At 63.0% G+C, this 57,671-nt stretch carries 45 protein-coding genes and 6 tRNA genes (2 of these 51 cut by a window edge); 41 read left to right on the top strand and 10 right to left on the bottom strand.

Annotated elements, in window-relative coordinates; translation table 11 throughout:
* A protein-coding gene (locus QOS90_RS21400) for an amino acid aminotransferase (protein WP_085273684.1) crosses the window boundary here: on the bottom strand, positions 1-1,022 show its 5' portion. Its footprint begins 175 nt before the window's first position; only the first 1,022 of its 1,197 coding nucleotides appear in the window; it begins with the start codon at positions 1,020-1,022; its stop codon lies beyond the left edge, outside the window.
* Between the two features lie 287 nt (positions 1,023-1,309).
* On the opposite strand from QOS90_RS21400, the gene uvrB reads away from it, so the two are divergent.
* The gene (uvrB, locus tag QOS90_RS21395; RefSeq protein WP_027596093.1) at positions 1,310-3,325 is read left to right on the top strand and encodes an excinuclease ABC subunit UvrB; all 2,016 of its coding nucleotides are present in this window, start codon (positions 1,310-1,312) and stop codon (positions 3,323-3,325) included.
* A gap of 187 nt (positions 3,326-3,512) precedes the next feature.
* On the opposite strand, the gene QOS90_RS21390 is transcribed toward uvrB, so the two are convergent.
* Complete coding sequence (locus tag QOS90_RS21390) at positions 3,513-5,063, bottom strand: MDR family MFS transporter (protein ID WP_027596094.1); 1,551 nt, start codon at positions 5,061-5,063, stop codon at positions 3,513-3,515.
* Positions 5,053-6,108: an HlyD family secretion protein gene (locus QOS90_RS21385; RefSeq protein ID WP_027596095.1), complete on the bottom strand. Its 1,056-nt coding sequence runs from the start codon at positions 6,106-6,108 to the stop codon at positions 5,053-5,055. Before QOS90_RS21385 ends, QOS90_RS21390 begins: the two co-directional genes overlap by 11 nt.
* Before the next feature lie 143 nt (positions 6,109-6,251).
* Here QOS90_RS21385 and gltX point away from each other — a divergent pair, with 143 nt between their 5' ends.
* From gltX to QOS90_RS21345, 8 genes are all read left to right on the top strand, one after another.
* Positions 6,252-7,733, top strand: coding sequence for a glutamate--tRNA ligase (gltX, locus tag QOS90_RS21380; RefSeq protein WP_027596096.1), 1,482 nt, complete (start codon positions 6,252-6,254; stop codon positions 7,731-7,733).
* Between the two features lie 213 nt (positions 7,734-7,946).
* Positions 7,947-8,022: transfer RNA gene (locus QOS90_RS21375), tRNA-Ala, on the top strand.
* Between the two features lie 41 nt (positions 8,023-8,063).
* A tRNA-Glu gene (locus tag QOS90_RS21370) sits at positions 8,064-8,139 on the top strand.
* 165 nt (positions 8,140-8,304) lie between these two features.
* Complete coding sequence (locus tag QOS90_RS21365; RefSeq protein WP_085273683.1) at positions 8,305-8,844, top strand: TetR/AcrR family transcriptional regulator; 540 nt, start codon at positions 8,305-8,307, stop codon at positions 8,842-8,844.
* A 25-nt stretch (positions 8,845-8,869) separates the two neighbouring features.
* Complete coding sequence (locus QOS90_RS21360; protein ID WP_085273682.1) at positions 8,870-9,703, top strand: alpha/beta fold hydrolase; 834 nt, start codon at positions 8,870-8,872, stop codon at positions 9,701-9,703.
* Positions 9,704-9,752: 49 nt separating this feature from the next.
* On the top strand, positions 9,753-10,187 hold the full coding sequence (locus QOS90_RS21355) for an acyl-CoA thioesterase (protein ID WP_027596737.1): 435 nt from the start codon (positions 9,753-9,755) through the stop codon (positions 10,185-10,187).
* Between the two features lie 51 nt (positions 10,188-10,238).
* Complete coding sequence (locus QOS90_RS21350; protein WP_085273681.1) at positions 10,239-11,210, top strand: tRNA dihydrouridine synthase; 972 nt, start codon at positions 10,239-10,241, stop codon at positions 11,208-11,210.
* 262 nt (positions 11,211-11,472) lie between these two features.
* Entirely contained in the window at positions 11,473-11,916 is a 444-nt protein-coding gene (locus QOS90_RS21345; RefSeq protein ID WP_027596735.1) for an Hsp20 family protein, read from the top strand.
* Positions 11,917-11,972: 56 nt separating this feature from the next.
* Here the strand turns inward: QOS90_RS21345 and QOS90_RS21340 are convergent, their stop codons facing one another.
* Both QOS90_RS21340 and QOS90_RS21335 read right to left on the bottom strand, forming a co-directional pair.
* Entirely contained in the window at positions 11,973-15,269 is a 3,297-nt protein-coding gene (locus tag QOS90_RS21340; protein WP_085273680.1) for a bifunctional diguanylate cyclase/phosphodiesterase, read from the bottom strand.
* Between the two features lie 61 nt (positions 15,270-15,330).
* Complete coding sequence (locus tag QOS90_RS21335) at positions 15,331-16,209, bottom strand: LysR family transcriptional regulator (protein WP_027596733.1); 879 nt, start codon at positions 16,207-16,209, stop codon at positions 15,331-15,333.
* Between the two features lie 130 nt (positions 16,210-16,339).
* On the opposite strand from QOS90_RS21335, the gene leuC reads away from it, so the two are divergent.
* The 5 genes from leuC to asd all read left to right on the top strand — a co-directional run bounded on the left by leuC (position 16,340) and on the right by asd (position 21,641).
* Positions 16,340-17,773: a 3-isopropylmalate dehydratase large subunit gene (gene leuC / locus QOS90_RS21330; protein ID WP_027596732.1), complete on the top strand. Its 1,434-nt coding sequence runs from the start codon at positions 16,340-16,342 to the stop codon at positions 17,771-17,773.
* Entirely contained in the window at positions 17,770-18,414 is a 645-nt protein-coding gene (gene leuD, locus QOS90_RS21325) for a 3-isopropylmalate dehydratase small subunit (protein ID WP_085273679.1), read from the top strand. The genes leuC and leuD overlap by 4 nt, the downstream gene beginning before the upstream one ends.
* 149 nt (positions 18,415-18,563) lie before the next feature.
* Complete coding sequence (locus QOS90_RS21320) at positions 18,564-19,328, top strand: class I SAM-dependent methyltransferase (RefSeq protein WP_027596730.1); 765 nt, start codon at positions 18,564-18,566, stop codon at positions 19,326-19,328.
* A gap of 54 nt (positions 19,329-19,382) precedes the next feature.
* Positions 19,383-20,465 (top strand): 3-isopropylmalate dehydrogenase, encoded by a 1,083-nt coding sequence (gene leuB / locus QOS90_RS21315; RefSeq protein ID WP_027596729.1) that lies wholly within the window; start codon positions 19,383-19,385, stop codon positions 20,463-20,465.
* 63 nt (positions 20,466-20,528) lie between these two features.
* Entirely contained in the window at positions 20,529-21,641 is a 1,113-nt protein-coding gene (asd, locus tag QOS90_RS21310) for an aspartate-semialdehyde dehydrogenase (RefSeq protein WP_027596728.1), read from the top strand.
* A 99-nt stretch (positions 21,642-21,740) separates the two neighbouring features.
* Here the strand turns inward: asd and QOS90_RS21305 are convergent, their stop codons facing one another.
* Positions 21,741-24,830 carry a TagA domain-containing protein gene (locus QOS90_RS21305; RefSeq protein ID WP_085273678.1) on the bottom strand — a complete coding sequence of 1,030 codons (3,090 nt, stop codon included), beginning with the start codon at positions 24,828-24,830 and terminating at the stop codon, positions 21,741-21,743.
* A gap of 208 nt (positions 24,831-25,038) precedes the next feature.
* On the opposite strand from QOS90_RS21305, the gene QOS90_RS21300 reads away from it, so the two are divergent.
* The 16 genes from QOS90_RS21300 (at position 25,039) to QOS90_RS21225 (ending at position 39,776) form a co-directional block, all read left to right on the top strand.
* The gene (locus QOS90_RS21300; RefSeq protein WP_027596727.1) at positions 25,039-26,043 is read left to right on the top strand and encodes an aspartate-semialdehyde dehydrogenase; all 1,005 of its coding nucleotides are present in this window, start codon (positions 25,039-25,041) and stop codon (positions 26,041-26,043) included.
* A 70-nt stretch (positions 26,044-26,113) separates the two neighbouring features.
* Complete coding sequence (locus tag QOS90_RS21295) at positions 26,114-28,822, top strand: motility hub landmark protein FimV (RefSeq protein ID WP_085273677.1); 2,709 nt, start codon at positions 26,114-26,116, stop codon at positions 28,820-28,822.
* A 110-nt stretch (positions 28,823-28,932) separates the two neighbouring features.
* Entirely contained in the window at positions 28,933-29,790 is an 858-nt protein-coding gene (gene truA / locus QOS90_RS21290; protein WP_027596725.1) for a tRNA pseudouridine(38-40) synthase TruA, read from the top strand.
* A 59-nt stretch (positions 29,791-29,849) separates the two neighbouring features.
* Positions 29,850-30,470 carry a phosphoribosylanthranilate isomerase gene (locus QOS90_RS21285; protein WP_027596724.1) on the top strand — a complete coding sequence of 207 codons (621 nt, stop codon included), beginning with the start codon at positions 29,850-29,852 and terminating at the stop codon, positions 30,468-30,470.
* A 218-nt stretch (positions 30,471-30,688) separates the two neighbouring features.
* Entirely contained in the window at positions 30,689-31,582 is an 894-nt protein-coding gene (gene accD / locus QOS90_RS21280) for an acetyl-CoA carboxylase, carboxyltransferase subunit beta (protein WP_027596723.1), read from the top strand.
* The gene (gene folC / locus QOS90_RS21275; protein ID WP_027596722.1) at positions 31,582-32,868 is read left to right on the top strand and encodes a bifunctional tetrahydrofolate synthase/dihydrofolate synthase; all 1,287 of its coding nucleotides are present in this window, start codon (positions 31,582-31,584) and stop codon (positions 32,866-32,868) included. Before accD ends, folC begins: the two co-directional genes overlap by 1 nt.
* A gap of 4 nt (positions 32,869-32,872) precedes the next feature.
* A complete protein-coding gene (locus QOS90_RS21270) occupies positions 32,873-33,526 on the top strand; it encodes an SPOR domain-containing protein (RefSeq protein ID WP_085273676.1) in 654 nt (217 codons plus the stop codon).
* A 148-nt stretch (positions 33,527-33,674) separates the two neighbouring features.
* Positions 33,675-34,232, top strand: coding sequence for a CvpA family protein (locus QOS90_RS21265; RefSeq protein ID WP_012313468.1), 558 nt, complete (start codon positions 33,675-33,677; stop codon positions 34,230-34,232).
* Between the two features lie 42 nt (positions 34,233-34,274).
* Positions 34,275-35,780 (top strand): amidophosphoribosyltransferase, encoded by a 1,506-nt coding sequence (gene purF / locus QOS90_RS21260; protein ID WP_027596720.1) that lies wholly within the window; start codon positions 34,275-34,277, stop codon positions 35,778-35,780.
* 15 nt (positions 35,781-35,795) lie between these two features.
* Positions 35,796-37,007 carry an O-succinylhomoserine sulfhydrylase gene (locus tag QOS90_RS21255; protein ID WP_085273675.1) on the top strand — a complete coding sequence of 404 codons (1,212 nt, stop codon included), beginning with the start codon at positions 35,796-35,798 and terminating at the stop codon, positions 37,005-37,007.
* On the top strand, positions 37,004-37,777 hold the full coding sequence (locus QOS90_RS21250) for an SDR family oxidoreductase (RefSeq protein WP_027596718.1): 774 nt from the start codon (positions 37,004-37,006) through the stop codon (positions 37,775-37,777). The genes QOS90_RS21255 and QOS90_RS21250 overlap by 4 nt, the downstream gene beginning before the upstream one ends.
* Positions 37,778-38,098: 321 nt before the next feature.
* Positions 38,099-38,174: transfer RNA gene (locus tag QOS90_RS21245), tRNA-Val, on the top strand.
* Positions 38,175-38,266: 92 nt separating this feature from the next.
* Positions 38,267-38,343, top strand: a tRNA-Asp gene (locus QOS90_RS21240).
* Between the two features lie 101 nt (positions 38,344-38,444).
* Positions 38,445-38,521 (top strand) — tRNA-Asp (locus QOS90_RS21235).
* Between the two features lie 140 nt (positions 38,522-38,661).
* A tRNA-Asp gene (locus QOS90_RS21230) sits at positions 38,662-38,738 on the top strand.
* A 189-nt stretch (positions 38,739-38,927) separates the two neighbouring features.
* Complete coding sequence (locus tag QOS90_RS21225; protein WP_085273674.1) at positions 38,928-39,776, top strand: DUF2242 domain-containing protein; 849 nt, start codon at positions 38,928-38,930, stop codon at positions 39,774-39,776.
* A gap of 230 nt (positions 39,777-40,006) precedes the next feature.
* Here QOS90_RS21225 and QOS90_RS21220 read toward each other — a convergent pair whose 3' ends face one another.
* Together QOS90_RS21220 and QOS90_RS21215 are read right to left on the bottom strand one after the other, a co-directional pair.
* Positions 40,007-41,047: an AraC family transcriptional regulator gene (locus tag QOS90_RS21220; protein WP_027596716.1), complete on the bottom strand. Its 1,041-nt coding sequence runs from the start codon at positions 41,045-41,047 to the stop codon at positions 40,007-40,009.
* 4 nt (positions 41,048-41,051) lie between these two features.
* Positions 41,052-42,170, bottom strand: a complete 1,119-nt coding sequence (locus QOS90_RS21215; RefSeq protein WP_027596715.1) for a nitrilase-related carbon-nitrogen hydrolase — start codon at positions 42,168-42,170, stop codon at positions 41,052-41,054.
* Between the two features lie 190 nt (positions 42,171-42,360).
* Here QOS90_RS21215 and QOS90_RS21210 point away from each other — a divergent pair, with 190 nt between their 5' ends.
* Positions 42,361-44,397, top strand: a complete 2,037-nt coding sequence (locus tag QOS90_RS21210) for an NADPH-dependent 2,4-dienoyl-CoA reductase (RefSeq protein WP_027596714.1) — start codon at positions 42,361-42,363, stop codon at positions 44,395-44,397.
* Between the two features lie 78 nt (positions 44,398-44,475).
* Positions 44,476-45,369 (top strand): 1-aminocyclopropane-1-carboxylate deaminase/D-cysteine desulfhydrase, encoded by an 894-nt coding sequence (locus QOS90_RS21205; protein ID WP_097151355.1) that lies wholly within the window; start codon positions 44,476-44,478, stop codon positions 45,367-45,369.
* Here the strand turns inward: QOS90_RS21205 and cybB are convergent.
* Complete coding sequence (gene cybB / locus QOS90_RS21200) at positions 45,360-45,905, bottom strand: cytochrome b561 (RefSeq protein ID WP_027596712.1); 546 nt, start codon at positions 45,903-45,905, stop codon at positions 45,360-45,362. The two genes, QOS90_RS21205 and cybB, sit on opposite strands and share 10 nt — an antisense overlap.
* 137 nt (positions 45,906-46,042) lie before the next feature.
* The gene (locus QOS90_RS21195) at positions 46,043-46,978 is read right to left on the bottom strand and encodes a DUF1853 family protein (protein WP_085273673.1); all 936 of its coding nucleotides are present in this window, start codon (positions 46,976-46,978) and stop codon (positions 46,043-46,045) included.
* Between the two features lie 88 nt (positions 46,979-47,066).
* On the opposite strand from QOS90_RS21195, the gene QOS90_RS21190 reads away from it, so the two are divergent.
* From QOS90_RS21190 to QOS90_RS21150, 9 genes are all read left to right on the top strand, one after another.
* A complete protein-coding gene (locus QOS90_RS21190; protein WP_027596710.1) occupies positions 47,067-47,957 on the top strand; it encodes an NAD(+) kinase in 891 nt (296 codons plus the stop codon).
* Positions 47,957-48,928, top strand: coding sequence for a metallophosphoesterase (locus tag QOS90_RS21185; protein WP_027596709.1), 972 nt, complete (start codon positions 47,957-47,959; stop codon positions 48,926-48,928). Before QOS90_RS21190 ends, QOS90_RS21185 begins: the two co-directional genes overlap by 1 nt.
* Positions 48,925-49,812: a rhomboid family intramembrane serine protease gene (locus tag QOS90_RS21180; protein WP_085273672.1), complete on the top strand. Its 888-nt coding sequence runs from the start codon at positions 48,925-48,927 to the stop codon at positions 49,810-49,812. Before QOS90_RS21185 ends, QOS90_RS21180 begins: the two co-directional genes overlap by 4 nt.
* Positions 49,813-49,825: 13 nt before the next feature.
* A complete protein-coding gene (locus QOS90_RS21175; protein ID WP_051099822.1) occupies positions 49,826-50,086 on the top strand; it encodes a YeaC family protein in 261 nt (86 codons plus the stop codon).
* Complete coding sequence (locus QOS90_RS21170; RefSeq protein ID WP_085273671.1) at positions 50,083-50,913, top strand: DUF2797 domain-containing protein; 831 nt, start codon at positions 50,083-50,085, stop codon at positions 50,911-50,913. Before QOS90_RS21175 ends, QOS90_RS21170 begins: the two co-directional genes overlap by 4 nt.
* A 13-nt stretch (positions 50,914-50,926) precedes the next feature.
* A complete protein-coding gene (gene pepN, locus QOS90_RS21165; protein WP_085273670.1) occupies positions 50,927-53,584 on the top strand; it encodes an aminopeptidase N in 2,658 nt (885 codons plus the stop codon).
* Positions 53,585-53,883: 299 nt separating this feature from the next.
* Complete coding sequence (locus QOS90_RS21160) at positions 53,884-54,909, top strand: WD40/YVTN/BNR-like repeat-containing protein (RefSeq protein ID WP_371918151.1); 1,026 nt, start codon at positions 53,884-53,886, stop codon at positions 54,907-54,909.
* Between the two features lie 20 nt (positions 54,910-54,929).
* Positions 54,930-57,305, top strand: a complete 2,376-nt coding sequence (locus QOS90_RS21155; RefSeq protein ID WP_027596703.1) for an efflux RND transporter permease subunit — start codon at positions 54,930-54,932, stop codon at positions 57,303-57,305.
* Between the two features lie 138 nt (positions 57,306-57,443).
* Positions 57,444-57,671: the 5' portion of a DUF5629 family protein gene (locus QOS90_RS21150; RefSeq protein WP_027596702.1), read on the top strand. It continues 63 nt past the right edge of the window; the window shows 228 of its 291 coding nt (coding positions 1-228); it begins with the start codon at positions 57,444-57,446; the stop codon falls past the right edge of the window.

Below are 57,671 nucleotides of genomic sequence, written 5' to 3'. Positions count from 1 at the left end.
CTGAAGTCGCGCTGGGCACCGTAGGTGGCCAGCAGCTCGACCATCTGCTTGCGCATGCCGTGGATGCGCTGGCGCATTTCGCCCAGCTCCGCTTCCCACATCTGACGCAGCTCATCGTTGTTGAGCACGGTGGCGACGATGGTCGCGCCATGGGTCGGCGGGTTGGAGTAGGTGGTGCGGATCACGCGCTTGACCTGGGACAGCACGCGGGTGCTTTCGTCCTTGGAACCGGTCACGATCGACAGGGCGCCGACGCGCTCGCCATACAGCGAGAACGACTTGGAGAACGAGCTGGAAACAAAGAAGTCCAGGCCCGACTCGGCGAACAGGCGCACGGCGAAGGCGTCTTCAGCGATGCCGTCACCAAAGCCCTGGTAGGCCATGTCGAGGAATGGCACATGGCCTTTGGCCTTGACCACTTCCAGGACGTTTTTCCAGTCGTCCAGGGTGAGGTCGACGCCGGTCGGGTTGTGGCAGCAGGCGTGCAGGACGACGATCGAGCCGGACGGCAGGCTGTTCAGGTCTTCGAGCATGCCGGCGCGGTTGACGTCGTTGCTCGGTGCGTCGTAATAGCGGTAGTTCTGTACCGGGAAGCCTGCGGTCTCGAACAGGGCGCGGTGGTTTTCCCAGCTTGGGTCGCTGATGGCAACCACGGCATTGGGCGACAGGCGCTTGAGGAAGTCGGCGCCAATCTTCAGCGCACCGGTGCCGCCAACGGCTTGCACGGTGACGACACGGCCAGCGGCCAGCAGCGGCGACTCGGCGCCGAACAGCAGTTTTTGCACGGCCTGGTCGTAAGTCGCGATACCGTCGATCGGCAAGTAGCCGCGCGAGGCATGCTGGGCAGCACGCTGGGTCTCGGCTTTGATCACGGCGCGCAGCAGCGGAATGCGGCCTTCCTCATTGCAGTAGACGCCCACGCCCAGGTTGACCTTGTCGGTACGTGGATCGGCGTTGAATGCTTCGTTGAGGCCCAGAATAGGGTCGCGGGGTGCCAGCTCGACAGCGGAAAACAGGCTCATTGTTACCTTGGCTCTGATTGGAGAGTGATAGGACGTACACGCTCCAGCCGAATGCACTGAAGCGGTGCACAAACGGGGAGTCAGTATAGTGATACCGACCGGTCACTGCGACACTCTGGCGCAGCTTTTCCAGCCATTTACGCAAATATTTTTTGACCATTGGTCTTATTGCCGTGTCCACAGCAATAAGCGTTCACACCTGGGGCTTGAAACCGGCCCCGAGCGAACGCATTTGGGTATAGACTACTGGCTAAATTTACAGTTGCTGCGACACCGCGAGGTCCCTCATGTCCGAGTTCCAGCTCGTCACCCGTTTCCAACCGGCCGGCGATCAGCCCGAAGCCATTCGCCAGATGGTCGAAGGCATCGAGGCGGGGCTTTCGCACCAGACGTTGCTCGGCGTGACCGGCTCGGGCAAAACCTTCAGCATCGCCAACGTCATTCAGCAGGTGCAGCGACCGACCCTGGTGCTGGCGCCGAACAAGACCCTGGCGGCGCAGCTGTATGGCGAGTTCAAGGCGTTCTTCCCGAACAACGCGGTCGAGTATTTCGTTTCCTACTACGACTACTACCAGCCCGAAGCCTATGTGCCCTCGTCCGATACCTTCATCGAGAAAGATGCGTCAATCAACGACCACATCGAGCAGATGCGCCTGTCGGCGACCAAGGCCTTGCTGGAGCGGCGCGACGCGATCATCGTCACCACCGTGTCGTGCATCTATGGCCTGGGCAGCCCCGAGACCTACCTGAAGATGGTCCTGCACGTGGACCGCGGCGACAAACTCGACCAGCGCGCCTTGCTGCGCCGCCTGGCTGACTTGCAGTACACCCGCAACGAGATGGATTTCGCTCGCGCCACCTTCCGCGTGCGCGGCGACGTAATCGACGTGTTCCCGGCCGAATCCGACCTTGAAGCCATCCGCATCGAGCTGTTCGATGACGAAGTGGAGAACATCGCTGCCTTCGACCCGCTTACTGGCGAGGTCTTCCGCAAGCTGCCGCGCTTCACGTTCTACCCCAAGAGCCACTACGTGACCCCGCGCGAGACGCTGCTCGACGCCGTCGAAGGCATCAAGGAAGAGCTCAAGGACCGGCTCGAATACCTGCATAAGGGCAACAAACTGGTGGAGGCGCAGCGGCTGGAGCAGCGCACCCGTTTCGACCTGGAGATGATCCTGGAGCTGGGTTACTGCAACGGTATCGAAAACTATTCGCGCTATCTGTCCGGGCGCCCCTCCGGCGCGCCGCCACCCACCCTTTACGACTACCTGCCCGCGGATGCGCTGCTGGTGATCGACGAGTCGCACGTCAGCGTCCCCCAGGTCGGCGCCATGTACAAGGGCGACCGCTCGCGCAAGGAAACCTTGGTGGAATACGGCTTCCGCCTGCCTTCGGCGCTGGATAACCGGCCCATGCGCTTCGATGAATGGGAGTCGGTCAGCCCGCAGACCATTTTCGTTTCGGCAACCCCCGGTCCCTACGAGGCCGAACATGCTGGCCGCGTGGTCGAGCAGGTGGTGCGGCCGACCGGCCTGGTCGACCCGCAAGTGGAGATACGTCCGGCGTTGACCCAGGTCGACGACCTGCTGTCGGAGATCCGCAAGCGTGTCGATGCGGGTGAGCGGGTGCTGGCGACCACGCTGACCAAGCGCATGGCCGAGGACCTCAGTGATTACCTGGCCGACCACGACGTGCGGGTGCGTTACCTGCACTCGGACATCGACACGGTCGAACGGGTGGAAATCATCCGCGACCTGCGCTTGGGCACCTTCGATGTGCTGGTGGGCATCAACCTGCTGCGTGAGGGGTTGGACATGCCGGAGGTGTCGCTGGTGGCGATTCTCGATGCCGACAAGGAAGGCTTCCTGCGTTCCGAGCGGTCACTGATCCAGACCATTGGCCGGGCCGCGCGTAACCTCAATGGTCGCGCCATCCTGTACGCCGACCAGATGACCGGCTCCATGCAGCGGGCGATCGACGAGACCGAGCGGCGCCGGGAGAAGCAGATTGCCTTCAACCTGGCCAACGGTATCGTGCCCAAGGGCGTGGTCAAGGACATCACCGACATCATGGAAGGCGCTACCGTACCCGGCTCGCGCAGCAAGAAGCGCAAGGGTATGGCCAAGGCCGCGGAGGAGAGCGCCCGCTACGAAGCCGAGCTGCGCACGCCGGGCGAGATCACCAAGCGTATCAAACAGCTGGAAGAGAAGATGATGCAGTTTGCCCGGGACCTGGAGTTCGAGGCGGCAGCGCAAATGCGCGACGAGATTACCCAGTTGCGGGAGCGGCTGATCACCAGCTGATCCTTTGCTCCCGGTTAGGCCCCTTCGCGGGGCAAGCCCGCACAGGTACCTCAGTGCCCTTGTGAAAAGTGAGGTATCTGTGGGAGCGGGCTTGCCTCAGGATGAACGCAGCTCTCAAAGTCAGTGGGCATTTGTGGGAGCGGGCTTGCCCCGCGAAGAGGCCGGCACAGGCAACAAACAAATCAGCTCAATGAGCCTCCCCAGCCTTCAACCCCTCCGGCAGCTTGCGCGTCAACAGCACCGCCACCATGCTCACCGCCAAGCCGATGCCGACAAAGTGGAAGGCATCGTTGTACGCCATGATCTGCGCCTGCTGATGGGTGATCTCACTCAGCTTGCCAAGCGCCGCTGTCTCACTGCCCAGTCGCTCCGCCAGTTGCGCCAAGCGCTCTGCCACCTGTGGGTTGCTGGGCACCACCGATTCGCGCAGGTAGTCGAAGTACACCTTGGTCCGCGCATCCAGCAAGGTGGCCAGCAAGGCAATGCCAATCGCCCCACCCAGGTTGCGCAGAATGTTGAACAGGCTCGATGCCGACCCGGCATCTTGTTGCTGGATATAGGCCGTGGCAATCAACGAAATGGTCACCATGATCATCGGTTGCCCCAGTGCCCGAATGATCTGGATGTGGTTGAACTGCGGCCCCGCAAAGTCCGGGTTAAGCACCCCCGAGCCAAAGCTGGCGGCCCCGAACAGGCAGAAGCCTAAAGCGCACAGTATTTTCGGCGAGACCACTTTCATCAGCTGCGGCACCAGCGGAATCAGAAACAGCTGCGGTACCCCCATCCACATGATCACCTCGCCGATCTGCAGGGCGTTGTAGCCCTGGATCTGCGCCAGGTACAGCGGCAGCAAATAGATTGAGCCATACAGCCCGACCCCCATGCCCAGGCTGGCAATGCTCGACAGCCCAAAGTTGCGGTTGCCGAGGATGCGCAGGTTGATCAAAGGGTGCGGCTTGGAAAACTGCAGGATGACAAAGGTAATCAGGCTGATCAGGGCGACGGTGCCCAGGCTGACGATCAGGTTCGATTCCAGCCAATCCTTGCGATGGCCTTCCTCGAGAAAGACCTGCAGGCAGCCCAGCCCCAGGCCGAGCGTGACGATGCCGGCATAGTCGGTGCTCTTCAGCAGCTCCCAATGCGCCTCTTTTTTCTCCAGCCCGTACAGCAGCCCAGCGATCATCACCAAGCCTGGCGGGATGTTGATGTAGAAGATGTACTCCCAGCCCCAGTTCTCGGTCAGCCACCCACCCAGGGTCGGGCCGATCGAGGGCGCGAAGGTAGCCGTCATGGCGAACATGGCCATGCCCTTGGCGCGGTGGTGCTCGGGTAGCTTGATCAGGGTCAGGGTGAAGGCCAGGGGGATCAGCGCGCCACCGGTAAAGCCTTGCAGGGCACGGAACATGATCATGCTCTCCAGGTTCCAGGCCATGGAGCAGAGCAGGGATGACAGCAAAAAGCCGGCCGAAACCCACACCGCCAGGCGTCGGGCGGACAGCAACTGCACCAGCCAGGCGGTCAGCGGGATCATGATGATTTCCGCCACCAGGTAGGAGGTGGAGATCCACGAGCCTTCTTCCAAAGTCGCGGAAAGCGCGCCCTGGATGTCCTTCAGCGACGAGTTGGTGATCTGGATGTCGAGCACGGCCATGAAGGCGCCGAGCATCACGCTCATCACCGCAATCCAGTCGCGCCGGGTGGGCTCGGCAGTGGGCCGGAGCAACTGATCACCGGCCATTGCGGCCTTCATCCTCGGTGCGGATATCGACAGTGGCGGTGACCGACATGCCGGGGCGGATGCGGCCATGCAGCGGGTTGTCGGCGCTGAAGGTCAGCTTCACCGGGATGCGCTGCACCACCTTGGTGAAGTTACCGGTGGCGTTGTCCGGTGGCAGCAGGCTGAACTGGGCGCCGGAAGCTGCGAACAGGCTGTTGACCCGGGCTTCGATGGGGGTGTCTGGGTAGCTGTCGAACAGCAATTCGGCGCGCTGCCCTGGTTGCATGTGGCCAATCTGGGTTTCCTTGAAGTTGGCCTGCACCCAGATGTCTTCGTCGGGCACGATCGACAGCAGATAGGCGCCAGCCTGTACCACCTGACCGTTGCGTGCGTTGCGTTGGCCGATGGTGCCGCTGATCGGGGCGCGGATCTCGCAGCGGGTCAGGTTCAATTCGGCCTGGGCAAGGTCGGCACGGGCATTGGCGATCTGCGCATCGAGGCGTTTGAGCTCGGCAGTCAGGGCATTGACCTGCTGGCGCTGGCTTTGCAGGTCAGCGCGGGCCTTGTCGACTTGGGAGCTGGCGACATGGCTCTCTGCCGAGAGGGTAGTCACCCGCTCCTCGGACACGAAGCCAGGCTTACGCAGGGCTTCTGCGCGGTTGAGGTCCAGACGTGAGCGGTTGAGCGTGGCCTGGTTGGCGGCGACCTGGGCCTGGCCCGCAGCGATCAAGCTGCCTTGTTGCGTCAGGCGGCTTTCAGCTTGCATGTGTTCCGCTTCACGGGTTGCCAGGGCGGCTCGGGCGCGCTCGACGGCGAGTTGAAAATCGGCGGCTTCCAGGCGTACCAGCAGTTCGCCTTTGACCACGTGCTGGTTGTCCTGAACCCTTACATCTTCGATACGCGCGCCAAGTTGGCTGGAAATACGGGTGATTTCGCCCTGAACGTAAGCGTTGTCGGTACTTTCGTAAAAGCGCCCCTTGAAGTACCAGTGGGCCAGAAAGGCGAGGGCGATGGCCGCAACCACGACAAAGAAGATCAGCAGGCGGCGTTTGAGTTGAGCAGGCATGAGGACTATGGTTCCAGAAATGTAAACAAATTTAACAGCGACGGACGGCAATTCGACAAGTGTCGTTCGCGCCATTGCTGGAGCCGGGTGCCTGCTCCCTGCTAACATCCCGCCTTTGTTTCATCTTTCGTTCGAGACCTTCCATGACCACCGTACGCACGCGTATCGCGCCATCGCCCACGGGCGACCCCCATGTCGGCACCGCCTACATCGCCCTGTTCAACTACTGCTTTGCCAAGCAGCACGGCGGCGAGTTCATCCTGCGCATCGAAGATACCGACCAGCTGCGCTCCACCCGCGAGTCGGAACAGCAGATCTTCGACGCCTTGCGCTGGCTTGGCATCGAGTGGAACGAAGGCCCGGACGTCGGTGGCCCGCACGGCCCTTACCGGCAGAGCGAGCGTGGCGAGATCTACGCCAAATACGCCAAGCAACTGGTCGATGCCGGCCACGCGTTCTACTGCTTCTGCACCGCTGAAGAGCTGGAGCAGATGCGCGCCGAGCAAATGGCCCGTGGCGAGACCCCGCGTTACGACGGCCGTGCCCTGTTGCTGAGCGCTGAAGAAGTGCAGCGCCGCCTGGACGCCGGCGAGCCCCACGTGATCCGCATGAAGGTGCCGAGCGAAGGCATCTGCGTGGTGCCGGACATGCTGCGCGGCGACGTCGAAATCCCATGGGACCGCATGGACATGCAGGTGCTGATGAAGAACGACGGCCTGCCGACCTACTTCCTGGCCAACGTGGTCGACGACCACCTGATGGGCATCACTCACGTCCTGCGGGGTGAAGAGTGGCTGCCGTCGGCGCCCAAGCTGATCAAGCTTTACGAGTACTTTGGTTGGGAGCAGCCCAAGCTGTGCTACATGCCGCTGCTGCGTAACCCGGACAAGTCCAAGCTGTCCAAGCGCAAGAACCCGACCTCGGTCACCTTCTACGAGCGCATGGGCTTCATGCCCGAGGCGATGCTCAACTACCTCGGCCGCATGGGCTGGTCGATGCCGGACGAGCGCGAGAAGTTCTCCCTGGCCGAAATGGTCGAGCACTTCGACCTGTCGCGCATCTCCCTGGGCGGGCCGATTTTCGACATTGAAAAACTGTCCTGGCTCAACGGCCAGTGGCTGCGCGAGCTACCGGTTGAACAGTTCGCCGCGCGCTTGCAGAAATGGGCGTTCAATAGCGACTACATGATGAAGATCGCCCCGCATGTTCAAGGCCGGGTCGAGACCTTTAGCCAGGTTGCGCCGTTGGGGGGCTTCTTCTTCGAGGGCGCGCTGAAGCTCGATGCCAAGCTGTTCGAGAGCAAGAAGCTGTCGGCTGATCAGGTGCGCCAGGTCATCCAGTTGATCCTGTGGAAGCTCGAAAGCCTGCGCCAGTGGGAAAAAGACCGCATCACCGGTTGCATCCAGGCCGTGGTCGAATCGCTGGAGCTGAAACTGCGTGACGCCATGCCGCTGATGTTCGCCGCTATTACCGGCCAGGCCAGCTCGGTGTCGGTGCTCGATGCCATGGAAATCCTCGGCCCGGACCTGACCCGCTACCGCTTGCGCCAGGCTCTGGACTTGCTGGGTGGTGTGTCGAAAAAAGAAAACAAAGAGTGGGAAAAGCTGCTGGCGAACATCGCCTGACACAGCAGCCCGTAGTGATGTAGGCGCAGCACAAGGCTGCGCCTGCAAGGGGCAGGGCGGTAAGTGATTGTTATCTGTGAAAAAACTTTTGAATATTTTCAAAAATTCGTTTGACAGCCGTGCAATCCGATCTTAATATGCGCCCCGTCCACAGCGATGAGCGAAACGAAACGCCAGGCACCCAGCCAGCGATTCTGCTCAGAGCGACATAGTGGGGCTATAGCTCAGCTGGGAGAGCGCCTGCATGGCATGCAGGAGGTCAGCGGTTCGATCCCGCTTAGCTCCACCAATTTGCCGCGGTACGTGAAAACGGACCGGCACGAAGGTTACGTCCCCTTCGTCTAGTGGCCTAGGACACCGCCCTTTCACGGCGGTAACAGGGGTTCGAGTCCCCTAGGGGACGCCATGTTTACCCGCGTTTTGCGGGACTTTAAAGGCTCATTCGCTTATTGAATGGGCCTTTTGTTTTTCTCCCTTTCCCATTTTTTCGGGCACCGACAGGTTGTCGCTAATTTCGCTTGCCAAAAAATATGATGCTTATAATATTACAAGCATCATATTCGAGGTGGCCATGAACGACAAAAAGAGCAAAACCCGCGAGCGGATACTCGAAGCTGCGCGCAGCGCCTTGATCCAGCACGGGCCGGCTGAGCCGAGCGTCAGCCAGGTCATGGGCGCTGCAGGCCTGACGGTAGGGGGGTTCTATGCCCATTTCGAGAGCAAGGACGAACTCATGCTGGAGGCGTTTCGCCAGTTATTGGGCGAACGGCGGGACTTGCTGGCGCACGTCGACCCCAGCCTGGATGGCGAGGCGCGCCGGGCGTTGGTGACGGCGTTCTACCTTTCGCGCAAGCACCGCGACGCGCAAGTGCATGCCTGCCCGCTGCCCAACGCCCTGGGCGAAATGCAGCGCCTGCCAGAGGTGTTCCGCGAGGTGCTGGCCGAGCACATCGAGCTGATGACCGCGAAAATGGTCGACCGCCCCGAAGACATCGACAAAGCACTGGCCGACCTGGCGCTGATGGTCGGTGGCCTGGCCCTGGCGCGGGCCTTGGGCACTGGCGAGCTTTCTGACCGTGTATTGCGTGCCGCCAAGTCGGCGGTGATCTGAATAACCACAATGCTGGAGCAAGGCGATGACTACCCTGAGCTGGATTCGTGGCGTCAATGGCACCCTGGGCCACCTGGCCCCTGAGCATGTGGCCGGCAAGATGCGCCGCGCATTCATGACCCCACGTACATTGCCCCCAAAAGCGTGGGAGTTGCCGCTGCTGGCCAAAGCCGAGCGCATCACCCTGCGCTTCGGGCTGTCGGCGTTGCGTTGGGGCAAGGGGCCGACAGTATTGCTGATGCACGGTTGGGAAGGGCGCCCCACCCAGTTTGCCGCGTTGATCGAGGCCCTGGTCCAGGCCGGGAATACAGTGGTGTCGTTGGAGGGGCCGGCACATGGTCGCTCTCCAGGCCATCAAGCTCACGTGGTGTTGTTCGCCCGCGCACTGCTGGAAGCGGCTGCCGAGCTGCCGCCGTTGCGCGCGGTGATAGGCCACTCCATGGGTGGGGCCAGTGTGTTGCTGGCGTTGCAGATGGGGCTGCGCGCGGAGGCGGCAGTGAGCATCGCTGCACCCGCCCGGTTGCTCGGCGTGTTGCGCGGCTTCGCGCATCGCCTGGGGTTGCCGGCGCGCGCACGGGCCGCATTCATACGCCAGGTGGAGCGGGATGTGGGGATGCAGATCACGCGCCTGGATGTCAGTGGTTACCAGTTGGAACTGCCAGGCTTGGTGGTACATGCGGCTGACGATGGCCTGGTGGCTGCCGATGAGGCCCATATCATCCACAAGGCCTGGTTCGACAGCCGCTTGCTGCTACTGGAGGAGGGCGGGCACCAGCGAGTGCTGGCCGACCCGCGCCTGGGCGAGGCGGTGCTCGAATTGCTTGCACGGGCCGGCGCGCCGGCCCGGCAAAGGGCCTGAGCATCCGTTACACTGGCTTTCAGTTGTGTTTTTGTTATTAGGAGCGTGCATGAGCTGGGACTTGGCAACACCCTTCATCATCGACCTGCGTGTCGGCAGCGAGGACATCGACGGCCTCGGCCACGCCAACAATGCCACCTATGTCACGTGGCTCGAACGCTGCGCCTGGCGCCACTCTCAGCGCCTGGGCCTGGACCTCGCCGAGTACCGCCGCCTGGACCGGGCCATGGCGGTGGTGCGCCACGAAATCGATTACCTGGCCGCGGGCTATGAAGATGACGAGCTGCAGCTGGCGACCTGGATCATCGACTGGGACCAGCGCCTGCGCATGACCCGCCGCTTTCAGCTCAAGCGCCCGCGTGATGGCGTGACCCTGTTGCGGGCGCAGACCACCTTCGCCTGTATCGAATTGTCCAGCGGCAAGCCCAAGCGCATGCCTGCAGCGTTCATCGAGGGGTACGGCCAAGCGCTGATCGGTGCCTGAAGGGCTGTGGTTTTTTGTTAGACTGCCGCCTTTTCCCGTCGAGACCCTCACATGCAAATTGCCCTGGCCCCCATGGAGGGGCTGGTCGACAACATCCTGCGCGACGTCCTGACCCGAGTGGGTGGCATCGATTGGTGCGTCACCGAGTTCATCCGCGTGTGCGACCGCCTGCTGCCGGCATCCTCGTTCGACAAGCTAGCGCCTGAATTGCGCCAAGGCGCGCGGACCGCGGCCGGGGTGCCGATGCGTGTGCAACTGCTGGGCTCCGACCCGGTCTGCCTGGCCGAGAACGCAGCGCTGGCCTGTGAGCTGGGCGCACCGGTAATCGACCTGAACTTCGGTTGCCCAGCCAAGACCGTGAACAAGTCGCGCGGCGGCGCGGTGCTGCTCAAGGAGCCAGAACTGCTGCACGCCATCGTCCGCGAAGTGCGCCGTGCGGTGCCGGCGCATATCCCGGTGACGGCGAAGATGCGCCTGGGCTTCGACAGCCCCGATGGCGCGCTGGAATGCGCCACGGCCCTGGCCGAAGGCGGTTCGGCGCATCTGGTGGTGCACGCCCGCACCAAGGTCGAGGGCTACAAGCCGCCCGCTCACTGGGAGTGGGTGGCGCGGGTGCAGGATGTGGTCAAGGTGCCGGTGTTCGCCAATGGCGAAATCTGGACCGTGGACGACTGGCGCCGCTGCCGTGAGGTCAGTGGTGCCGAACACATCATGTTGGGGCGTGGGCTGGTGTCGCGGCCCGACCTGGGCGTACAGATTGCCGCTGCCCGCGAGGGGCGCGACTACCAGCCGATGAGCTGGGACGACCTGCTACCGCTGCTGCGCGAGTTCTGGCGCCAGGCCCAGGCCAAGCTGTCGCCGCGCTATGCGCCGGGGCGGATGAAGCAATGGCTGGCAATGCTGACCCGCAGCTACCCGGAGGCGGTCGTGCTGTTTGCCGAATTGCGTCGCGAAGATGATTGCGCGCGGATCAGCCGGTTGTTGGGGGGTGAGGTACAGGCATTCGAGGCGTGTGTTGCCTGATCACGGGGAATTGCCCGATTCACGGTAGGAGCAACCTTGTGCTGCGAAGAGGTCCGTGACCCCAGTGATTTCTCGCTGTGGGCACAGGCCCCTTCGCAGCACAAGGCTGCTCCTACACAGGTTGTGATGGAACGCAAACCCGCTCAAAAAATTTTTCGTGGTCCCTCTTGAAAGCCATTTCACCGACCTTATCTTTTGAGTACGCGATGCCGAACTCGGGTCGCGCAGTGACTTACTTGCTGAATCTCAGGAGTTTATGACCATGACCACCGCTTTCTCTCTCGCTCCACTGTTCCGTCATTCCGTTGGCTTCGACCGTTTCAACGACCTGTTCGAATCCGCGGCACGTAACGAGGCCGGTAGCAGCTACCCGCCCTACAACGTGGAAAAACATGGCGAAGACCACTACCGCATCGTGGTTGCCGCAGCCGGTTTCCAGGAGCAGGACCTCGACCTGCAAGTCGAAAAAGGTGTCCTGACCGTCTCCGGTGGCAAGCGCGACAACAGCGCCGCAGAAGTGACCTACCTGCATCAGGGCATCGCCCAGCGCGCCTTCAAGCTGTCGTTCCGCCTAGCCGACCACATCGAGGTCAAGGCTGCGGGCCTGGCCAATGGTTTGCTCAGCATCGATCTGCTGCGCATCGTGCCTGAAGAAGCCAAGGCCAAACGCATCCCGATCAATGGCGACAAGCCAGCGCTGAACTGAGTGTAAGGCTGTGACAAAAAGGGCACCTTCGGGTGCCCTTTTTTGCGTGCGGGCAGTCAGTAATCCGCAGGCGCTTCCAGCAGCATCTGCCGGAATTCCTGCAACGGCAGCGGCCGGCTGTGCAGGTACCCTTGATACAAATGGCAGCCCAGTTTCTCCAGAAACTCCAGTTGCTCGGTCAGTTCCACCCCTTCGGCAATTACCGCCAGGTCCAGGCTGTGGGCCATGGCGACGATGGCGCGGACGATCTCGGCGTCATTAGGGTCTATCGGTGCGTCGCGCACGAAGGTCTGGTCGATCTTCAATGCATCCACCGGCAAGCGCTTGAGGTAGGTCAGTGACGAATAGCCCGTGCCGAAGTCGTCCATGGCAAAACTCACCCCGTAACGCTTCAGCTCGCGCATCTTGCTGATGGTGTCTTCCAGGTTCTGGATGACGATGCCTTCGGTGATTTCCAGCTTCAGCATCCGCCGTGGCAAGCGGTAGTCGTCCAGGCTGCGCAGCACCCGCCCGACGAAATCGTTCTGACGGAACTGCCGCGGGCTGATGTTCACGCACAGGCTGAAATCATCAGCGTCGATCAACCCGTCCGTGAGCATGCGCGCGCAGGCGTCGCAGGCTTCGTCGAGGATCCAGCTGCCTACTTCGAGGATCAGGCCGCTTTCTTCCAGTACCTGAATGAACTGGGCCGGTGGCTGCTGGCCGAGCTGCGGGTGGTGCCAGCGCAGCAGCACTTCGGCACCGACGATACGGTTGTCGCGGGCATCCACCTGGGGCTGGAAGTGCAAGGCCAGCTCACCCCGGGCGAGCGCCAGGCGCAGGTCGTTTTCCATGCGCAGGCGCTCGCTGGCAGCCTTTTGCATGGTGGTGTGAAACAACTGGGTGGTGTTGCGCCCGGAATCCTTGGCCCGGTACAGGGCGATATCGGCACGCTTGAGCAGGTCGGCAGGGGTAGTGCCGTGGTCGGGGATCAGCGCCACGCCGATGCTGGGGGTTACCTGCAGGCGCTGGCCATCCAGCGACATCGGTTCGGCCAGCAGTTCACGCAGGGTATCGGCCAGCTCGCGCACTTTGCTTTCGACCTGTTCGCGGCTGCCTTCCAGGCCGCTGAGCAGCACCACGAATTCATCGCCCCCCAGCCGCGCCACGGTGTCTTCCAGGCGCACGCTGGCCTCCAGGCGAGCGGTGATGATCTTCAGTACCGTATCGCCTACCGGGTGGCCCAAGGAATCGTTGATGTGCTTGAAGTGGTCGAGGTCAAGGAACAGCAGCGCGCCACGCAGGTTGTGGCGCTTGAGCAGGGCGATCTGCTGGCTCAGGCGGTCCATCAGCAGGGCGCGGTTGGGCAGGTTGGTCAGCGGGTCGTGGTACGCCAGGTGGCGGATCTGCGCCTGGGCATTTTTCAGTTGGCTGACATCGCGGGCGGTCAGCAGCAGGCAGTCGGTTTCGTTGAGGGTGATCGGTTCCACCGACACTTCGACGGTGAGGATATCGCCGCGCTTGTTGCGCCCGAGCATCTCCCGATGGTGCACTCGGCCACGCTCTTTGAGCTCGGCGAGCAGGGCGCTGCGCTGCTTGTCATCGGCCCAGATGCCCAGTTCATACACGCTGCGCCCAACCACTTCGGCCGCGCTGTAGCCGGTGAGCCGGCAGAAACCGTCGTTGATTTCCAGGTAGCGGCCGCTGTAGCGCTCGGTGATGGTGATGGCATCAGGGCTTGAGTGGAAGGCCTTGGCGAACTTCTCTTCGCTGGATTTCAGCGCCGCCTCGGCCCGTTGCTGCTGGGTAATGTCGCGCAGGGTGGTGACGCTGCAGGGGTGGTCATCGACGCTGATCAGGCAGCTGGATATCACGCAGGTCAAGGGCGCGCCGTGGCGGTGGTTGACCACCACCGCCACGTTGCTCAAGGCCTGTTCGCGGATCACCCGCTCGATGCGCTGCGCACGTTCGATGGACTCAGCCCACAGGCCGATTTCCTCGGCGGTGCGGCCGATCACTTGGTCGGCGCTCCAGCCGAACGTCTGGGTAAAGGCTGGGTTGATCTCGATGAACTGGCCGGTGTCCTGGCGGGTCACGCAGATGGGGTCAGGGCTGACCTGGAACAGGCTGGCGAATTTTTCTTCCGAGGCGCTGAGGCGTTGCTCGCGCTCGACCTGGTCGGTGATGTCCAGCAGGGTGCCGGCCATGCGCAAGGGGTTGCCCTGGTCGTCCCGGTACAGCCGTGCGCGGCTTTCGATATAGCGTGACGCGCCGTTCTCCAGCTGCACGCGGTAAGTGATCTGGTAATTGCCCGCAGGCCCTTCGCGCAGGCTGCGGTAGGCCTGGCGCATGACATTGCGCTCTTCCTCCGGTACGCCCTCGAAAAAGGCATCGAACGATTCGTGGAAGGGGATCGGGTCCAGCCCGTGCAGCTGCGCGGCACGGGCCGAGCCGTAGAGCATGCCGCTGGGGATGTGCCAGTCCCAGGTGCCCAGCTGGGCTGAGTCCAGGGCCAGGTCGAGGCGTTCCTGGCTGTCCTTGAGGGCCTGTTCGGCACGCTTGCGTTCGGTAGTGTCGACGAAGGTGCTGAGCAAAAACGTCACCCCCTCCAGTTCGATGGCCTGGGTGCAGAGGATGCCGTCGTGCACCTTGTCATTGCTGGCCCGGAACTGCACTTCCATGATCAGTGGGCCACCGCTGGCGCGGGTAGCGTCCAGCAGTTGCGGGCGCTGCTCGGGGTGCACCCACAGGCCCAGCTCCAGGCTGGTCTTGCCGATCACTTGGTTGCCTGGCCAGCCGAACATGTCTTCGAAATGCTGGTTGACCTCGAAGATCATGCCGTCGTGGCGGCGGGTCAGAAGGATGGCATTGGGGCTCAGGTGAAACAGCGTGGCAAAGCGTTTTTCCGAGTTGATCAGCGCCGTTTCGCGCTCGCGCTGGCGGGTTATCTCACGGATGACCCCGATCATCTGCGGTCGGCCGTGGCGGTCGTGAGTCAGGCTGCCGTTGATCTCCAGCCAGTGCAGGCTGCCATCCGGCCAGCGGATGCGGTGGCGCATCGCTTGCTCCACGGGCTCGCCGTTGACCACCGCCTGGAACAGCTGGCGGGTGCGTGCGCGGTCTTCTTCGGGCAGCAGGTCGAGGTAGTCGATGTCGTTGGGCAGCGGGCGTAGCGGGTCGAAACCGAACAGCGCCTGGGTACCGCGTGACCAGCTGACCCGGCCGGTTTCGATGTCCCACAGCCAGGCCCCCAGGCGGGCGCCGTTGAGCGCGGCGAGCAGTTGCGGGGCGTTTTGCCAGGCCTGTTCGGATTCCTGTGGGTCGGCCGCAGGAATGCGCGGCAGGCGCGGAAAGCGGTTTGCTGATTTGGGCATTGGTACCAGACCTTTGGCGTTTGACGCGTCCTTGAGTTGGAAATGCCGTACTGACGACCGGTCAGGCGGACCCTGCATGGCTGTCGAGCAGGGCCATGAAGGCCCTCGCCGCATTCGATAGCGTTCGCTCCGTGTGCAGAATGTAGCCTAGCTGGCGCGACAGCTGTATGCCGGGTAAAGCGATGGGTGCAACCTGATCATCGAGCATGGTGCGCGGCAGCACGCTCCAGGCCAGGCCGATGGAAACCATCATCTTGATGGTTTCCAGGTAGTTGGTGCTCATGGCGATGTTCGGCGTCAGGCCCTGGCTTTCGAACAGCCGCTGGACGATGTGGTGTGTAAAGGTATTACCACCGGGGAAGACCGCCGGGTGGCGCGCGACATCGGCCAGGCTGACCGCGTGGTTGTTGGCCAGCGGGTGTTCCGGGGCCGCCACGAAGTCCAGCGCGTCGTCCCACACCGGGATCGCCTTGATCAGGTGGTGGGGCTCTGGCGCCAGGGTGATAACGGCAATTTCAGCGCGGCCATGGAGTATCTCGTCGTAGGCAGCTTCTGAGTCCATGAACTGAATATCCAACGCCACCGAAGGATACTGCCGGGTAAAGGCCCGTAAAAGCGGGGGCAAGCGGTGCAAGCCGATATGGTGGCTGGTGGCCAGGGTCAACCGACCACTCACTTCCCCGGTCAAATTGGTCAGCGCGCGCCGGGTATCATCAAGCACGTTGAGAATCTGATAGGCCCGTGGCAACAGCGCCCGCCCGGCCTCGGTCAGGGTCACTTCACGCCCCAGTCGGTCGAACAGGCGCACGTCCAGTTGTTGCTCAAGCCCGGCGATGCGTTTGCTGATGGCGGGCTGGGTCAGGTGCAGGCGTTCGCCGGCCCCCGAGAAGCTGCCGGTCTCGGCAATGGCGATAAAAGCGCTGAGGTTGGCCAGATCCATCTTTCAGATTCCTGGTGGTTATGCAAAGTATAAAAATTATGAATTTGAGTTATTCAATCTATCGCCATAGCATCGTCCGTACAAGCCAAGGGGTCTTTGGCATAGAAAGACGCTGATGAGGAACAGTCTGATGGCTGGCAAAACGCTCTACGACAAACTCTGGGAAGCCCATGAGGTCAAGCGCCGTGATGACGGCTCGTCCTTGATCTACATCGACCGCCACATCATCCACGAAGTGACGTCGCCCCAGGCCTTTGAAGGCCTGCGCCTGGCGAACCGCAAGCCATGGCGCATCGATACCAACATCGCCACCCCTGATCACAACGTGCCGACCACGCCAGAGCGCAAGGGCGGTATCGACGCCATCGTCGACCAGGTGTCGCGCCTCCAGGTGCAGACCCTCGATGAGAACTGTGACGAGTACGGCATCGTCGAATTCAAGATGAATGACGAGCGTCAGGGCATCGTCCACGTCATCAGCCCGGAGCAAGGTGCCACCTTGCCGGGCATGACCGTGGTCTGCGGCGACTCGCACACGTCCACCCACGGCGCTTTCGGTGCCTTGGCCCACGGCATCGGCACCTCCGAGGTCGAGCATGTGCTCGCCACCCAGTGCCTGGTCGCCAAGAAGATGAAGAACATGCTGGTGCGCGTCGAAGGCGAATTGCCTGCCGGCGTCACTGCCAAGGACATCGTCCTCGCCGTCATCGGCAAGATCGGCACCGCGGGTGGCAACGGCCACGCCATGGAATTCGCCGGCAGCGCGATCCGTGGCTTGTCCATGGAAGGCCGCATGACCATCTGCAACATGTCGATCGAAGCCGGTGCCCGCGTGGGCCTGGTGGCGACCGATGCCACCACCGTCGCCTATGTCGAAGGCCGCCCCTATGCACCGAAGGGCGAGCAATGGAAGCAAGCCGTCGAGTCGTGGAAAGACCTCGTCTCCGATGAAGACGCCGTGTTCGACACCGTGGTCGAACTGGATGCCGCGCAAATCAAACCACAGGTCAGCTGGGGCACATCGCCCGAGATGGTGTTGGCCGTTGATCAGCGCGTACCGGACCCAGCTGCGGAAGCCGACCTGGTCAAGCGGGGCTCGATCGAGCGTGCCCTGAAGTACATGGGCCTGACCGCCAACCAGGCGATCACCGATATTCAGCTGGACCGCGTGTTCATCGGCTCGTGCACCAACTCGCGAATCGAAGACTTGCGCGCCGCGGCCGAAATCGCCAAGGGCCGCAAAGTGGCCGCTACCGTCAAGCAGGCCATTGTCGTCCCGGGCTCGGGCCTGGTGAAGGCGCAAGCCGAGCGTGAAGGCCTGGACAAGATCTTCCTCGAAGCCGGCTTTGAGTGGCGCGAGCCTGGTTGCTCGATGTGCCTGGCGATGAACCCGGACCGCCTGGAAAGCGGCGAGCACTGTGCCTCCACGTCCAACCGCAACTTTGAAGGCCGCCAGGGTGCCGGTGGCCGTACCCACCTGGTCAGCCCGGCCATGGCCGCCGCCGCTGCGGTGACTGGCCACTTCATCGATGTCCGCGAGTTGATCCAAGGGAGCGCAGCATGAAAGCCTTTACCCAGCACACTGGCCTCGTCGCGCCGTTGGACCGTGCCAACGTCGACACCGACCAGATCATCCCCAAGCAGTTTCTCAAGTCGATCAAGCGCACCGGCTTCGGCCCCAACCTGTTCGACGAGTGGCGCTACCTGGACGTGGGCCAGCCCTACCAGGACAACAGCAAGCGCCCGTTGAACGAAGAGTTCGTGCTCAACCACGCGCGCTACCAGGGCGCAAGCGTGTTGCTGGCGCGGGAAAACTTCGGTTGTGGTTCGAGCCGCGAACACGCGCCATGGGCGTTGGACGAGTACGGCTTCCGCAGCGTCATCGCACCGAGCTTTGCCGACATCTTCTTCAACAACAGCTTCAAGAACGGCTTGCTGCCGATCATCCTCAGCGATGAGGAAGTCGACGAGCTGTTCAAGCAGGTCGAAGCCAACCCTGGCTATCAGCTGACCATCGACCTGCAAGCCCAGGCCGTGACCCGTCCTGATGGCAAGGTGCTGCACTTCGAGATCGACGCGTTCCGCAAGCACTGCTTGCTCAACGGCCTCGATGACATCGGCCTGACCTTGCAGGACGGCGATTCGATCAAGGCCTTCGAAGTCAAGCACCGCGCCAGCCAGCCTTGGCTGTTTCGGGATGCCTGATAGGCGTAGGTGACAGGGTTGGCCCCTTCGCGGGGCAAGCCCGCTCCCACAGGAACTCCTCTGCCCTAAAGTCTTGTGCAGTACTTGTGGGAGCGGGTTTACCCGCGAAAGGGCCGGTAAAGGCAACAAGAAACCAAAAGGATTTATACATGACCAGCACCACCCACACCGACGTGGTCCAACGTCAGTTCGGCGAGCAGGCCAACGCCTACCTCAGCAGCGCCGTGCACGCCCAGGGCACCGAATTCGCCCTGCTGCAAGCCGCGCTGGCCGGCCAGGCCGAGGCCCGTGTGCTGGACCTGGGCTGCGGTGCCGGTCATGTCAGTTTCCACGTTGCGCCCTTGGTCGCCGAGGTGGTCGCCTATGACCTGTCGCAGTCCATGCTCGACGTGGTAGCCAGTGCCGCCGCCGACCGTGGCCTGGGCAATATCACCACGCAACGCGGCGCCGCCGAACGCCTGCCGTTCGCCGACGCCTCGTTCGACTTCGTTTTCAGCCGCTACTCGGCACACCACTGGAGCGACCTGGGCCTGGCCCTGCGCGAAGTGCGCCGCGTGCTGAAACCGGGCGGTGTGGCGGCCTTCATCGACGTCATGTCGCCGGGCAGCCCGTTGCTCGACACCTACCTGCAAACCGTCGAGGTGCTGCGCGACACCAGCCACGTGCGCGACTATTCCGTCGCCGAATGGCAGCGCCAAGTCAGCGAAGCTGGCCTGTATGTGCGCAGCCACACCCGGCAGCCGCTGCGCCTGGAGTTTGGCACCTGGGTCGAGCGTATGCGTACCCCCGAACCCATGCGTGTGGCCATACGCCAATTGCAGCAAGCCATGGGCGAGGAAGTGCGGCAGTATTACCAGATCGAAGCCGACGGCTCGTTCAGCACCGATGTGCTGGTACTGTGGGCTGAGCGCTGAGTTTTTTTCGGTGTGGCCGAGCTGGCCGCACCGCTTGAATGGATAGAGGAAAGCATGAGCAAGCAGATTCTGATTCTCCCAGGTGATGGCATTGGTCCGGAAATCATGGCCGAGGCGGTCAAGGTGCTGGAGCTGGCCAACGACAAGTTCCAGCTCGGCTTCAGCCTGGCCCACGACGTGATTGGTGGCGCGGCCATCGACAAGCACGGCGTGCCGCTGGCAGACGAGACCCTGGAGCGTGCGCGCCAGGCCGATGCTGTGCTGCTGGGCGCTGTGGGTGGCCCGAAATGGGACAAGATCGAGCGTGACATCCGCCCTGAGCGCGGCCTGCTGAAAATCCGTTCGCAATTGGGCCTGTTCGCCAACCTGCGCCCGGCCATCCTCTATCCGCAACTGGCCGATGCCTCGTCGCTCAAGCCGGAAATCGTCTCGGGCCTGGATATCCTCATCGTTCGCGAACTGACCGGTGGCATCTATTTCGGCGCGCCACGTGGCCAGCGTGAACTCGAAGGCGGCGAGCGCCAGGCGTATGACACGCTGCCCTACAGCGAAAGCGAAGTGCGCCGTATTGCCCGCGTCGGCTTCGACATGGCCCGTGTGCGCGGCAAGAAGCTGTGTTCGGTGGACAAGGCCAACGTTCTGGCGTCCAGCCAGTTGTGGCGCGAAGTGGTCGAAGACGTGGCCAAGGATTACCCGGATGTCGAGCTGAGCCACATGTACGTGGACAACGCGGCCATGCAGCTGGTGCGCGCGCCCAAGCAGTTCGACGTGGTAGTGACCGACAACATGTTCGGTGACATCCTGTCGGATGAAGCTTCCATGCTGACCGGTTCCATCGGCATGCTGCCGTCGGCGTCGCTGGATGCCAACAACAAGGGCATGTACGAGCCGTGTCACGGCTCGGCGCCGGACATCGCCGGGCAGGGCATCGCCAACCCGCTGGCGACCATTTTGTCGGTGTCGATGATGCTGCGTTACAGCTTCAACCAGCACGCTGCTGCCGAGGCCATCGAGCAGGCGGTCAGCCTGGTGCTGGACCAAGGGCTGCGCACCGGTGACATCTGGTCGGCCGGCTGCGACAAAGTAGGCACGCAGGAAATGGGCGACGCAGTAGTCGCAGCGCTGCGGAATCTGTAATCTCTCTGGCCCGCCACCGTTTTTGGTCGGTGGCGGCCCACTTTTAGCAAAGGTGTAGTTGCGATGAAACGTGTAGGTCTGATCGGTTGGCGCGGTATGGTCGGTTCCGTGCTCATGCAGCGGATGCTGGAGGAGCAGGATTTCGACCTTATCGAGCCGGTGTTCTTCACCACCTCCAATGTCGGTGGCCAGGGCCCGAACGTGGGCAAGGATATTGCTCCGCTCAAGGACGCTTATTCGATTGAAGAACTCAAGACCCTCGACGTGATCCTGACCTGTCAGGGCGGCGACTACACCAACGAGGTCTTCCCCAAGCTGCGTGAAGCAGGCTGGCAGGGTTACTGGATCGATGCCGCCTCGTCGCTGCGCATGCAGGACGACGCAGTGATCGTGCTCGACCCGGTCAACCGCAAGGTGATCGACCAGCAGCTCGACGCTGGTACCAAGAACTACATCGGCGGCAACTGCACCGTCAGCCTGATGCTGATGGGCCTGGGTGGCCTGTTCGAAGCTGGCCTGGTCGAGTGGATGAGTGCCATGACCTATCAGGCGGCCTCCGGTGCTGGCGCGCAGAACATGCGTGAGCTGATCAAGCAGATGGGCGCTACCCACGCGGCTGTGGCCGATGACCTGGCCAACCCGGCCAGCGCCATTCTCGACATCGACCGCAAGGTCGCCGAGGCCATGCGCAGCGAAGCCTACCCGACCGAGAACTTCGGCGTGCCGCTGGCTGGCAGCCTGATCCCGTGGATCGACAAGGAGCTGCCGAACGGCCAGAGCCGCGAAGAGTGGAAGGCCCAGGCTGAAACCAACAAGATCCTCGGCCGCTTCAAGAGCCCGATCCCGGTCGATGGCATTTGCGTGCGCATCGGCGCCATGCGCTGCCACAGCCAGGCGCTGACCATCAAGCTGAACAAGGACGTGCCGCTGGCCGATATCGAAGGCATGATCAGCCAGCACAACCCGTGGGTGAAGCTGGTGCCGAACCAGCGCGAGATCAGCATGCAGGAGCTGAGCCCGACCAATGTCACCGGTACCCTGAACATTCCGGTAGGTCGCCTGCGCAAGCTGAACATGGGTTCCCAGTACCTGGGCGCGTTCACCGTCGGCGACCAGCTGCTGTGGGGCGCTGCCGAGCCGCTGCGCCGCATGCTGCGGATCCTGCTGGAACGTTAAACCGGGTTTGATCGTTCGAAGCCCTGCAAGGCGTTGGCCTTGCAGGGCTTTTTTATTTCACACAGCGTTGGTCATGAGCGGCTCATGCGCGATCTGCAATCATTGCAGTTCAATTGTGTAGATAAAGACCTGGGAGTCACCCGCCAAGGGCTTAAGCGAAACCGAACCATCCTGCCCAACATCCACGAATTGACCAGTCTTCTTGTTCTGAAGGCGAATCCTGTGGAGCTGCCCTGCCAGGTCCTTTCGAGTTAACCAGGTGAGCCTGTCCGCACGCGGTTGCGCGCACCCCTGAAGCTTCAACTCGTCGTTCAGGCATTGGCCAGCGCCGTTCATGAGCGTGAGTTCGGTACTTCCATCTGGCAGCGGCAGGGTGGCCGTGCTGATCATGTACCAACTTTTCAGGTGATTGGGCTCGCAGGTCGACACTGCTACTGTTTCGCCCGAAGTTATCAGGCATCGACCTTTGTGCGTCACGATGAACTTCAGTAGCGCCTGTTTCTGGAACCGTTGGCCTGGGCTGTAGGTCAGCGGGGCAAGCAGTGGGGTATCGTTACCTTGGATGGTGGTGATGAACGTTCCGGTAGTCAGTTCTTGTAGATAGATTTCAGAAGGGGTCTGGGTCAGGTCTTGGCGCGTCCACCAAGCGGTATCTTTGCGAGGGAAATGGCATTCGCCAGTTGCTAACTGAGTGTTGATGCAACGGCCCGAGAGGTCGACTGGCTCGTAGGTGTCGAACAGCTGGGGGAACACTTTCTTTTGAGGGAGACGCCAAATTGCGTCCGCATTGCAGGTCGCAAGTTTCAAACCTTGATCGGTGGCCGCTAGGCAGGCGTTTCGTTCTTTTGAATACAGCCATTGCGGCTCCCAGACCTGGTTTATCTGCTCGCCGTGCTCGGCCCCCATGCTAATGACCTGGGGAAGGCGGTTCTCTTCCGGCGGTCGCTCATAAATGATGGCGTCATCCACTTTGAGCACCGCTTTGACAGGTTTGCGCTGGGAGCTGACATTGAAAACGGCCGTTTTCAATGTGTCTTTCGCGATGGGGCCGGCGTAGAGTGGGTGTGTTTCGATGGCGCCGCTGGCGTAATGAATATCGACCCGATAAGTGTGCGGGTTGCAATCGTCGCCTGGCTTGAAATGTTGCAATTCGTTCTCGCTGCTATTGGCGAGCAAGGCCAGGTCGCCGGTGCCAGTGGGGGTAATGAACCGGCCTGTGTTGCTTTCTTGCAGCTTGAGCAGGCGAGATTGATTCGTGATGTCTATGCGGCCGCGCCAGCGAACTTGTCGTTCGGCGTTGACGCAATGGCGAAAGTGAAAATTGAATTCCAGGCATTTTCCCTCCCTGTTACGCACGACGACAATCGGCGCGAGTGGCGCTTCCGCTGCGTTATCAGGGGGTACGGTTTCTAGGGTTAATTGAGCCGATTCGTCATCGCAAGCTCTCAATACCAGCCGGTCGTGTTCCGAGGCGAGGCATTGCAAGGTTGTCGTCATCAATACGGAATAGCTCGCGCTGCGCTCTGGGCGGGTCGCAGCACTGGCGGATAACTGTGCAGGGCTGAAGACATTTCCATAGTTGCTCAAAATGGCCGGATAGATTTGGTTGATGCCATCCCGGTTGTGTGACGGGTCTGAAAAGGTCACCACCAAGGTATGTACCGGCACTGCAGTTTCAATAGGGACTCGATTTGATGCGGGCGAAAGCAACGACGGCAGGGGGGCAGGTTGCCGAATGCCAGGGTCAGGGAGGCCGTGAGAGGGGGCAGTCACCGCAAGGCCGTTGCCTTCCTTGGCGGCAACGGCAGTGACGCCCATGGCCGGCGGGCGGTGGTCGTCAAACACATCAGCGTACTTTGCGCCGTCCGGCAGCCGTCCGAAGCGCTGTTGTACACGCAGCGTCTGCTGGTGGTTATAGGGAGAAATATAGCGTTTCCAACTGGCGCCTTCTGTCGATTTCAGGCCCAGCTTTTCGAACTCGTCAATCAAGGGCGCCGAAGCGGGACCGGAAGCCCAAGGCGGGGCGGAGAGTGATCCAACAACCTGGCCGAAGTAGTGCAAGCCCAGATGGTCTACCGGCAGACTGTAGCGGTGTGGGTCAGGATGTATGTGTGGCAGAAAGACATTGTCATACGCCCTGTACGACCAGTCTTCGTAGCGTGGGGGTGTATCGTGAGGAAGGCCAAAGGCGTGGCCTGTTTCATGCCAGAAGCCATTGGGGTAGTAAGGGTAATTGCAGCTGTTGCCTCCACAGCTGGCGCCTACGCCTGGCGGCAAAGGAGGCATGTCTTCTGGCGTGTCGAGCAATTGCCCCGTAATGGCCACAGGGTATCCAGATTTCTTGTCGCCCAGGTTCGAAGCCGCGCGCCAGAAATGACCCATGCCCACTTTGGCTGGTAACGTTTTGTCGCCGAACGCAGCCCACTCCATGCCATTCGTCTTGTCGTAAACATGCGGCTTTTGGTCGGGTCCCATGGCAATGATGCGTGGCCAGTAGGCTTTGCCGGTGCCTAGGTGAAGGCGTTGAGTGGGCACTTCGGAAAGCATTTCCCGTGCTGCAATACGCGCGGCAGTGGGGTTGTACTCACCGTCGAACTGATCGAGGGTATCCCTGCACGTCGACTTATCCTTGAAGATGCAGCCCTTGATGTTCATCAGCGTCAGCCCCTCGCTTTCAGGGGTCATGAACACGAATTTGTCAGCGGGTAGCGAGCCTTGAATGCTCGGGTTGCCAGCTTGCTGAAAACTGATGCGCGCATCGGCGGTGAACAGGTTCCAGGGGATCTGATAGCTGAACGTGTTTTCCCTGAACTTCGGGTAGCTGCCCTCAATGGTATTTCCAGAGAAGGTGTCCTTCTGGTCATATACCGCGGTGCCTGGAAGTGCTTCCGGGCGATCCATGCGTACGGTGGTGGTGCGGCCATCCAGCGTTATGGTCATTTCCACGTCAGTGACGGGCTTGTTGGGCCTGAACAGCACCAGGGCCGCTTTGTGCGGCACCAGAAACGGGTCGAAGATTCTGCGGGTCGCCGCTACCACATGCGTTTGGGCAAAGTCGACCTGCCCCCCCAGAGCGCCCTGCAGATCATTTCTCGGCGCATCCGCGAAGTTAGTCGGGCCGTAATCCTGAGGTACGCAGGCGCTAGTGACCAAACATGACAGCAGCGTTGTTATCAGGAGTGGGCGCATACGTGTGTCTCGATGAATAGACGTCAGGCAAGATTGGGTGCGATCGAGAAATTCTGATACTGGCAAAAATGTCAGGTAGCGCCTGTCATTCTGGCCGGCCTGATGTTCGGCTGTCGGTCGCAGAGGGGCTGGCGTATTGAGGGTGTTCGTTGTTCCATAATCCGAGTAAAGTGCCGCCCCCCGCCGTTTCAGCAAAAGGATCCCCTCCATGACCCAACCCCTGGACATCGCCGTCGTCGGCGCCACCGGTAGCGTCGGTGAAACCCTCGTACAGATCCTCGAAGAGCTGGCATTTCCGGTCGCGACCCTGCACCTGCTGGCCAGCATGGAGTCGGCGGGCAGCAGCGTGATGTTCGCAGGCAAGAAGATCAAGGTGCGTGAAGTCGACAGTTTCGATTTCGCCCAGGTCAAACTGGCCTTCTTCGCTGCCAGCCCTGGCGTCAGCCGCAGTTTCGCCAGCAAGGCCCAGCAGGCGGGCTGCACGGTCATCGACCTGTCCGGCGGCCTTGACGACGCCCTTGCCGTGGTGCCGGAAGCCAATGCCGACAGCATCGCCAACCTGAAGCTGCCTGCACGCCTGGCCAGCCCTGGCTCTGCAGCCGTTGCCCTGGCTGTCGCGCTGGCACCGCTGAAAGGCCTGCTGGACATCGAGCGGGTGCAGGTCATGGCCAACCTGGCGGTCTCTGCCCAAGGCCGCGAAGCGGTCAACGAATTGGCCCGTCAAACCGCCGAGCTGCTCAATGCCCGCCCGTTGGAGCCGCGCTTCTTCGACCGCCAGGTGGCGTTCAACCTGCTGGCTCAGGTGGGTGCGGTTGACGAACAAGGCCATGCTGGCCTTGAGCGGCGCCTGGTCAGCGAGCTGCGCGAGCTGCTGGGGCAGCCCGAACTGAAGATTTCCGTGACCTGCATTCAAGTCCCGGTGTTTTTCGGCGATAGCTTCAGTGTGGCGGTGCAAAGCCGTAAACCGGTAGACCTGGCGGCAGTCAATGCTGCGTTGGAGAATGCCGACAGCGTCGAACTGGTCGCGCGCGACGATTATCCGACGCCGGTAGGTGACGCAGTGGGCCAAGACGTGGTCTATGTTGGACGTGTACGCCATGGTGTCGATGATGACCAGCAGCTCAACCTCTGGCTGACCACCGACAACCTGCGCAAAGGCGCCGCGCTCAACGCTGTGCAAGTGGCGCAATTGTTGATTAAACACAGGCTGTAAAAGATACTGCGAGCACTTTTGTCCTGCTCTGCATGCAGGTTTCGGGACGATTCATACAAGGGAAGAGGTCATGCTTCGAATTCGCAAACTGGTCCTGGCCATGGCTGCTGCCTCGGCGCTGTCGTCGGGCATGGCCAATGCGTTGGGCTTGGGGGAGCTGACCCTCAAGTCGGCACAGAATCAGCCGCTGGACGCCGAGATCGAATTGCTCGACGTGCGCGACCTCACTGCCGCCGAAGTGGCGCCGAGCCTGGCGCCGCCGGAAGAGTTCAGCAAGGCGGGGGTAACCTTTGCGACTTACCTCGAAGACCTGACATTCACGCCGGTGATCAACCCCAACGGCAAGAGCGTGCTGCGCGTCACCTCCAGCCAGCCGCTGCCGGGGTCTGTGGTCAAGTTTCTGGTGCAGGTGATGTGGCCGCAGGGGCGACTGCTGCGTGACTACAGCGTCCTGCTCGACCAGGCCAAGGCCCAGGGCAAACAGCCTGCACCAGGCAATGTCGCACCCGCAGTGACGGGCGCCAGCAACTACACCACACAGCGCCGCGACACCCTGTGGCAGATTGCTGCGCGCAACAGCCAGGGCGGCTCGATTCAGCAGACCATGATCGCGATCCAGGCGCTGAACCCGGACGCCTTCATTGGCAACAACATCAACCAATTGAAGGTGGGCCAGGTACTGCGCCTGCCCGACCAGCAACAAATCCAGGCCATTGCTCAGGGTGAGGCGGTTCGCGACGTGGCCGAGCAGTATGCGGCCTGGCGTGAAGGCCGGCGCCTGGGGCCGCGTGCCCGTCAGCTCGACGCCACCCGCCGCGGTGCCGCCGAGGCCGCGCCAGAGCGCATTGCCCAGGGTGACAACCTGCGCCTGGTCAGCCCCGGCAACCAGGCAGGCGCTGCGCCGGCCAAAGGGCTGAACGACAAACTGGCCGTGGCCCAGGAAAGCCTCGATACCAGCCGTCGTGACAACGATGAGCTCAAGAGCCGCATGGCGGACCTGCAGAGCCAACTGGACAAGCTGCAGCGTCTGATCGCGCTGAAAAACGACCAGTTGGCCCGGCTTGAAGCCCAGGGCGCAGCAGGTCAGGCGCCAGTCGCCGCTGCTCTGCCAGGCGAGCCTGCGCCGGCCAATCCGGCAGCTAATGCCGAGCCGGACGTTAAACCTGCACCGGCGGCCGTCGATACCGCGCCGGCCAGTGTGCCTGACGCCCAGCCGCGCGCTGACGGCGTGCTTGGCAACCCGTTGCTGCTGTGGCTGATTGCAGGGTCTGCGTTCCTTGTGCTGTTGTTGCTGCTGGTGCTGTTGATGCGCAAGCGCAAGGCCCAGGAAGAAGCCGAGAAACACCTGCGCATGGCGCGGGCCTTGGCTGAGGAAGAGCAGGGTGCGGGCCTGGATATCGATGCCGACAGCTTTGAAGGCCTGGAGGTTTCGGCGCCGAGCGTAACGCTGTCGCCAGCGGTGGTCGCGGCGTCTGCTGCTGCCGCCACTGCTGCAGAAAAGCCCGCGGTCGCGCTCGCCGAGCCAGCGCCGCAGCCAGACACGACGGCCGCCCTGTTGGCGGAAGTCGAGCAAAGCCTGCAAAGCGGCCGCCTGAATCATGCCGCCGAGCTGCTTGAAACGGCTCTTGCCGCAGAGCCTGAGCGTGACGTACTGCGCCTGAAACTGATGGAAGTGTATGCCCGTCAGGGTGATCACAGTGCGTTCGTCGAGCAGGAGCGTGTGCTGCCAGCGACTGAGCAGAATGTTGCTCAGGTCGACGAACTCAAAGGCCGTTTCCCAGCCATGCTGGGGCTGGCCGCCGCCGGTTTGGGTGCGGCAGCGTTGGCTGCCGAGATGGATGAGCAGTACGTGCAGGGCCTGCTGCAAGATCAGTCTGAGGCGCCGGTGGTTGAAGACATCGTGCCCGAGGCCGAGCCAGAGGTGCTGGCGGAGCCCGATTTTGTCGCAGAGCAAGCGCTGGACGACATCGTCGAGCCTGAGGCCGAGGCCATTAGCGAGGTTCCGTCGCTTGATGAGTCGGACCTGGACAGCGACTTCGACCTGAGCCTGGGTGAAGACCTGCCCGAGGAAGACCCGTTGGCAGCGCCGCTGCTGGACGAGCCAGTGCTGGACGAAGTTGTGCTGGATGAACCTGTATTGGACGAAGTGCAGGTAGAGGAACAGCCCGCTGCTGTGGAGGCTGAGCTGCAAACTGACGCTGAAACAGACATTGCCGCCGATGCCGATGCTGATTTCGAAGCGATGCTGGCGCAAGCCGAGCCTCAGCCCGTTGCCGATCTGGATGACTTCGACCTCGACGTCAGCGAGCCCGTGGCCCCGGCTGTCGCCGAAGAGGCGCCGGTAGACGTTGCCGCCGAGCTGGCAGCCTTCGACAGCGTGCCAGAGTTTGACCCGATCACCGAACTGGACCTGCCGTCGGACTTCGACCTTTCGCTGTCGCTGGAGGATGACTCGCCGGCTGCCAAGAGCTTTGCTTCGGAGCTGGATGACGTCAACGCGGAGCTGGACAAGCTGTCCCAGAACCTCGAGTCGCCTTCGCTGGAGCCGCACTTCACCGCTGAAGACGCCGTTGAGCAGCCCGAGCCCGAGCCACTGGACGACTTGGACTTCGACTTCTTCTCTGGCAGTGATGAAGTCGCCACCAAGCTCGACCTGGCGCGCGCCTATATCGACATGGGCGACCACCAGGGTGCCCGTGACATCCTCGATGAAGTCGTCAAGGATGGCGACGGGACGCAGCGTCAGGAAGCCGAGGACCTGTTGTCTCGGTTGGTCTGAGCCCCGTTCTGAGGTCTCGCGGCTAAACAGATGTAACCACCCCCAACGGCAGCCCAACAGGGCTGCCGTTGTCGTTATAATCCCGCCATTGCGTAATCACCACAGGTTTCATGCTCTTGGACATCATCGACACCGCCGCCGAATCCGCGGCTGAAGGCTACTCCCGCATCGCCCTGGGCGTGGAATACAAGGGCTCGCGCTACCGCGGCTGGCAGCGCCAGGCCAGCGGCGTGCCCAGCGTCCAGCAAGCCCTCGAGCAGGCGTTGTCGAAAGTCGCGAACGAGCCGATTTCCGTGATCTGTGCCGGGCGAACTGATGCCGGGGTTCACGGTTGCGGGCAAATCGTGCACTTCGACACGCGCGCCATCCGCGATGAGCGCGCCTGGACCCTGGGCACCAATTTCAACCTGCCCCACGACATCAGCGTGGTCTGGTCGCGCCCGATGCCGGCGGACTTCCATGCCCGCTTCAAGGCCACCGCCCGGCGTTACCGCTACGTCATCTACAACGACCCGATCCGCCCCGCGCACCTGGCCGAGGAGGTGACCTGGAACCACCGCCCGCTGGACGTCGAACGCATGGCCGAAGCCGCCGAATTCCTGCTCGGTACCCACGACTTCAGCGCCTTCCGCGCCAGCCAGTGCCAGGCCAAGTCGCCGATCAAGCACATCCATCACCTGCGCGTCACCCGCCATGGCCAGATGATCGTGCTGGACGTGCGTGCCACGGCGTTCCTGCACCACATGGTGCGCAACATCGCCGGTGTGTTGATGACCATCGGCGCGGGTGAACGGCCCGCCACCTGGGCGCGGGAAGTACTGGAAGGGCGCAACCGCCGCGAGGGTGGGGTGACGGCACACCCGTACGGTCTGTACCTGGTGCAAGTGGAATACCCCGAAGCCTTCCAACTGCCCCAACGTTACATCGGCCCACACTTTTTGACCGGCTACGAGGCATTGGCAGACTGACGGGCCAAAAGCCTTTTGCTAACATCCGGCCTTCACCGAAACAGCAGGGTTCGCAGTCCATGAGCAACGTTCGCAGCAAGATCTGCGGGATTACCCGCATCGAAGACGCGCTGGCTGCCGCCGAGGCGGGGGCCGATGCCATCGGCTTCGTCTTCTACGCCAAGAGCCCGCGTGCCGTGGACGTGCGCCAGGCGCGCGCGATCATTGCCGAGCTGCCGCCGTTCGTGACCACTGTCGGGTTGTTCGTCAACGCGTCGCGTTGCGAGCTCAACGAGATCCTCGAAGTGGTTCCCCTGGACCTGCTACAGTTCCACGGCGATGAAGCCCCGCAAGACTGTGAAGGCTTCCATCGCCCCTGGATCAAGGCCCTGCGCGTGCGCCCGGGTGATGACCTGGAAGCGGCCTGCCGGCTTTATGCTGGCGCCCGCGGTATCTTGCTGGACACCTATGTGCCCGGCGTGCCCGGGGGCACGGGGGAAGCCTTTGACTGGTCGCTGGTACCGGCGCGCCTGAGCAAGCCGATTATCCTGGCCGGTGGCCTGGACGCGCAGAATGTCGGCCGGGCCATTGCCCAGGTCAGGCCTTATGCGGTGGATGTCAGTGGCGGGGTGGAGCAGGCCAAGGGCATCAAGGATGCGGCAAAGATCGAAGCCTTCATGCGTGCGGTGCAACAGGCGTGACGGTGGATGTGACGGTTGGCGGCGCACCATCGTCCATAGCTATCGCAGCCCCTGCGGGGCGCCCGCCGATGCGGTGGGCGAACAACACATTAACGGTGGCGCGGCGCGCCGGAAGCCCCGGCGGCCGTTCCATCATCGTTTCATAAAAGATTTTGAGCTCAAGGGCAGGGCAGGCCGGTTACGCCGGCCCCCGCCCGCCGATACTGGAGAAAGAAAGCATGAGCAACTGGTTAGTCGACAAACTGATCCCTTCGATCATGCGTTCCGAGGTGAAGAAGAGCTCGGTGCCTGAAGGCCTGTGGCACAAGTGCCCGGCTTGCGAGGCCGTGCTGTATCGTCCGGAGCTGGAAAAGACCCTCGATGTCTGCCCTAAGTGCAACCACCACATGCGCATCGGCGCACGTGCGCGTATCGACATCTTCCTCGACGCCGAAGGCCGTGCTGAGCTGGGCGCCGAGCTGGAGCCGGTCGACCGCCTGAAATTCCGCGATGGCAAGAAGTACAAGGACCGCCTCACCGGTGCGCAGAAGCAGACCGGCGAAAAAGACGCGCTGATCTCCATGAGCGGTACCCTGATGGGCATGCCGATCGTGGTCAGCGCGTTCGAATTCTCCTTCATGGGCGGCTCCATGGGTGCCATCGTCGGTGAGCGTTTCGTTCGCGCCGCCAACTACGCCCTGGAAAACCGCTGCCCGATGGTCTGTTTCTCGGCCTCCGGTGGCGCGCGCATGCAGGAAGCGCTGATCTCGCTGATGCAGATGGCCAAGACCTCGGCTGTGCTGGCGCGCCTGCGTGAAGAAGGCATTCCGTTCATCTCCGTGCTGACCGACCCGGTCTACGGCGGCGTTTCCGCCAGCCTGGCGATGCTGGGCGACGTCATCGTCGGCGAGCCCAAGGCACTGATCGGCTTTGCCGGCCCGCGCGTGATCGAGCAGACCGTACGTGAGAAGCTGCCAGAAGGCTTCCAGCGCAGCGAGTTCCTGCTGGAGCACGGCGCCATCGACCTGATCATCTCCCGTGGCGAACTGCGCCCGCGCCTGGCCCGTCTGCTGGCCCAGATGACCGGCCAGGAAACCCCGGAGCAGGCACGTGAGGCGGCTGCGGTCGCGTGATGAAACAACGATCCCTGGGCGAATGGCTCGCCTACCTCGAGCAGTTGCACCCTTCGGCCATCGACATGGGGCTGGAGCGTTCGCAGAACGTGCTTGCCCGCCTGGCGCTGGGCAAGCTGGCACCGCGCGTGGTGACCGTCACTGGCACCAATGGCAAGGGTTCCACCTGCGCCTTCGTCGCCGCGATGCTGCGTGCCCAGGGGCTCAAGGTGGGCGTGTACAGCTCGCCACACCTGTTGCGTTACAACGAGCGGGTGCTCATCAATGGCCAAGAGGCCAGTGATGAGCGCCTGTGCGAAGCCTTCGCCGCCGTCGAGGCGGCGCGAGGCGACATTTCCCTGACCTATTTCGAGATGGGCACCCTGGCGGCGTTCTGGTTGTTCTACCAGTCCAAGCTGGATGCTGTGGTGCTCGAAGTGGGGCTCGGTGGCCGTCTGGACACCGTGAACGTGGTGGATGCCGACCTGGCGCTGGTGACCAGCATCGGTGTCGACCATGTCGATTACCTGGGTGATACCCGTGAGCTTGTCGCCTTCGAGAAGGCCGGCATTTTCCGTGCTGGCAAGCCGGCGCTGTGTGGCGACCTTGACCCGCCGCAGCCCTTGCTGGACAAGGCCCATGAGCTGGCGGCGCCGTTGTTCTTGCGTGGGCGTGACTTCGACCTGGAAAGCACAGGCGACAGCTGGCACTGGCGTGGGAAAACGGCGGAGGGTGGCCTGGTAGCGTTGCGCGATCTGCCGCTGCTAGACCTGCCCATGGAAAACGCCACCCTGGCCCTGCAGGCCTACCTGTTGATGGGGCTGCCCTGGGATGCCGGTCAACTGCGCCAGGCGCTGCTCGATACCCGTATCACCGGTCGCCTCGATCGCCGTGAGGTGCGCTGGCAGGGCAAGCGTGTGGAGCTGTTGCTGGATGTCGGGCATAACCCGCATGCTGCGGCGTACCTGGCACGGCGCCTGGCGGCAAGTCCGGTCAAGGGGCGCCGCCTGGCAGTGTTCGGCCTGCTGGCCGACAAGGACCTGCCGGGCGTTGTCGAGCCTTTGCAGGCACTGGTCGACGACTGGGCGGTCGCACCGCTGGACACGCCGCGCAGCCGTCCGGCCGCAGAACTGGCTGACGCCTTGACGAACCTCGGCGCCGCGGTGAAGTCTTATGCCAGCGTTGACGCTGCCCTCGAAGGGCAATGCGCGCAGGCGACGGCGGATGATCAGGTCCTGCTGTTCGGTTCGTTTTTCTGTGTCGCCCAGGCCCTGGAGTGGTTGGCGCGGCAGGCCCCGGAGGGTTGAGTAGATGGCAGTGCTGGATAAAGGGATGAAACAGCGCATGGTGGGTGCGTTGGTGCTGGTGGCGCTGGCGGTGATCTTCCTGCCGATGCTGTTCACCCGCGAGGACGAGATGCGCCAGGTGCGTGTCGAGGCCCCGCAGGCGCCGGCCATGCCGAGCCTGCCAGAGGTGCAAGTGGAGCCGGTCGCCGTGCCGGAGCCGCAGGTGCTTGCAGAGGAGCCGCAGCAGCCACCGGTGGTGGTTGACGAGTCTACCGCGCCAGCCAGCACGCCTAGCCAGCCGGTTACGCCATCCCCGCAAACGCAGGCCCAGGCTGCCAAGCCGCCAGCGCCCAAGGTTGAAGCCACACCGGCCGCCACCCCTGCGCCTGCCGTTGCCGCCGCCAAGCCGGCAGCGCCGTCTAAGATCGACGTGAATGGGTTGCCGGTCAGTTGGTCTATCCAATTGGCCAGCCTTTCCAATCGTGCCGGGGCTGAAAGCCTGCAGCAGACGTTGCGAAGCCAGGGCTACAACGCCTACATCCGCTCGGCGGGCGGTATGAACCGGGTGTACGTCGGGCCACTGATCGAGCGCGCCGAGGCCGAGCGCGTACGTGATGCAATCAACCGCAAGCACAGCCTCAAAGGCTTTGTGGTGCGCTTCCAGCCCGAGCGCGGCTGATAGCGCTGCCTCTTTGTAGGAGCGGCCTTGCGTCGCGAAAGGCCGCTCCTACAAGTATCGCGCAGTTGTTAATCGGCCCGACATTCCGCTTACCCCCAGCCCGCCGCTCTGGTAAAATGCGCCGCCTCAAACGTCTGCAGGCAGCACCGTGGCATTTACCTGGGTTGATTGGGCGATCATCGCGATCATCGCCGTCTCCACACTGATCAGTCTCAAGCGCGGCTTCGTCAAGGAAGCCTTGTCCTTGCTCATCTGGATCATTGCCGGTGCGGTTGCCTGGATGTTCGGTGGCTCGCTCTCGGTGTATCTTGAAAGCTACATCCAGACGCCATCGATGCGCATCATCGCAGGCTGCGCCATTCTTTTCGTCGCCACCCTGCTGGTGGGGGCCATGGTCAACTTCCTTGTCGGCGAGCTGATCCGCGTGACCGGGCTGTCGGGTACCGATCGTTTCCTCGGCATGGCTTTCGGCGCCGCGCGCGGGGCCTTGCTGGTGGTAGTGGCCATCGGGCTGCTTAGCCTGGGGCCGGTTCAACAAGACACTTGGTGGCAGGAATCACGCCTGATACCACAATTTCTCTTGGTCGCTGACTGGTCGAAAAACCTGATTCTGGGTTTCACCAGCCAGTGGATGTCCAGTGGGGTGATCAGCACACCGGCTGATCTCCCGTTCAAGGAACAGTTGCTCGGGCCGGCAAAGCCCTGAGCGCTATTCACTCAAGTTTCGTCAAAGTAGGGGTTGCGTCGCATGTGTGGCATCGTCGGTATCGTCGGTAAGTCGAACGTCAATCAGGCGCTGTATGACGCGCTTACGGTCCTCCAGCACCGCGGCCAGGACGCTGCCGGTATCGTGACCAGCCATGACGGCCGGTTATTCCTGCGCAAGGATAATGGCCTGGTGCGCGATGTCTTCCAGCAGCGCCACATGCAGCGGCTGGTCGGCCACATGGGTATCGGCCACGTGCGCTACCCAACGGCGGGCAGCTCGACCTCGGCCGAGGCCCAGCCGTTCTACGTCAACTCGCCGTACGGCATCACCCTGGCGCACAACGGCAACCTGACCAACGTCGAGCAGTTGGCCAAGGAGATCTACGAGTCCGACCTGCGCCACGTCAACACCAATTCCGACTCGGAAGTGCTGCTGAACGTGTTCGCCCACGAGCTGGCCGTACGCGGCAAGCTGCAGCCGACCGAAGAAGACGTGTTCGCTGCGGTTTCCCACGTGCACAGCCGCTGCGTAGGTGGTTATGCGGTGGTGGCCATGGTCACCGGTTATGGCATCGTCGGTTTCCGTGACCCGAACGGTATTCGCCCGGTGGTGTTCGGCCAGCGTCACACCGACGAAGGTGTGGAGTACATGATCGCCTCCGAAAGCGTCGCCCTGGACGTGCTGGGCTTCACCCTGATCCGCGACCTGGCGCCGGGCGAAGCGGTGTACATCACCGAAGAAGGCCAGCTGTACACCAAGCAGTGTGCACAAAACCCGAAACTGCAGCCGTGCATCTTCGAACACGTCTACCTGGCTCGTCCGGACTCGATCATGGATGGCGTCTCGGTGTACAAGGCGCGCCTGCGCATGGGCGAAAAGCTGGCCGAGAAGATCCAGCGTGAACGCCCTGAGCACAACATCGACGTGGTCATCCCAATCCCGGACACCAGCCGCACTGCGGCGCTGGAACTGGCCAACCACCTGGGCGTCAAGTTCCGCGAAGGCTTCGTCAAGAACCGCTACATCGGCCGTACCTTCATCATGCCCGGCCAGGCCGCGCGCAAAAAATCGGTACGCCAGAAGCTCAACGCCATCGAGCTGGAATTCCGCGGCAAGAACGTGATGCTGGTGGACGACTCGATCGTGCGCGGCACCACCTGCAAGCAGATCATCCAGATGGCCCGCGAAGCCGGCGCCAAGAACGTCTACTTCTGCTCCGCAGCCCCTGCGGTGCGCTACCCCAACGTCTACGGCATCGACATGCCGAGCGCTCACGAACTGATCGCCCACAACCGCACCACCGAACAGGTGGCCGAGTTGATCGGCGCCGACTGGCTGATTTACCAGGACCTGCCGGACCTGATCGAATCGGTCGGTGGCGGCAAGATCAAGATCGAGCACTTCGATTGCGCAGTGTTCAATGGTGAATACGTCACCGGCGACATCGACGCAGCCTACCTTGATCGTATCGAGCAGGCCCGTAACGACCTGGCGAAGGTGAAGACCCAGGCGGTCAGCGCGATCATCGACCTCTACAACAACTGATTAGGGAGCGACGGCATGACGGATCAATGGGATGCCGGACGACTGGACAGTGACCTCGAGGGTGTCGGCTTCGACACCCTGGCGGTGCGCGCCGGGCAAAACCGTACACCAGAGGCCGAGCACAGCGAAGCGCTGTTCCTGACCTCCAGCTATGTTTTCCGTACGGCTGCCGATGCGGCTGCACGCTTTGCTGGCGAAACGCCGGGTAACGTCTACTCGCGCTACACCAACCCGACTGTGCGTGCCTTCGAGGAACGCCTGGCGGCCATGGAGGGCGCCGAGCAGGCAGTGGCGACGTCCACCGGTATGGCGGCGATCCTTGCCGTGGTCATGTCGCTGTGCAGCGCCGGTGACCATGTGCTGGTGTCGCAGAGCGTATTTGGCTCGACCATCAGCCTGTTCGAGAAATACTTCAAGCGCTTCGGCGTCGAGGTGGACTATGTGCCGCTGGTCGACCTGTCGGGTTGGGAAAAGGCCATCAAGGCCAATACCAAGCTGCTGATCGTCGAGTCGCCGTCCAACCCGCTGGCCGAGCTGGTCGATATCACTGCCCTCAGCGAAGTCGCCCACGCGCGTGGCGCCATGCTGGTGGTGGACAACTGCTTCAGCACCCCGGCACTGCAGCAGCCGCTCAAGCTGGGTGCCGACATCGTGTTCCACTCGGCAACCAAGTTCATCGATGGCCAAGGCCGTTGCATGGGCGGTGTGGTGGCTGGGCGCAGTGAGCAGATGAAAGAAGTGGTGGGCTTCCTGCGTACAGCAGGCCCGACCCTCAGCCCGTTCAATGCGTGGATCTTCACCAAAGGCCTGGAAACGCTCAAGCTACGCATGCGTGCGCACTGCGAGAGCGCTCAGCAACTGGCTGAGTGGCTGGAGCAGCAGGACGGCATCGAGAAAGTGCATTACGCCGGCTTGCCAAGCCACCCGCAGCACGAACTGGCCAAGCGCCAGATGAGCGGTTTTGGTGCGGTGGTCAGCTTCGAGGTCAAGGGCGGCAAAGAGGGCGCCTGGCGCTTCATCGATGCCACGCGGGTCATCTCGATCACCACCAACCTGGGTGACAGCAAGACCACCATCGCGCACCCTGCCACCACTTCCCACGGCCGCTTGTCGCCGCAGGAGCGCGAGGCAGCGGGTATCCGCGACAGCCTGGTCCGCGTTGCCGTGGGCCTTGAAGATGTGGCCGACCTGCAGGCAGACCTCGCGCGTGGGTTGGCGGCACTGTGATTGAAATCAGCGGCAGTAAGCCAGGCCATAACGGCCGGGTAGCCTTGGTGACCGGTGCCGCTCGCGGCATCGGCCTGGGGATTGCCGCCTGGTTGATCTGCGAAGGCTGGCAGGTGGTGCTCAGCGACCTTGACCGCCCACGCGGGGCCAAGGTGGCCAAGGCGTTGGGTGACAACGCCTGGTTCATCACCATGGACGTTGCCGACGAGGCGCAGGTCAGTGCCGGGGTGTCCGAGGTACTGGGGCAGTTCGGTCGGCTCGACGCGCTGGTGTGCAATGCGGCCATCGCCAACCCGCACAACCAGACGCTGGAAAGCCTTAGCCTGGCGCAATGGAACCGCGTGCTGGCGGTCAACCTCAATGGCCCGATGCTGCTGGCCAAGCATTGCGCACCTTACCTGCGTGCGCATAACGGGGCGATCGTCAACCTGACCTCGACCCGGGCACGGCAGTCCGAACCGGACACCGAAGCCTATGCGGCAAGCAAGGGCGGCCTGGTCGCGTTGACCCATGCCCTGGCCATGAGCCTGGGCCCGGAGATCCGCGTCAATGCGGTGAGCCCGGGCTGGATCGATGCACGAGACCCTTCCCAACGCCGTGCCGAACCGTTGACCGATGCCGACCATGCCCAGCACCCGACGGGCAGGGTAGGGACGGTGGAAGACGTGGCGGCCATGGTGGCCTGGCTGTTGTCGCGCCAAGCGGCTTTCGTCACCGGCCAGGAGTTCGTGGTCGATGGCGGCATGACCCGCAAGATGATCTACACCTGAGCTGTCAGATGTTAAGAAGGGGACCGAAAGGTCCCCTTCTTGTTTCCAGCGATTAATCATCGCGCGACTGCTTGGTGTAGGGGCAGCCTTGTGCTGCGAAGAGGGCAGTGAGCTCATGCTGAATCATCGGTGCATTCACCGGCCTCTTCGCAGCACAAGGCTGCTCCTACAGTGAAGGCGGGATCGATCCATTGCCCTCGCACTGGCAAACCTCTTTTTTGCCCTTTTTGAAAAAAAATTCAATGGGGGTATTGACTTAGCATCGGTACCTGCGTAAATTTCGCGGCCTCAGCGAAGCAAACGCAACAAGCAACATCGCGGGGGTGATTAGCTCAGCCGGGAGAGCATCTGCCTTACAAGCAGAGGGTCGGCGGTTCGATCCCGTCATCACCCACCACTTCCTGAGCGTTCCTGGTGCAGGAAGCTTCGAAAGAAGCAGATAGCCAGAGAGGAACAAGGCCTGATAAGCCACGACGTAAGTCACTATGCGCAGCGGTAGTTCAGTCGGTTAGAATACCGGCCTGTCACGCCGGGGGTCGCGGGTTCGAGTCCCGTCCGCTGCGCCACTTTTTAGTAACAGATGGGTGCCTTGCACCGGTCTGAGACCGAAAGGCAAATATGCCTGAGGTCGATCCCAGTTTCAATCGGGCGCAAGCCCGAACGATACGCAGCGGTAGTTCAGTCGGTTAGAATACCGGCCTGTCACGCCGGGGGTCGCGGGTTCGAGTCCCGTCCGCTGCGCCATCTTCGCTTCGAAGCCCCTTGAACGCTTCGAAGCAACAAAAAGAGCGATCAACGTGTCGCTTTTTTTGTGCCTGACTTCACTGTGCCCTTGGCCAGTAAGCAGGCAACAGGTTTCAACTGGGCGCAAGCCCAAGCGATACGCAGCGGTAGTTCAGTCGGTTAGAATACCGGCCTGTCACGCCGGGGGTCGCGGGTTCGAGTCCCGTCCGCTGCGCCATCTTCGCCTCGAGGCCCCTTGAACGCCTCGAAGCAACGTGAAAAGCGACCTTAGGGTCGCTTTTTTCGTTTTCACGCCCCGCCAGTCCACATTTACACGAAGCTGACAGACTCTTCACGGATGAACGGTTTCAGTGCCCGTGCGCAGTGATGCACAATAGGCACCTTCTCGACTTACCCGGAATTCGCAATGACCAGATCATCCGTCTTTGGTGCGCTCGGGCTGGCCCTGGTGCTGGCGGGCGTGACCGGTTGTTCCTCGAAAAAAGCCGCCATCTACGAGCACGAGAACTTCGATGACTCGGGCACCTTCTCGCGCAGCTTCCCGGTGACCGATGCCGGCTCCTGCGAGGCCGCTCGCCGCGCCTTGCTCAGCCAGGGTTACATCATTACCAGCAGCGGCGCCAACCAGGTGACCGGCAACAAGAGCTTTCAGCAGAACAGCGAAAACCACCTGCAGATCAGCTTCAACGTTACCTGCGCACCCGACGTGAGCGACGAGCAGCGCTCGACCATGTTCGCCAACGCCCTGCAGGACCGCTACAGCCTGAAGAAATCCAACACTTCCGCCAGCCTTGGCGTGGGCGTGCTGGGTTCAGTGTCCATGCCGATAGGCTCCAGTGATGACTCGATGGTCAAGGTCGCCAGTGAGACGGTGACGGCGGCGCAGTTCTACGACCGTTACTTCGCACTGGTAGAGAGCTATCTGCCGAAACCGAAAAAGGCCAGCAAGGCGAAGGCCAAAGTCGAGCCTGAGGCGCCCGCACCCAAGGTTGAAAAGCCAGCGGTAGACCTGGGGCTGCCGGAGCAGGCGGCTGCAGCGCCTGTGGCCGCTCCTGTAACGCCCGCGGCTGAAGCCACACCAGCGGCTGAAAGCACGCCTGCACCTGCAGCCGTTGCCCCCGCCAGCGAAGTGCCAGCGGCGCCAGTGGCCAATGACAGCCAGGGGTCACAGCCTGTAGCGCCGCCCGCCGAACCTGCGCCTATTCAGGTGCAACAAGAGGCACAGCCTGCAGAGCCCGCACCCGCGGCGCTCTGACACATTCCCTGTTACAGACAGGCGGCGATAACGCCATCGATACCTGCTACGTTTACTTCTCATGAGCTTGTCATCATTCCTTCACCCAACCTGCTTAGGTTGAAGGCGACATCTACGAAGACAAATGAGAAAAGAGGACGCAGGGCAATGGATGAATATCAGGAAGAGCTGCTCGAGTTCCAGGCATACGAACTGGACACCCCGGAACCCGCCGACGACGCCACCGAGCTTTAGCCGGCCTGCCGCTGACTGCGGCGAAACTCCCCCGGCGTGAGGCCGGTCCAGCGCTTGAATGCGCGCTGGAAAGCCTCTGCCGAAGCAAACCCCAACAGATAAGCGATTTCGCCGAAAGCCAGCTCCGTGTCACGGATGTAGGTTTCGGCCAGGTCGCGCCGTGTCTCGTTCAACACGTCGCGAAAACGCGTCCCTTCTTCGGCCAGCTTGCGCCGCAATGTCCAGGTCGGCAGCTGCAGGCTCAGTGCCACTTCGTCCAGATCCGGTTCGCGGCCGCCATTGAGCAGCGGGCCGAGCAGGTGCGTGATGCGTTCACCCAGGCTGCGCACCCGCGTGCGCTGTTGCAACTCCGCTTCGCAAAGCTGCAGCAGGTGCTGCCAGGTGCTCGGGCAGTGCTGCGGGTTGGCCATCTGCAGGGTGGCGCGGCTCAGGCGCAGTTGATTGCCGTCGGCGCCGAATTGCACCGGGGTGCTGCACAGCGCCTGATACTGGGCGGCATACGGCGGCGCAGCAAATTCGATTTCAAGCCGTTCGGCCTGCAGCACAGTCCCCGCCAGGTCGCCCAGTTGCGCGAGCCAGCCGGCGAGCAGGGAGTCGACCACGAAGCGGTTGTAGGTGTTGTAGGGGCTGATGGAGTAAAACCGCAGCCAGGCGCCTTGGGCATCTTCCTGAAAGCGAGAGTGGCCCCGGTAGTTGGCAGCGTACAGCGGCTCAAAGCGCAACAAGGTGCGCGCCGCTTCGCCCACGGTGGGCGCCTGGGCCGCGGTGATGCCCGCAAGGCCTGCATGCGCCAGCCGGCTGAGCCGGCCCATGTGCAGGCCCAGCGCCGGCTCGGCGCAGAGCGCGATGGCGGCATGCCCAAGGTGCATGTAACGCGGGATCGACAGGCGGGCTCCGGCTTCGGCCAGGCGTGCCGCATCCAGGCCATAGCGTTGCAGCAGGGGCGCAGGGTCGTGGCCCAGCACGCGCAGGGCCTCGGCCAGTGGCTGGACAAACCCTACCGACAGATCACCCAGGCGCACGCGGGGGCGGGCCACGGGGTTACAACCACAGGTTCAGCAGGCGGGCGCCATGGCTGGGGTTGCCCGCCAGCAGTTGACCCGACTGATGGGCGAAGCCCTGGCCATCGCTGGCCTGCTCCCAGAACTGCCCACGCATGAACACGCTCATGCTGCTGACGTCTTCGCCGGCGGCCTGGGTTAGGCGTTGCCAGGCGTTTTGTTCGCTGACTTCGCCACGCTTGAGGGCGAGTTCGGCCGCCGCGTCCTGATGGCGATTGCCACGCCATGGCGCCTCCCAGCTGCCTTTGCCACTGAGGAATACCGGGTTGGCGATCAATTGCACGGATTGTTGTGTCAGTTGCTGGTGGTTTTCCGGGTACCAGCTGTCACTGCCGACCAGTACGCCCAGGCGCCCGGCCGGGGTTTGCAGCACCTGCAGCGGTTGCTGGCGGCCATCATGGATGAAACGGCGCGTTTCGCTGTCCGGGTACTGCTGGCGCTGTGGCTGGCCCAGCAGCGAGCCGTCGCCGGCAAACACCACGCTGCTGTTGTACAGCGGGCCATTGCCGGCGTGCAGCACGCCTTGTTTGACATAGGGGGCCGGCAGCACGATGGAGCCGGCCACCAGGGTGACGCCAAACTCCTTGGCCAGGCCACCGAACAACTGCTGATAATCGGCGGCCATCTGCTCGGCCTTCATGCGCAGGTGGGCGTCGCTGCGCCAGTCGTCGGCGTTGGCGCGCAGCATGGCCAGGCCATAGCGCAGCGGGTTGCTCAGTTCCAGCCATTGCAAGGCCTCGCGGCTCTGCGTGACTTGGTACAGCTCGTTCTTTTCACCCCGTGCCCACAGCCAGGTACCGATGTGCTCAGGCAGCACCACCACCGTGCGTGGGCCGACCAGCCCCTGTACCCGAGCTTGCTGCAAATAGGCCGAAAGCTTGCGGTGCAGGCGTTGCAGGTTCTGGTAGTCACTGGGGTAGAGCAGCGGTTCGACGCCAAGCAAATTGCCTCGCTCACCGGGCACGCCATGGTTGAGCGCCAGCTCGATGCGCAGGTCGGAAAGGTAGTGGCCTTCCGGGCGCTGCTGGGTCCAGAAGCCGTAGCCGCACAGGGCGGCAATCATCACCAGCGCCAGGGCGCTTGCCAGAAGTTTTCGCATGAAGCGGTACAGCGCCTTGGAAGTTGGAGTTGTCTAGGGTAGCCCTGCTGTACGGGAGGATCAATAAGTTGTCAGTTTCGATCATTGAGGCTGTTCAAACAGCTGTTTAATGTCAGTGGCAGATAAACGACGGGGCCCGCCGGCCGGCGAGGCACCCGCATTCCGTGATCACGCCACAGGGGGACATTCCATGGCTGCCGACCGTTATCCGCACCTGCTCGCACCGCTCGACCTGGGCTTCACCACCTTGCGCAACCGCACCCTGATGGGCTCGATGCACACGGGCCTTGAAGAACGCCCCGGCGGCTTCGAGCGCATGGCGGCCTATTTTGCCGAGCGCGCCCGTGGCGGCGTCGGCCTGATGGTCACCGGCGGTATCGCTCCGAATGACGAGGGCGGCGTCTATTCCGGCGCTGCCAAGCTCAGCACCGAGGAAGAGGCCGACAAGCACCGCATCGTGACCGAGGCGGTGCATGCCGCTGGCGGCAAGATCTGCCTGCAGATCCTCCATGCCGGGCGCTATGCCTACAGCCCGCGCCAGGTCGCGCCCAGCGCGATCCAGGCGCCGATCAACCCGTTCAAGCCCAAAGAACTGGACGAAGCAGGCATCGAGAAACAGATCGTCGACTTCGTCAATTGCGCCGCGCTGGCCCAGCGGGCCGGCTATGACGGCGTCGAGATCATGGGTTCGGAAGGCTACTTCATCAACCAGTTCCTGGCCGCCCACACCAACCACCGCACCGACCGCTGGGGGGGCAGCTATGAAAACCGCATGCGCTTGGCCGTCGAGATCGTCAGCCGTGTGCGCGGCGCGGTGGGCCCGAACTTCATCATCATCTTCCGCCTGTCGATGCTCGACCTGGTCGAAGGGGGCAGCACCTGGGACGAAATCGAACTGCTGGCCAAGGCCATCGAGCAGGCGGGGGCGACCCTGATCAATACCGGTATCGGGTGGCACGAAGCGCGTATCCCGACCATCGCCACCAAAGTGCCGCGGGCGGCGTTCAGCAAGGTCACCGCCAAGCTGCGTGGCACCGTGAGCATTCCGCTGATCACCACCAACCGCATCAACACCCCGGAAGTCGCCGAGGCGGTGCTCGCCGAAGGCGATGCCGACATGGTTTCGATGGCCCGGCCGTTCCTGGCCGACCCGGACTTCGTCAACAAGGCCGCTGCCGGGCGCGCTGACGAGATCAACACCTGCATCGGTTGCAACCAAGCCTGCCTGGACCACACCTTCGGCGGCAAGCTGACCAGTTGCCTGGTCAACCCGCGCGCCTGCCACGAGACCGAACTCAACTACCTGCCTGTGCGCACCGTGAAGCGTATTGCCGTTGTCGGTGCTGGCCCGGCCGGCCTGGCTGCCGCCACCGTGGCCGCCGAGCGGGGCCACCAGGTGACCTTGTTCGATGCCGCTGGCGAGATCGGCGGGCAGTTCAACGTGGCCAAGCGGGTGCCGGGCAAGGAAGAGTTCTTCGAGACCCTGCGCTATTTCCGTAACAAGCTGAGCAGCACTGGCGTAGACCAGCGCCTGAATACCCGCGTCGATGTACAGGCGCTGGTGGACGGCGGCTTCGACGAGGTCATCCTGGCCACCGGCATCGCGCCGCGTACGCCCGCGATCCCGGGGGTCGAGCATGCCAAGGTGCTCAGCTACCTGGACGTGCTGCTCCAGCGTAAGCCAGTCGGCCAGGCTGTCGCGGTGATTGGCGCCGGTGGCATCGGCTTCGATGTGTCCGAATACCTGGTGCACCAGGGCGTGGCCAGCAGCCAGGACCGCGAGGCGTTCTGGAAAGAGTGGGGCATCGACACCCAGCTCAAGGCCCGCGGTGGTGTGGCCGGCATCAAGGCTGCGCCGCACGCGCCGGCACGCCAGGTGTATCTGCTGCAGCGCAAGCAGTCCAAGGTCGGCGACGGGTTGGGCAAGACCACCGGCTGGATCCACCGGACGGGGCTGAAGAACAAGCAGGTGCAGATGCTCAACGGCGTGGAGTACCTGGGTATCGATGATGCCGGCTTGCATATTCGGGTCGGCGGCGGTGAGCCGCAATTGCTGGCAGTGGACAACGTGGTGATCTGTGCCGGGCAGGAGCCGCTGCGAGAGCTGCAAGAAGGCTTGCTGGCCGCAGGCCAGTCGGTGCACTTGATCGGTGGCGCGGATGTGGCGGCCGAGCTGGATGCCAAGCGGGCGATCAACCAAGGCTCGCGGTTGGCTGCCGAGCTTTGAGATAGCCGGGGGCCGCGAAGCGGCCCCCGATGTTCACTGATAAACTGAAGCCTTCGCTTCAGGCCCCGTTCCATGTCTATCGATTTTCTCGACCTGCCCCAGGCTCCTCTACACCCCCTGAACCTGCCCTGGCTACAAAACGCCAAGGTCGAAGTCGCCATCCTGCGCTTGGACTTGATCGACCCCCTGATCAGCGGCAACAAGTGGTTCAAGCTGCGCCACCACCTCCAGCACGCCCATGAGTCAGGTGCCCCTGGCCTGATCAGCCTCGGCGGCAGCCACTCCAACCACCTTCATGCCCTGGCCGCTGCCGGCAAGCGCTTCGGCTTCGCCACGGCCGGCCTGCTGCGTGGCCACCCCCAGGACACACCGACGGTGCGGGATCTGCAGGCGTTGGGCATGCACGTGCATTGGCTCGGCTATGGCGGCTACCGCGCCCGTCATGAGGCGGGTTTCTGGCAGCCCTGGCAGGCACGCTACCCCGGTTGGCACTGCATTCCCGAAGGCGGCGGCGGCTTGGCCGGCGCGCAGGGTTGCGGGTTGATCGTCGCGCAGGCGCGCGCGCAACTGGGCGAGATCGGTTGGGACGATTACAGCGCCTGGTGGCTGCCCGTGGGTACCGGTACAACGTTGGCCGGCCTGGTGCTGGAAGAGGCGGGCGCGCATGACGTGCACGGCGCGCTGGCGGTGCCCCGCGATCACGGCGTGCCGGACGTTGTGAGGGATCTGGCCGGCGGCAGTGGCTATCAATTGCATGATGCCTGCCGGGGCGGTTTCGCTCGGATCGACGACGAGCTGCTGGGGTTCATCGACGCTTGCGAGCGGCACACAGGCGTGCCGCTGGAGGCGCTCTACACCGGCAAGGCCCTGCTGGCGCTGCGCGAGCAGGTCGAGGCCGGCCTGTTCGCGCCCGGCACCCGCCTGATCGTGCTGCATACCGGTGGCCTGCAAGGCCGGCGCGGTTATTTGTAGGGCAGCATGCGCAGCAGCGTGTTGTCGCGCTGCACGTAGTGGTGATACAGCCCGGCCAATGCATGCAGGCCGATCAGCCAGTAACCCCAGCTGCCGATGCGTTCATGCCAGCCTTTGATGAATTTGGCCTGGTCTGGGTCCGCGCCGATGAGGTGCGGCAGTTCCAGCCCGTAGAAGGGGACTGGCTTGTCGGCGGCGCTCAAGATCAGCCAGCCGGCCAGGGGCAGGCCGATCATCAGCAGGTACAGCGCCAGGTGCATCAGGTGGGCAAGGCCGGTCTGCCAAGCAGGTGGCTTGGGCAGGATGGGCGGGGTGGGGCGGCTCAGGCGCACGGCCAGGCGCAGCCAGACCAGCACGAACACGGTCAGGCCCAGCATGAAGTGCAGGTCCTTCATCAGGTTGCGCTCGGCGCTGTCCTTGGGGAACAGGCCGCGAAACTCGATGCAGGCGTATACGACGGCCAGTAGCACCAGCATCAGCCAATGCAGGGCGATGGACAGGCGCGCGTAATGTTGCGTGGGGCTGGATGAAACCATGGAGGATCCTCATCATCAGGTCTTGAAATGGCGCTCTTGGTGGCGCTCAGCACTCACTGTATCCGCTTGGCGGAACCAATCTTTGCTCCAGGTCGGTGAAAATTGTGTTGCTTGTACCGGCCTCTTCGCGGGCACAATCATCGCGTGGGCAAAAGTGGCCAGCTATCAGCCACCAGAAACACCCGCTCCACTTCATGCCAGGCACCCTCGGCCTCCTGCTCCAGCCTGACCAGCATCTGCGCCGGCGCATGCTCATCCAGCCCCTGCAGCCAGGCCCCGAACTGCAGTGCCGTCCAGCACTCATCCGCCTCGACCCGCGCCGGTGCCAACCAGGCATCGCGGGGCAAAGGCTGCCAGCGTTCGCCAGTGGCCATCGACCAATCCTGCCGCCGCAACCAGCGCCCGCGCAGGTGCAGTGGGTTGGCCCCTGCGGGCGGTTCTGCCTGCCCAGGCCATGGGTAGAACAGGTAACCGGCCAGCCACAGATGCGCCTGCACCTGCTGCACGCCAAGCCCGGCCAAGGCCACGCGGCTCTGTGCGCCACTGGACATCGGCAACTGATGCCCAGTCAGGTGCGCCAGTTTGATCCCCAGCCGGTCATGGCAACCTGGGCCAAGCCATTGCGTCGGGTCTCGGCCATCGCTGTGGGTAGGCCCCAGGTAAAACTTGATGGCCAACTCGAAATGCTGCACCCCCTCGTCATCCCGCAGCAGAATGTCCAGCTCACCCAACGTCTGCCCGCCTGCGCGAATCGCCAGGTTCGCTGCCAGCAACTCAAGGCCCGGCGCCTGGCCCAGGGCGAACTGCCAGAGGCATTCGTAGTACAGGCCCAGCCGCCGACTGGTCAGGCGCGCCAGCCTGTCGCGCAGCCCTTGCTCGTCGGCATCCAGGGCCAGCAGCCAGGCTTTCAGGCGTTGCGGATCATCGGCCCAGGCGCTGCCGGCCAGCGGGTGGCGCTGGGGGCAGGGCGGGGCGCTCAGCAGCGGGGGCGACAGCAATGCCCAGGCCAGGTCGCGCACGGCAGGGCGGCGCAACTGGCGAGGCAAGTCGTGGAGTTCGGCGAAAGGCATCATCCAGCGAGCATAGCCGGTTTGCCGCTACCCGGTCGTTTCGCCCATAATCGGCGCATAGTCACCCGCCGCAGAGCCTCGCAGGAGCCCCATGGAGCAATTTCGCAATATCGGTATCATCGGACGCCTTGGCAGCTCGCAGGTGCTCGACACCATTCGCCGACTGAAAAAATTCCTCCTCGAGCGCCACCTGCACGTGATCCTCGAGGACACCATCGCCGAAGTCCTGCCCGGCCACGGCCTGCAAACGTCCACGCGCAAGCTGCTGGGCGAGGTCTGCGACCTGGTCATCGTCGTCGGCGGTGACGGCAGCCTGCTCGGCGCCGCCCGCGCGCTGGCCCGGCACAACATCCCGGTGCTCGGCATCAACCGCGGCAACTTGGGCTTTCTCACCGACATCCGCCCTGACGAGCTGGAAGAAAAGGTCGCCGAAGTGCTCGACGGCCACTACCTGGTGGAAAACCGCTTCCTGCTGCAGGCCGAAGTGCGCCGTCACCACGAGGCCATCGGCCAGGGCGATGCGCTTAACGACGTGGTCCTGCACCCCGGCAAGTCGACGCGGATGATCGAGTTCGAAATCTACATCGACGGCCAGTTCGTCTGCAGCCAGAAGGCCGACGGCCTGATCGTTGCCACCCCGACCGGCTCGACCGCCTACGCGTTGTCGGCCGGCGGCCCGATCATGCACCCCAAGCTCGACGCCATTGTCATCGTGCCGATGTACCCGCATACCCTGTCGGGCCGGCCGATCGTGGTGGACGGCAACAGCGAGCTGAAGATTGTCGTGGCCAAGGACCTGCAGATTTACCCGCAGGTGTCCTGTGACGGCCAGAACCACTTCACCTGCGCCCCTGGCGACACCATCACGGTGAGCAAGAAACCGCAGAAGCTGCGCCTGATCCACCCGCTGGACCATAACTACTACGAAGTGTGCCGTACCAAACTCGGCTGGGGCAGCCGCCTTGGAAGCAGGGACGACTGATGCTCGATCCGGCGCGAAGTTTTGACATCATCGGTGACGTGCATGGCTGTGCGCTGACCCTTGAACGCTTGCTCGACGCCCTCGGTTACAAGCGCGTGGCCGGCGTCTGGCGTCACCCGCGGCGCCAGGCATTGTTCCTGGGCGACATCGTCGACCGTGGGCCGCGCATCCGCGAGGCATTGCACATCGTGCACGACATGGTCGAAGCCGGCCAGGCGTTCTGCATCATGGGCAACCATGAGTACAACGCCCTGGGCTGGGTCACCCCGGCGCTGCCCGGCAGCGGCAAGGCCCATGTGCGCGAACACACGCCACGCCATGCCAGGCTGATCGACGAGACCCTCACGCAGTTCGCCCACCACCCGGGCGACTGGCATGACTTCGTCAACTGGTTCTACGAACTGCCGCTGTTCGTCGACGCCGGGCGTTTCCGCCTGGTGCATGCCTGCTGGGACCCACGGCTGATCGAGCCGCTGCGCCAGCAATACCCGGACGGGCGCATCGACGAACATTTCATCCAGGCCTCGGCCGTGCCCGGCAGCTTTGCCGCCACCGTGTGCAATCGCCTGCTGCGGGGCACCGACATGCGCCTGCCGGACGGCTTGACCCTGACCGGTGGCGATGGCCTGACCCGCGCCTTCTTCCGCACCAAGTTCTGGGAAGAAGACCCGCAAACCTATGGCGACATCGTGTTCCAGCCCGATGCGCTGCCTGAAGCCGTCGCCAGCACGCCACTGAGCCATACCCAGAAGAACGCCTTGCTGCGCTATGCCGAGGACGAGCCTTTGTTGTTCGTCGGCCACTACTGGCGCAGCGGACGCCCGGCGCCGATCCGCGACAACCTGGCCTGCCTCGACTACAGCGCGGTGCTTTACGGCAAGCTGGTCGCCTATCGGCTGGATGATGAAACCCGTATCGACCCGCACAAGTTCGTCTGGGTCGACGTCGACCGCCCACAGGCCAATCAATGAACATAATCGAAGTGATGCGCCTGCCGCTGTCGGTCGACCTCAGCGGCTTCGTGCACCTGCTGCAACGCTTGCAGGTGCCACACCGGGTCAGTGAAGAAGGTGAAGTCCAGGTGCTGTGGGCCCCCGACACGCTGGCCCAGGATGTGCTGCAACTCTACCAGCGCTATCCCGACGGTAACGCCGACCTTGAGCTTGCGCAGGCCCCTGTGGAAGGGGATTCAGCCGCGAGTGCCCCCACACAACCCTCCCTCAAAGACCAGGTCAAAGCCTGCAAGGTCACCGCCGCTGTCCTGCTGCTGTGCTTCATCGTTGCCGGCATCACCGGCCTGGGCGACAACTTCTCGACCATTGGCTGGTTCACCTTCCTCGACTTCCGCGTGCACGGCGACTACCTGTACTTCACCCCACTGGCCCAGGGCCTCGCCGAAGGCCAATGGTGGCGCCTGGTGTCGCCGATGCTGCTGCATTTCGGCGTGCTGCACCTGGCCATGAACAGCCTGTGGTACTGGGAACTGGGCAAGCGCATCGAGCTGCGCCAGGGGCCATGGCTGTTGCTGGGCCTGACCCTGTTGTTCAGCCTGGTTTCCAACCTGGCCCAGCACTACACCAGTGGCGCGAGCCTGTTCGGTGGCCTTTCTGGGGTGCTGTACGGGCTGCTCGGGCACATCTGGCTGTACCAGTGGCTGGCGCCCAACCCCCACTTCAACCTGCCCAAGGGCGTGCTGGTGATGATGCTGATCTGGCTGGTGGTGTGCCTGACCGGCGTGGTCGGCCAGCTCGGCTTCGGCCAAATCGCCAACGCCGCCCACGTCGGCGGCCTGCTCATCGGATGCCTGACAGGGCTCTTGGGTGGCGGCATGGCCCGGCGTAAACTGTCGGCTTGAATTAGGAGACGCTATGTCCACTTTCGCGCAAATGATCGAAAACATTACTCCCGAGATCTACGAGAGCCTGAAAACGGCCGTGGAAATCGGCAAATGGTCCGATGGCCGCAAGCTCACTGCCGAGCAGAAAGAGCTGTCGCTGCAGGCGGTGATCGCCTGGGAAATGAAAAACCTCCCCGAAGACCAGCGTACCGGCTACATGGGGCCGCAAGAGTGCGCCTCGAAGTCTGCGCCAATCGCTAACATTCTGTTCAAGTCGGACTCGGTACATTGATCGAACTCGCTCGTGGCTCTTTGAGCAAGATGGCGGTGCGCCTTGAAGCACCGGTCGTGCAATACAGCTTTCGCCTGGGTGAAGAGCAGGTGCCGGTCAACCCGTTGATCGGCCAGCGCTTGCGCCTCGAGTACCTCGGCGCCATTCACTGCAGCCATTGCGGCAAGCGCACCAAGACCAGCTTCAGCCAGGGTTACTGCTACCCGTGCATGACCAAGCTGGCCCAGTGCGACGTGTGCATCATGGCCCCGGAACGCTGCCACTATGACGCCGGCACCTGCCGCGAACCGTCCTGGGGCGAGCAGTTCTGCATGACCGACCACGTCGTCTACCTGGCCAACTCGTCAGGGGTCAAGGTCGGCATTACCCGCGCCACCCAGTTGCCCACCCGTTGGCTCGACCAGGGTGCCAGCCAGGCGCTACCGATCATGCGCGTGGCCACCCGCCAGCAGTCGGGCCTGGTCGAAGACGTGCTGCGCAGCCAGGTACCGGACCGCACCAACTGGCGCGCTCTGCTCAAGGGTGACGCCGAAGCGCTGGACCTGGTGGCCATTCGTGAACAGATCTTCGATGCCTGTGCCGACGGCCTGCGCGAGCTGCAAGGGCGCTTCGGCTTGCAGGCGATCCAGCCGCTGCCGGATGCCGAAGTGGTGCAGATGCGTTACCCGGTCGAGGCCTACCCGACGAAGATCGTCAGCTTCAACCTGGACAAGAACCCGGTAGTGGAAGGCACGCTGCTGGGCATCAAGGGCCAGTACCTGATCTTCGACACCGGCGTGATCAACATTCGCAAGTACACGGCCTACCAGTTGGCCGTGCTCCAGTAAAAAGGACCTGCACATGCGTACCGAACAACCGCAAGTGATCTACCTCAAGGACTACCAGGCGCCCGAGTACCTGATCGACGAGACGCACCTGACCTTCGAGCTGTTCGAGGACCACACCCTGGTCCATGCGCAACTGGTCATGCGCCGCAACCCGGCACGCGGTGCCGGCCTGCCGCCGTTGGTGCTCGACGGCCAGCAGCTTGAGCTGCTGCGCGCTTCGCTGGACGATGCCGAGCTGCAGGCGAGCGATTACCAGCTCGAAGCCGACAGCCTGACCGTGCAGCCCAAGGCCGAGCGTTTCACCCTCGACACCAGCGTGAAGATCCACCCCGAGAGCAACACTGCGCTGGAAGGCCTGTACAAGTCCGGCAAGATGTTCTGCACCCAGTGCGAGGCCGAGGGCTTCCGCAAGATCACCTACTACCTCGACCGCCCGGACGTGATGAGCACCTTCACCACCACGGTGATCGCCGAGCAGCATCGCTACCCGGTGCTGTTGTCCAACGGTAACCCCATCGGCAGCGGGCCGGCAGAAGACGGCCGCCATTGGGCAACGTGGGAAGACCCGTTCATGAAACCGGCCTACCTGTTCGCCCTGGTGGCCGGTGACCTCTGGTGCGTCGAGGACAAGTTCGTGCGCCAGTCGGGCCGCGATGTGACCCTGCGCATCTACGTCGAACCCGAGAACATCGACAAGTGTGACCACGCCATGGTCAGCCTGAAGAAGTCCATGCGCTGGGACGAAGAAGTCTATGGCCGTGAGTACGACCTGGACATCTTCATGATCGTCGCGGTCAATGACTTCAACATGGGCGCTATGGAAAACAAGGGCCTGAACATCTTCAACTCCAGCTGTGTGCTGGCCCGGGCCGAAACCGCCACCGACGCCGCCCACCAGCGTGTCGAAGGCGTGGTGGCCCACGAGTACTTCCACAACTGGTCGGGCAACCGCGTCACCTGCCGTGACTGGTTCCAGCTGTCGCTCAAGGAAGGCTTCACGGTGTTCCGCGACGCCGAGTTCAGCGCCGACATGAACTCACGCACGGTCAAGCGCATCGAGGACGTCGCTTACCTGCGGACCCACCAGTTTGCCGAAGATGCCGGCCCCATGGCCCACCCGGTACGCCCGGACAGCTTCATTGAAATCTCCAACTTCTACACCCTGACTGTGTACGAAAAGGGTGCCGAGGTTGTACGCATGGTCCGCACCCTGCTGGGGGCCGAGGGCTTCCGTAAGGGCAGCGACCTGTATTTCGAACGCCACGATGGCCAGGCGGTGACCACCGACGACTTCATCAAGGCCATGGAAGATGCCAACGGCGTTGACCTGACCCAGTTCAAACGCTGGTACAACCAAGCGGGCACGCCGCGCCTGGAGGTCAGCGAAGCGTATGATGCAGGCGCCCAGACTTACAGCCTGACCTTCCGCCAGAGCTGCCCGCAGACCCCGGACAAGGCCGAGAAGCTGCCGTTCGTGATCCCGGTCGAGCTGGGCCTGCTGGATGCCGAAGGCAACGACCTGCCGCTGCGCCTGGCGGGTGAAGCCGCGGCCGGCGGCACCAGCCGCGTGCTGTCGGTGACCGAGGCGGAGCAAACCTTCACCTTCGAAGGCCTCACGGCCAAGCCGCTGCCCTCGCTGCTGCGAGGCTTCAGCGCGCCGGTGAAGTTGAGCTTCCCGTACGACCGCGACCAGCTGATGTTCCTCATGCAGCACGACAGCGATGGTTTCAACCGCTGGGAAGCGGGCCAACAGCTGTCGGTGCAGGTGCTGCAGGAGCTGATCGGCCAGCATCAACGTGGCGAAGCGTTGAAGCTCGACCCGCGCCTGATCACCGCCCTCGGTACCGTGCTGGGCAACGAATCGCTGGACGCCGCCATGGTCGCCGAGATGCTCTCGCTGCCGGGCGAGGCCTACCTCACCGAAATCAGCCAGGTAGCTGACGTCGATGCCATTCACGCCGCCCGCGAGTTCGCCCGCCAGCAGATCGCCGAGCAGCTGTTCGATGGCCTGTGGGCCCGCTACCAGGCGCACCGCGAGGTCTCGCGCAGCACGGCCTACGTGGCCGCGGCCGAGCACTTCGCCCGCCGCAGCCTGCAGAACATCGCCCTGTCGTACCTGATGCAGAGCGGCAAGCCGCAGGTACTGGAAGCGACCCTGGAGCAGTTCGACCAGTGCGACAACATGACCGAGCGCCTGACCGCCCTGGCGGTGCTGGTCAACTCGCCGTTCGAAGCCGAGCGGGCCAAGGCGCTGGACACCTTCGCCGAGCACTTCAAGGACAACCCGTTGGTCATGGACCAGTGGTTCAGCGTGCAGGCCGCCAGTTCGCTGCCAGGCGGGCTGGCCCGGGTCAAGGCGCTGATGCAGCACCCGGCGTTCACCCTGAAAAACCCGAACAAGGTGCGGGCGTTGGTGGGGGCGTTTGCCGGGCAGAACCTGGTCAACTTCCATGCGGCCGATGGTTCGGGTTATCGCTTCCTGGCGGACCTGGTGATCGAGCTGAATGCGCTGAACCCGCAGATTGCCTCGCGTCAATTGGCCCCGCTGACCCGCTGGCGCAAGTACGACGACGCGCGTCAGGCGCTGATGAAGGGTGAGCTGGAGCGGATTCTGGCTTCTGGGTCGCTGTCCAGTGATGTGTATGAGGTGGTGAGCAAGAGCTTGGCGTGAGCCTGGCAGATCCAGGGGCTGCTGTGCAGCCCATCGCAGGCAAGCCAGCTCCTACAGGTAAAGCGCACAGTTCAAGGGCGGCGCTGTACCTGTAGGAGCTGGCTTGTCGGGGCGCCGAACCGCTGCGATGGGCCGCACAGCGGCCCCGGCTTTTGGGCGGTTAACAAAACATAACGTCCCGTTCGTTGTAATTCTTCAGTCATCCCCGATACGATCCCCACAAGCCTCTAACACAGGCTTTTCAACGCACAGACCCACCAAGAAGAACACAATAGGGGATGGTCATGAGGGAGCGTGTGATGACGCAGGTTAGGCGTGGTGCCTGGCCGTTGGCGGCTGGCGCGGTGCTGGCGCTGGCACTTGGGATGTGGGCGGACACCGCGCAAGCGGCGCCTGCCGACGAATACTCGACCGAATCGGCCAAGGCCAGTCAGAGCCTGCTGATCGACGCCGCCCAGGCCGGCAAGCGTCTGGTGGTGGTCGGTGATCGCGGTCATATCCTGTTCTCCGACGACCAGGGCAAGACCTGGACCCAGGCCCGGGTACCCACCCGGCAACTGCTCACCGCTGTGTTCTTCTTCGACGACAAGCGCGGCTGGGCTGTCGGCCACGATGCGCAGATCCTCGCCAGTACCGATGGCGGCGCGACCTGGAGCAAGCAATTCGAAGACCTGGCCCGCGAAGCCCCGCTGCTCGACGTCACCTTCCTCGACGCCCAGCACGGTTTTGCCGTGGGTGCCTATGGCGCACTGCTGGAAACCACCGACGGCGGCCAGCACTGGCAGGACGTTGCCGAGCGCCTGGATAACGCTGACCAACTGCACCTTAACGGCATCGCCGTAATCAAGGACGCCGGCCTGTTCATCGTCGGCGAGCAGGGCAGCATGTTCCGCTCAGGTGACAACGGCCAGACCTGGGCCAAGGTCGACGGCCCGTACGAGGGCTCGCTGTTCGGTGTGATGGGCACCGCCCAGCCTAATACGCTGTTGGCCTATGGCCTGCGCGGCAACTTGTTCCGTTCTACCGACTTCGGCGACAGCTGGCAGCCGATCGAACTCAAGGCCGCGCGCGGCACGCTCGAATTCGGCCTGGCAAGCGCTACGCTTGTCGAGGATGGCAGCGTGGTGCTGGTCGGTAACGGCGGCAGCGTGTTGCGCAGCCATGACGACGGGCAAACCTTCAGCGTCTACAACCGTGCCGACCGCATCGCCCTGGCCGGCGTCACCGGCCTGACAACCGGCGGCTTGCTGCTGGTGGGGCAGGGTGGCGTGCACCTGGCCACCGCCGAAGGCGCCGATCAGGCTGCCAAGGAGGCGCGTCCATGACCAGCAGGGAGAGCATCACCATGCACCCGCATCACCAGGACAAGGCCACGCTGCTCGAACGCCTGATCTTCAACAACCGCCCCGTCGTCATCGCCCTGTGCGTGCTGGTCAGCATCTTCCTGTTCTGGCAGGCCACGCAGATCCGCCCCTCGACCAGTTTCGAGAAGATGATCCCGCTCGAGCACCCGTTCATCGAACAGATGATGGAGCACCGCAACGACCTGGCCAACCTCGGCAACACCGTGCGTATTTCGGTGGAGGCGGTCAACGGTGACATCTTCGACAAGGACTACATGGAGACCCTGCGCCAGATCCATGACGAGGTGTTCTACATTCCTGGCGTCGACCGCGCCGGGCTGAAGTCGCTGTGGAGCCCCAGCGTGCGCTGGACCGAGGTGACCGAAGAGGGCTTCTCCGGTGGCGAGGTGATCCCCAATACCTACAACGGCTCGGCCGAAAGCCTCGATGCCTTGCGCGACAACGTGCTCAAGTCCGGCCAGGTCGGGCGCCTGGTGGGCAACAACTTCAAGTCCAGCATCGTCGATGTGCCGCTGCTGGAGAGCTACCCCGACCCGCAGGACCAAGGCAAGCAGGTCAAGCTCGACTACCAGCAGTTCTCGCACCTGCTCGAAGAGAAGATCCGCGACAAGTTCCAGGCGCAGAACCCCAACGTGAAGATCCATATCGTCGGCTTCGCCAAGAAGGTCGGCGACCTGATCGACGGCCTGGTGATGGTGGCGATGTTCTTCGGCGTGGCCCTGGGCATCACCTGGGTGCTGCTGTACTGGTTTACCTGGTGCATCCGCAGCACTATCGCTGTGCTCATCACCACCCTGGTGGCGGTGGTCTGGCAGCTGGGCTTGATGCATGCGGTGGGCTTCGGCCTCGACCCGTATTCGATGCTGGTACCCTTCCTGATCTTCGCCATCGGCATTTCCCACGGGGTGCAGAAGATCAACGGCATCGCCTTGCAGTCGAGCGGCGCCGACAACGCACTGACCGCTGCCCGGCGCACGTTCCGCCAGCTGTTCCTGCCGGGGATGATCGCCATCCTTGCTGACGCAGTGGGCTTCATCACCCTGCTGATCATCGACATCGGGGTCATTCGCGAGCTCGCCATCGGCGCCTCGATCGGCGTCGCGGTGATCGTCTTTACCAACCTGATTCTGCTGCCGGTGGCGATTTCCTATGTCGGCATCAGCAAGAAGGCGGTCGAGCGCAGCAAGAAGGACGCGACCCGCGAGCACCCGTTCTGGCGCCTGCTGTCCAATTTCGCCAGTGCCAAGGTGGCGCCGGTGTCTGTTGCCGTGGCCTTGGTGATGTTCGCCGGTGGCCTCTGGTACAGCCAGAACCTGAAAATCGGCGACCTCGACCAGGGCGCGCCAGAGCTGCGCCCGGACTCGCGCTACAACCAGGACAACAACTTCATCATCAGCAACTATTCGACCAGCTCGGACGTGCTGGTGATCATGGTCAAGACGCCGTCGGAAAGCTGCTCGATCCACTCGACCATGGCGCCGATAGACGAGCTGATGTGGACCATGGAGAACACCCCGGGCGTGCAGTCGGCGATCTCGCTGGTGACCGTGTCCAAGCAGGTGATCAAGGGCATGAACGAGGGCAGCCTGAAATGGGAGACCCTGTCGCGCAACCCGGACATCCTCAACAACTCCATCGCCCGCGCCGACGGCCTGTACAACGCCGACTGCTCGCTGGCACCGGTGCTGGTGTTCCTCAACGACCACAAGGCCGAGACCCTGGAGCGCGTCACTGCAGCCGCCAAGGCCTTTGCCGACAGCCACAACAAAGAGGGCCTGCAGTTCCTGCTGGCAGCCGGTAACGCCGGGATCGAGGCGGCCACCAACGAGGTGATCAAGTCGGCCGAACTGACCATTCTGGTGCTGGTGTACATCTGCGTCGCGGTGATGTGCCTGATCACCTTCCGCTCGTTCGCCGCAACCCTGTGTATCGTCCTGCCGCTGGTGCTGACCTCGGTGCTGGGCAATGCGCTGATGGCGTACATGGGCATTGGCGTGAAGGTTGCGACGTTACCGGTGGTGGCCTTGGGTGTGGGCATCGGCGTGGACTATGGCATCTACATCTACAGCCGCCTGGAAAGCTTCCTGCGTGCAGGCCTGCCGTTGCAGGAAGCCTATTACGAAACCCTGCGCTCGACCGGCAAGGCGGTGTTGTTCACCGGGTTGTGCCTGGCCATTGGTGTGTGCACCTGGATCTTCTCGGCGATCAAGTTCCAGGCCGACATGGGCTTGATGCTGACCTTCATGCTGCTGTGGAACATGTTCGGTGCGCTGTGGCTGTTGCCGGCGCTGGCGCGGTTCCTGATCAAGCCTGAGAAGATGGTGGGCAAGGAGGGCGGGTCCATTTTTGCCCATTAAGTGAGGGGCTGTAGAGGGCCTGTGGGAGCGGGTTCACCCGCGAATACGGTGGTGCATTCGCCGACGCATTCGCGGGTAAACCCGCTCCCACAGGTGCCATGTCGCTATACTGTCGCTCTTTTCCCAATTGGTACCCTCATGTCCCCCCTCGCCACCGCCCTCCAAACCTGCGACATGCTGCTGATCGATGGCCTGCACGCCTTCGATTTCACGTCCAACGAAACCGGCCTGACCGTCGAATGCATGGACGGCCGCCAGCTGCGTCGCTGGAACTTCACCCCCGAGCAGATCGCCGCCGCCACCGCCACGGGTGACGAGTGGACGCTCAACGGTGCCCAGGGCGAGCATCGTCTAGTCTGTATGAGT

Origin of the sequence: Pseudomonas sp. LAIL14HWK12:I10 (assembly GCF_900184205.1) — a bacterium.
Lineage (GTDB): Bacteria > Pseudomonadota > Gammaproteobacteria > Pseudomonadales > Pseudomonadaceae > Aquipseudomonas > Aquipseudomonas kermanshahensis.
This window is presented reverse-complemented; position numbering and strand designations above follow the sequence as displayed.

Excerpts from the sequence above, each read along its gene's own strand:
- uvrB (WP_027596093.1), top strand. The coding sequence starts at position 1,310 with ATGTCCGAGTTCCAGCTCGTCACCCGTTTCCAACCGGCCGGCGATCAG.
- QOS90_RS21390 (WP_027596094.1), bottom strand. The coding sequence starts at position 5,063 with ATGGCCGGTGATCAGTTGCTCCGGCCCACTGCCGAGCCCACCCGGCGC.
- QOS90_RS21385 (WP_027596095.1), bottom strand. The coding sequence starts at position 6,108 with ATGCCTGCTCAACTCAAACGCCGCCTGCTGATCTTCTTTGTCGTGGTT.
- gltX (WP_027596096.1), top strand. The coding sequence starts at position 6,252 with ATGACCACCGTACGCACGCGTATCGCGCCATCGCCCACGGGCGACCCC.
- QOS90_RS21365 (WP_085273683.1), top strand. The coding sequence starts at position 8,305 with ATGAACGACAAAAAGAGCAAAACCCGCGAGCGGATACTCGAAGCTGCG.
- QOS90_RS21360 (WP_085273682.1), top strand. The coding sequence starts at position 8,870 with ATGACTACCCTGAGCTGGATTCGTGGCGTCAATGGCACCCTGGGCCAC.
- QOS90_RS21355 (WP_027596737.1), top strand. The coding sequence starts at position 9,753 with ATGAGCTGGGACTTGGCAACACCCTTCATCATCGACCTGCGTGTCGGC.
- QOS90_RS21350 (WP_085273681.1), top strand. The coding sequence starts at position 10,239 with ATGCAAATTGCCCTGGCCCCCATGGAGGGGCTGGTCGACAACATCCTG.
- QOS90_RS21345 (WP_027596735.1), top strand. The coding sequence starts at position 11,473 with ATGACCACCGCTTTCTCTCTCGCTCCACTGTTCCGTCATTCCGTTGGC.
- QOS90_RS21340 (WP_085273680.1), bottom strand. The coding sequence starts at position 15,269 with ATGCCCAAATCAGCAAACCGCTTTCCGCGCCTGCCGCGCATTCCTGCG.
- QOS90_RS21335 (WP_027596733.1), bottom strand. The coding sequence starts at position 16,209 with ATGGATCTGGCCAACCTCAGCGCTTTTATCGCCATTGCCGAGACCGGC.
- leuC (WP_027596732.1), top strand. The coding sequence starts at position 16,340 with ATGGCTGGCAAAACGCTCTACGACAAACTCTGGGAAGCCCATGAGGTC.
- leuD (WP_085273679.1), top strand. The coding sequence starts at position 17,770 with ATGAAAGCCTTTACCCAGCACACTGGCCTCGTCGCGCCGTTGGACCGT.
- QOS90_RS21320 (WP_027596730.1), top strand. The coding sequence starts at position 18,564 with ATGACCAGCACCACCCACACCGACGTGGTCCAACGTCAGTTCGGCGAG.
- leuB (WP_027596729.1), top strand. The coding sequence starts at position 19,383 with ATGAGCAAGCAGATTCTGATTCTCCCAGGTGATGGCATTGGTCCGGAA.
- asd (WP_027596728.1), top strand. The coding sequence starts at position 20,529 with ATGAAACGTGTAGGTCTGATCGGTTGGCGCGGTATGGTCGGTTCCGTG.
- QOS90_RS21305 (WP_085273678.1), bottom strand. The coding sequence starts at position 24,830 with ATGCGCCCACTCCTGATAACAACGCTGCTGTCATGTTTGGTCACTAGC.
- QOS90_RS21300 (WP_027596727.1), top strand. The coding sequence starts at position 25,039 with ATGACCCAACCCCTGGACATCGCCGTCGTCGGCGCCACCGGTAGCGTC.
- QOS90_RS21295 (WP_085273677.1), top strand. The coding sequence starts at position 26,114 with ATGCTTCGAATTCGCAAACTGGTCCTGGCCATGGCTGCTGCCTCGGCG.
- truA (WP_027596725.1), top strand. The coding sequence starts at position 28,933 with ATGCTCTTGGACATCATCGACACCGCCGCCGAATCCGCGGCTGAAGGC.
- QOS90_RS21285 (WP_027596724.1), top strand. The coding sequence starts at position 29,850 with ATGAGCAACGTTCGCAGCAAGATCTGCGGGATTACCCGCATCGAAGAC.
- accD (WP_027596723.1), top strand. The coding sequence starts at position 30,689 with ATGAGCAACTGGTTAGTCGACAAACTGATCCCTTCGATCATGCGTTCC.
- folC (WP_027596722.1), top strand. The coding sequence starts at position 31,582 with ATGAAACAACGATCCCTGGGCGAATGGCTCGCCTACCTCGAGCAGTTG.
- QOS90_RS21270 (WP_085273676.1), top strand. The coding sequence starts at position 32,873 with ATGGCAGTGCTGGATAAAGGGATGAAACAGCGCATGGTGGGTGCGTTG.
- purF (WP_027596720.1), top strand. The coding sequence starts at position 34,275 with ATGTGTGGCATCGTCGGTATCGTCGGTAAGTCGAACGTCAATCAGGCG.
- QOS90_RS21255 (WP_085273675.1), top strand. The coding sequence starts at position 35,796 with ATGACGGATCAATGGGATGCCGGACGACTGGACAGTGACCTCGAGGGT.
- QOS90_RS21225 (WP_085273674.1), top strand. The coding sequence starts at position 38,928 with ATGACCAGATCATCCGTCTTTGGTGCGCTCGGGCTGGCCCTGGTGCTG.
- QOS90_RS21215 (WP_027596715.1), bottom strand. The coding sequence starts at position 42,170 with ATGCGAAAACTTCTGGCAAGCGCCCTGGCGCTGGTGATGATTGCCGCC.
- QOS90_RS21210 (WP_027596714.1), top strand. The coding sequence starts at position 42,361 with ATGGCTGCCGACCGTTATCCGCACCTGCTCGCACCGCTCGACCTGGGC.
- cybB (WP_027596712.1), bottom strand. The coding sequence starts at position 45,905 with ATGGTTTCATCCAGCCCCACGCAACATTACGCGCGCCTGTCCATCGCC.
- QOS90_RS21195 (WP_085273673.1), bottom strand. The coding sequence starts at position 46,978 with ATGATGCCTTTCGCCGAACTCCACGACTTGCCTCGCCAGTTGCGCCGC.
- QOS90_RS21190 (WP_027596710.1), top strand. The coding sequence starts at position 47,067 with ATGGAGCAATTTCGCAATATCGGTATCATCGGACGCCTTGGCAGCTCG.
- QOS90_RS21185 (WP_027596709.1), top strand. The coding sequence starts at position 47,957 with ATGCTCGATCCGGCGCGAAGTTTTGACATCATCGGTGACGTGCATGGC.
- QOS90_RS21180 (WP_085273672.1), top strand. The coding sequence starts at position 48,925 with ATGAACATAATCGAAGTGATGCGCCTGCCGCTGTCGGTCGACCTCAGC.
- QOS90_RS21175 (WP_051099822.1), top strand. The coding sequence starts at position 49,826 with ATGTCCACTTTCGCGCAAATGATCGAAAACATTACTCCCGAGATCTAC.
- pepN (WP_085273670.1), top strand. The coding sequence starts at position 50,927 with ATGCGTACCGAACAACCGCAAGTGATCTACCTCAAGGACTACCAGGCG.
- QOS90_RS21160 (WP_371918151.1), top strand. The coding sequence starts at position 53,884 with ATGACGCAGGTTAGGCGTGGTGCCTGGCCGTTGGCGGCTGGCGCGGTG.
- QOS90_RS21155 (WP_027596703.1), top strand. The coding sequence starts at position 54,930 with ATGCACCCGCATCACCAGGACAAGGCCACGCTGCTCGAACGCCTGATC.